At 37.1% G+C, this 57671-nt stretch carries 52 protein-coding genes, 8 tRNA genes and 1 rRNA gene (1 of these 61 running past the window's edge); 11 read left to right on the forward strand and 50 right to left on the reverse strand.

Annotated elements, in window-relative coordinates:
- The 21 genes from ABNX05_RS22210 to acpS form a co-directional block, all read right to left on the reverse strand.
- A 16S ribosomal RNA gene (locus ABNX05_RS22210) occupies positions 1-152 on the reverse strand; the annotation flags it as partial.
- A gap of 201 nt (positions 153-353) precedes the next feature.
- A tRNA-Gly gene (locus ABNX05_RS22215) sits at positions 354-427 on the reverse strand.
- 24 nt (positions 428-451) lie between these two features.
- Positions 452-528: transfer RNA gene (locus ABNX05_RS22220), tRNA-Arg, on the reverse strand.
- Between the two features lie 20 nt (positions 529-548).
- A tRNA-Leu gene (locus ABNX05_RS22225) sits at positions 549-634 on the reverse strand.
- Between the two features lie 66 nt (positions 635-700).
- A tRNA-Lys gene (locus ABNX05_RS22230) sits at positions 701-773 on the reverse strand.
- Between the two features lie 15 nt (positions 774-788).
- A tRNA-Gln gene (locus ABNX05_RS22235) sits at positions 789-863 on the reverse strand.
- Positions 864-868: 5 nt separating this feature from the next.
- Positions 869-944: transfer RNA gene (locus ABNX05_RS22240), tRNA-Asp, on the reverse strand.
- A gap of 36 nt (positions 945-980) precedes the next feature.
- Positions 981-1052: transfer RNA gene (locus tag ABNX05_RS22245), tRNA-Glu, on the reverse strand.
- 1 nt (position 1053) lies between these two features.
- Positions 1054-1130 (reverse strand) — tRNA-Asn (locus ABNX05_RS22250).
- Positions 1131-1220: 90 nt separating this feature from the next.
- Positions 1221-1682 (reverse strand): SprT family protein, encoded by a 462-nt coding sequence (locus ABNX05_RS22255; protein WP_349661704.1) that lies wholly within the window; start codon positions 1680-1682, stop codon positions 1221-1223.
- A gap of 403 nt (positions 1683-2085) precedes the next feature.
- Positions 2086-4260 (reverse strand): Tex family protein, encoded by a 2175-nt coding sequence (locus tag ABNX05_RS22260; protein WP_349661705.1) that lies wholly within the window; start codon positions 4258-4260, stop codon positions 2086-2088.
- 193 nt (positions 4261-4453) lie between these two features.
- Positions 4454-5239 (reverse strand): RNA polymerase sigma factor SigB, encoded by a 786-nt coding sequence (gene sigB / locus ABNX05_RS22265; RefSeq protein ID WP_349661706.1) that lies wholly within the window; start codon positions 5237-5239, stop codon positions 4454-4456.
- A complete protein-coding gene (gene rsbW, locus ABNX05_RS22270) occupies positions 5217-5687 on the reverse strand; it encodes an anti-sigma B factor RsbW (protein WP_079562545.1) in 471 nt (156 codons plus the stop codon). Before rsbW ends, sigB begins: the two co-directional genes overlap by 23 nt.
- The gene (locus tag ABNX05_RS22275) at positions 5684-6019 is read right to left on the reverse strand and encodes an STAS domain-containing protein (RefSeq protein ID WP_079562544.1); all 336 of its coding nucleotides are present in this window, start codon (positions 6017-6019) and stop codon (positions 5684-5686) included. The genes rsbW and ABNX05_RS22275 overlap by 4 nt, the downstream gene beginning before the upstream one ends.
- 71 nt (positions 6020-6090) lie before the next feature.
- Positions 6091-7086 carry a PP2C family protein-serine/threonine phosphatase gene (locus ABNX05_RS22280; protein WP_349661707.1) on the reverse strand — a complete coding sequence of 332 codons (996 nt, stop codon included), beginning with the start codon at positions 7084-7086 and terminating at the stop codon, positions 6091-6093.
- Between the two features lie 12 nt (positions 7087-7098).
- Positions 7099-7500, reverse strand: a complete 402-nt coding sequence (locus tag ABNX05_RS22285; RefSeq protein ID WP_349661708.1) for an anti-sigma regulatory factor — start codon at positions 7498-7500, stop codon at positions 7099-7101.
- A gap of 496 nt (positions 7501-7996) precedes the next feature.
- Positions 7997-8347 (reverse strand): type II toxin-antitoxin system PemK/MazF family toxin, encoded by a 351-nt coding sequence (locus tag ABNX05_RS22290; protein ID WP_049663446.1) that lies wholly within the window; start codon positions 8345-8347, stop codon positions 7997-7999.
- 4 nt (positions 8348-8351) lie between these two features.
- Positions 8352-8639, reverse strand: coding sequence for a hypothetical protein (locus tag ABNX05_RS22295; RefSeq protein WP_170939000.1), 288 nt, complete (start codon positions 8637-8639; stop codon positions 8352-8354).
- A 297-nt stretch (positions 8640-8936) separates the two neighbouring features.
- The gene (gene alr, locus ABNX05_RS22300) at positions 8937-10058 is read right to left on the reverse strand and encodes an alanine racemase (protein ID WP_349661709.1); all 1122 of its coding nucleotides are present in this window, start codon (positions 10056-10058) and stop codon (positions 8937-8939) included.
- Positions 10059-10278: 220 nt separating this feature from the next.
- On the reverse strand, positions 10279-11385 hold the full coding sequence (locus ABNX05_RS22305) for a LolA family protein (protein WP_349661746.1): 1107 nt from the start codon (positions 11383-11385) through the stop codon (positions 10279-10281).
- 278 nt (positions 11386-11663) lie between these two features.
- Positions 11664-12017, reverse strand: coding sequence for a holo-ACP synthase (gene acpS, locus ABNX05_RS22310; protein ID WP_079562539.1), 354 nt, complete (start codon positions 12015-12017; stop codon positions 11664-11666).
- 64 nt (positions 12018-12081) lie between these two features.
- Here acpS and ABNX05_RS22315 point away from each other — a divergent pair, with 64 nt between their 5' ends.
- Positions 12082-12702 carry a rhomboid family intramembrane serine protease gene (locus tag ABNX05_RS22315; protein WP_349661710.1) on the forward strand — a complete coding sequence of 207 codons (621 nt, stop codon included), beginning with the start codon at positions 12082-12084 and terminating at the stop codon, positions 12700-12702.
- Positions 12703-12705: 3 nt separating this feature from the next.
- On the opposite strand, the gene ABNX05_RS22320 is transcribed toward ABNX05_RS22315, so the two are convergent.
- From ABNX05_RS22320 to ABNX05_RS22355, 8 genes are all read right to left on the reverse strand, one after another.
- Positions 12706-12897, reverse strand: a complete 192-nt coding sequence (locus tag ABNX05_RS22320) for a hypothetical protein (RefSeq protein ID WP_349661711.1) — start codon at positions 12895-12897, stop codon at positions 12706-12708.
- Between the two features lie 343 nt (positions 12898-13240).
- On the reverse strand, positions 13241-14722 hold the full coding sequence (locus tag ABNX05_RS22325) for a PH domain-containing protein (RefSeq protein WP_349661747.1): 1482 nt from the start codon (positions 14720-14722) through the stop codon (positions 13241-13243).
- Positions 14715-15194: a PH domain-containing protein gene (locus ABNX05_RS22330; protein ID WP_349661712.1), complete on the reverse strand. Its 480-nt coding sequence runs from the start codon at positions 15192-15194 to the stop codon at positions 14715-14717. The genes ABNX05_RS22325 and ABNX05_RS22330 overlap by 8 nt, the downstream gene beginning before the upstream one ends.
- Before the next feature lie 190 nt (positions 15195-15384).
- Entirely contained in the window at positions 15385-16908 is a 1524-nt protein-coding gene (gene cshA / locus ABNX05_RS22335) for a degradosome RNA helicase CshA (RefSeq protein ID WP_349661713.1), read from the reverse strand.
- A gap of 351 nt (positions 16909-17259) precedes the next feature.
- Positions 17260-17952, reverse strand: a complete 693-nt coding sequence (locus ABNX05_RS22340; RefSeq protein WP_349661714.1) for an alpha/beta hydrolase — start codon at positions 17950-17952, stop codon at positions 17260-17262.
- 88 nt (positions 17953-18040) lie between these two features.
- Positions 18041-19408: a UDP-N-acetylmuramoyl-tripeptide--D-alanyl-D-alanine ligase gene (locus tag ABNX05_RS22345; protein WP_349661715.1), complete on the reverse strand. Its 1368-nt coding sequence runs from the start codon at positions 19406-19408 to the stop codon at positions 18041-18043.
- 11 nt (positions 19409-19419) lie between these two features.
- Positions 19420-20499 (reverse strand): D-alanine--D-alanine ligase, encoded by a 1080-nt coding sequence (locus tag ABNX05_RS22350; RefSeq protein ID WP_349661716.1) that lies wholly within the window; start codon positions 20497-20499, stop codon positions 19420-19422.
- 401 nt (positions 20500-20900) lie between these two features.
- Entirely contained in the window at positions 20901-21656 is a 756-nt protein-coding gene (locus ABNX05_RS22355) for a hypothetical protein (protein ID WP_349661748.1), read from the reverse strand.
- Between the two features lie 372 nt (positions 21657-22028).
- Between ABNX05_RS22355 and ABNX05_RS22360 the strand changes: the two genes are divergently transcribed.
- Positions 22029-23216 (forward strand): FtsW/RodA/SpoVE family cell cycle protein, encoded by a 1188-nt coding sequence (locus ABNX05_RS22360; protein ID WP_349661717.1) that lies wholly within the window; start codon positions 22029-22031, stop codon positions 23214-23216.
- 62 nt (positions 23217-23278) lie between these two features.
- Here ABNX05_RS22360 and ABNX05_RS22365 read toward each other — a convergent pair whose 3' ends face one another.
- Positions 23279-23416: an Lmo0850 family protein gene (locus ABNX05_RS22365; RefSeq protein WP_004232019.1), complete on the reverse strand. Its 138-nt coding sequence runs from the start codon at positions 23414-23416 to the stop codon at positions 23279-23281.
- 601 nt (positions 23417-24017) lie between these two features.
- Here ABNX05_RS22365 and ABNX05_RS22370 point away from each other — a divergent pair.
- The 3 genes from ABNX05_RS22370 (at position 24018) to cls (ending at position 27769) form a co-directional block, all read left to right on the forward strand.
- Complete coding sequence (locus ABNX05_RS22370; protein WP_349661718.1) at positions 24018-25178, forward strand: MFS transporter; 1161 nt, start codon at positions 24018-24020, stop codon at positions 25176-25178.
- Between the two features lie 90 nt (positions 25179-25268).
- Entirely contained in the window at positions 25269-26060 is a 792-nt protein-coding gene (locus ABNX05_RS22375) for a YwqG family protein (RefSeq protein ID WP_349661719.1), read from the forward strand.
- Positions 26061-26311: 251 nt separating this feature from the next.
- Positions 26312-27769 (forward strand): cardiolipin synthase, encoded by a 1458-nt coding sequence (gene cls / locus ABNX05_RS22380; RefSeq protein WP_349661720.1) that lies wholly within the window; start codon positions 26312-26314, stop codon positions 27767-27769.
- A gap of 58 nt (positions 27770-27827) precedes the next feature.
- On the opposite strand, the gene ABNX05_RS22385 is transcribed toward cls, so the two are convergent.
- The 4 genes from ABNX05_RS22385 to ABNX05_RS22400 form a co-directional block, all read right to left on the reverse strand.
- Positions 27828-28604, reverse strand: a complete 777-nt coding sequence (locus tag ABNX05_RS22385) for a M15 family metallopeptidase (RefSeq protein WP_349661721.1) — start codon at positions 28602-28604, stop codon at positions 27828-27830.
- A gap of 159 nt (positions 28605-28763) precedes the next feature.
- On the reverse strand, positions 28764-29012 hold the full coding sequence (locus ABNX05_RS22390; RefSeq protein WP_197141517.1) for a hypothetical protein: 249 nt from the start codon (positions 29010-29012) through the stop codon (positions 28764-28766).
- A gap of 51 nt (positions 29013-29063) precedes the next feature.
- Positions 29064-29825 carry a membrane protein insertase YidC gene (gene yidC, locus ABNX05_RS22395; protein WP_349661722.1) on the reverse strand — a complete coding sequence of 254 codons (762 nt, stop codon included), beginning with the start codon at positions 29823-29825 and terminating at the stop codon, positions 29064-29066.
- A gap of 139 nt (positions 29826-29964) precedes the next feature.
- A complete protein-coding gene (locus ABNX05_RS22400) occupies positions 29965-30759 on the reverse strand; it encodes a helix-turn-helix transcriptional regulator (RefSeq protein ID WP_079562523.1) in 795 nt (264 codons plus the stop codon).
- Positions 30760-31256: 497 nt separating this feature from the next.
- Here ABNX05_RS22400 and ABNX05_RS22405 point away from each other — a divergent pair, with 497 nt between their 5' ends.
- The 3 genes from ABNX05_RS22405 to ABNX05_RS22415 all read left to right on the forward strand — a co-directional run bounded on the left by ABNX05_RS22405 (position 31257) and on the right by ABNX05_RS22415 (position 35067).
- Positions 31257-31907, forward strand: coding sequence for a LytTR family DNA-binding domain-containing protein (locus tag ABNX05_RS22405; RefSeq protein ID WP_049663393.1), 651 nt, complete (start codon positions 31257-31259; stop codon positions 31905-31907).
- A 371-nt stretch (positions 31908-32278) separates the two neighbouring features.
- The gene (gene scpC / locus ABNX05_RS22410; protein WP_349661723.1) at positions 32279-33799 is read left to right on the forward strand and encodes a succinyl-CoA:acetate CoA-transferase ScpC; all 1521 of its coding nucleotides are present in this window, start codon (positions 32279-32281) and stop codon (positions 33797-33799) included.
- Positions 33800-33921: 122 nt separating this feature from the next.
- Positions 33922-35067, forward strand: a complete 1146-nt coding sequence (locus ABNX05_RS22415; RefSeq protein ID WP_349661724.1) for an MFS transporter — start codon at positions 33922-33924, stop codon at positions 35065-35067.
- A 13-nt stretch (positions 35068-35080) separates the two neighbouring features.
- Here the strand turns inward: ABNX05_RS22415 and ABNX05_RS22420 are convergent, their stop codons facing one another.
- From ABNX05_RS22420 to ABNX05_RS22475, 12 genes are all read right to left on the reverse strand, one after another.
- Positions 35081-35389: a YbyB family protein gene (locus tag ABNX05_RS22420; RefSeq protein WP_349661725.1), complete on the reverse strand. Its 309-nt coding sequence runs from the start codon at positions 35387-35389 to the stop codon at positions 35081-35083.
- Positions 35390-36156: 767 nt separating this feature from the next.
- A complete protein-coding gene (locus tag ABNX05_RS22425) occupies positions 36157-36438 on the reverse strand; it encodes a GNAT family N-acetyltransferase (protein WP_349661726.1) in 282 nt (93 codons plus the stop codon).
- A 182-nt stretch (positions 36439-36620) separates the two neighbouring features.
- On the reverse strand, positions 36621-37535 hold the full coding sequence (locus ABNX05_RS22430; protein WP_349661727.1) for a DUF1002 domain-containing protein: 915 nt from the start codon (positions 37533-37535) through the stop codon (positions 36621-36623).
- A 176-nt stretch (positions 37536-37711) separates the two neighbouring features.
- Positions 37712-38569: a CvfB family protein gene (locus tag ABNX05_RS22435; RefSeq protein WP_349661728.1), complete on the reverse strand. Its 858-nt coding sequence runs from the start codon at positions 38567-38569 to the stop codon at positions 37712-37714.
- Between the two features lie 100 nt (positions 38570-38669).
- Positions 38670-39089, reverse strand: a complete 420-nt coding sequence (mntR, locus tag ABNX05_RS22440) for a transcriptional regulator MntR (RefSeq protein WP_079562516.1) — start codon at positions 39087-39089, stop codon at positions 38670-38672.
- A gap of 746 nt (positions 39090-39835) precedes the next feature.
- A complete protein-coding gene (locus tag ABNX05_RS22445) occupies positions 39836-40135 on the reverse strand; it encodes a late competence development ComFB family protein (protein ID WP_368483752.1) in 300 nt (99 codons plus the stop codon).
- 167 nt (positions 40136-40302) lie between these two features.
- The gene (locus tag ABNX05_RS22450; protein ID WP_349661729.1) at positions 40303-42429 is read right to left on the reverse strand and encodes a heavy metal translocating P-type ATPase; all 2127 of its coding nucleotides are present in this window, start codon (positions 42427-42429) and stop codon (positions 40303-40305) included.
- Complete coding sequence (locus ABNX05_RS22455; RefSeq protein ID WP_349661730.1) at positions 42410-42781, reverse strand: ArsR/SmtB family transcription factor; 372 nt, start codon at positions 42779-42781, stop codon at positions 42410-42412. Before ABNX05_RS22455 ends, ABNX05_RS22450 begins: the two co-directional genes overlap by 20 nt.
- A 650-nt stretch (positions 42782-43431) precedes the next feature.
- Entirely contained in the window at positions 43432-45795 is a 2364-nt protein-coding gene (locus tag ABNX05_RS22460) for a penicillin acylase family protein (protein ID WP_349661731.1), read from the reverse strand.
- A 604-nt stretch (positions 45796-46399) separates the two neighbouring features.
- Positions 46400-47155: an exodeoxyribonuclease III gene (locus ABNX05_RS22465; RefSeq protein ID WP_349661732.1), complete on the reverse strand. Its 756-nt coding sequence runs from the start codon at positions 47153-47155 to the stop codon at positions 46400-46402.
- Positions 47156-47211: 56 nt separating this feature from the next.
- Positions 47212-48126 carry a UDP-N-acetylmuramate dehydrogenase gene (gene murB / locus ABNX05_RS22470; RefSeq protein WP_349661733.1) on the reverse strand — a complete coding sequence of 305 codons (915 nt, stop codon included), beginning with the start codon at positions 48124-48126 and terminating at the stop codon, positions 47212-47214.
- A 224-nt stretch (positions 48127-48350) separates the two neighbouring features.
- On the reverse strand, positions 48351-48656 hold the full coding sequence (locus tag ABNX05_RS22475; protein ID WP_197142135.1) for a winged helix-turn-helix transcriptional regulator: 306 nt from the start codon (positions 48654-48656) through the stop codon (positions 48351-48353).
- 839 nt (positions 48657-49495) lie between these two features.
- Here ABNX05_RS22475 and ABNX05_RS22480 point away from each other — a divergent pair.
- Entirely contained in the window at positions 49496-49864 is a 369-nt protein-coding gene (locus tag ABNX05_RS22480) for a DUF2500 domain-containing protein (protein ID WP_349661734.1), read from the forward strand.
- 30 nt (positions 49865-49894) lie between these two features.
- Here the strand turns inward: ABNX05_RS22480 and ABNX05_RS22485 are convergent, their stop codons facing one another.
- The 3 genes from ABNX05_RS22485 to ABNX05_RS22495 all read right to left on the reverse strand — a co-directional run bounded on the left by ABNX05_RS22485 (position 49895) and on the right by ABNX05_RS22495 (position 54304).
- Complete coding sequence (locus ABNX05_RS22485) at positions 49895-52249, reverse strand: bifunctional 2',3'-cyclic-nucleotide 2'-phosphodiesterase/3'-nucleotidase (RefSeq protein WP_349661735.1); 2355 nt, start codon at positions 52247-52249, stop codon at positions 49895-49897.
- Positions 52250-52576: 327 nt separating this feature from the next.
- On the reverse strand, positions 52577-53200 hold the full coding sequence (locus tag ABNX05_RS22490; RefSeq protein ID WP_349661736.1) for an FMN-dependent NADH-azoreductase: 624 nt from the start codon (positions 53198-53200) through the stop codon (positions 52577-52579).
- Between the two features lie 396 nt (positions 53201-53596).
- Entirely contained in the window at positions 53597-54304 is a 708-nt protein-coding gene (locus ABNX05_RS22495) for a DsbA family oxidoreductase (RefSeq protein WP_349661737.1), read from the reverse strand.
- 126 nt (positions 54305-54430) lie between these two features.
- Here ABNX05_RS22495 and ABNX05_RS22500 point away from each other — a divergent pair, with 126 nt between their 5' ends.
- Complete coding sequence (locus ABNX05_RS22500; protein ID WP_349661738.1) at positions 54431-55810, forward strand: FAD-dependent oxidoreductase; 1380 nt, start codon at positions 54431-54433, stop codon at positions 55808-55810.
- Between the two features lie 121 nt (positions 55811-55931).
- Here ABNX05_RS22500 and ABNX05_RS22505 read toward each other — a convergent pair whose 3' ends face one another.
- A complete protein-coding gene (locus tag ABNX05_RS22505) occupies positions 55932-56858 on the reverse strand; it encodes a manganese-dependent inorganic pyrophosphatase (RefSeq protein ID WP_349661739.1) in 927 nt (308 codons plus the stop codon).
- Positions 56859-57327: 469 nt separating this feature from the next.
- Between ABNX05_RS22505 and ABNX05_RS22510 the strand changes: the two genes are divergently transcribed.
- Positions 57328-57671 carry the 5' portion of a GNAT family N-acetyltransferase gene (locus ABNX05_RS22510; RefSeq protein WP_349661740.1) on the forward strand. The gene runs 457 nt beyond the window's last position, so 344 of the gene's 801 nt are visible here — the first part of the coding sequence; it begins with the start codon at positions 57328-57330; the stop codon falls past the right edge of the window.

A 57671-nucleotide genomic window follows, 5' to 3' on the forward strand; every position in this document is an offset into this window, starting at 1 on the left:
GTTATCCCAAACTATAAGGTAGGTTGCCCACGTGTTACTCACCCGTCCGCCGCTAACGTCAAAGGAGCAAGCTCCTTCTCTGTTCGCTCGACTTGCATGTATTAGGCACGCCGCCAGCGTTCGTCCTGAGCCAGGATCAAACTCTCCATAAAAAGAAATTTGATAAGCTCAAATTGTTTTGCTGGCATCATGTTTGATGTCCAAAATTTTTTTTCGTTCACTAACTCAAGGTTAGCTACTAAAAACTTTATTGATTACGTTTTGTTTGTTCAGTTTTCAAGGTTCATAACGTCGCCTCTAAGCGACAACTTCTACATCATACTATACAAAAATATGAATGTCAATAAGTTTTTTGGAGCGGGTGATGAGAATCGAACTCACGACATCAGCTTGGAAGGCTGAGGTTTTACCATTAAACTACACCCGCGATATGAATAATATTTATTTAAAATGGCGCGCCCGACAGGAGTCGAACCCATAACCTTCTGATCCGTAGTCAGACGCTCTATCCAATTGAGCTACGGGCGCATATGTTTGATAAATTGACTTGGTGCGGCCGAGAGGACTTGAACCTCCACGGGGTTGCCCCCACTAGGCCCTCAACCTAGCGCGTCTGCCGTTCCGCCACGACCGCATTCGATTAGTAACTTTCTCATTGTACTACGATAATCTGAAAAGTCAACTTTTTTTCTTAAAGAGATGAGCCATGAAGGACTCGAACCTTCGACCCTCTGATTAAAAGTCAGATGCTCTACCAACTGAGCTAATGGCTCGTATTAAGAAATGAATGGCTGGGGTACTAGGATTCGAACCTAGGCATGACGGAATCAAAATCCGTTGCCTTACCGCTTGGCTATACCCCAATAAGTGGCGGTCCCGACCGGGATCGAACCGGCGATCTCCTGCGTGACAGGCAGGCATGTTAACCGCTACACCACGGGACCAATGTTACTATATTTTCATGAATTAAAATAATGAAATGACCCCTACGGGATTCGAACCCGTGTTACCGCCGTGAAAGGGCGGTGTCTTAACCACTTGACCAAGGGGCCATGGCTCCGAAGGCAGGACTCGAACCTGCGACAACCTGATTAACAGTCAGGTGCTACTACCAACTGAGCTACTTCGGAATAATTCACATGTTTTGTCGTCGTTATCTTGTCGACTTTTACTATTATAGGGACATCTGCAGTAAACGTCAACCCTTTTTTATTATTTTTTTATTCTATTAGTTTCAAACGCCCTAAACACTTGCTACAGCAGTATTTCTCCACATTCATTCTAATTTTTCTTACATAAGATTGTTGGCATTTTACACATGTATATGTATACAGTCGACGTTGTTTTTTGGAAGCTGTCTTAGGGACTTGTAATACTGCACAAAAACGAGGAGCATTCACTTTTACTAATAGCTCTCGAAAATCTTTATCTCGATGCTGATACCCTTTGCCTTCCAAATGTAAATGATAATGACATAATTCGTGTCGAACTATCCCTTCTACTTCACTAATACCATACAATTCATATGCTTTTGGGTTAACTTCAATATTATGCGATTGTAAAAGATAACGTCCACCTGTTGAACGTAACCTTGAATTAAAATATGCTCGATGCATAAACGGCTTCTGGAAACTATCTAATGATATTCGACTAACAAGATGTTGAAGTTCCTCATTGTTCATATCTATATCACCTCTAACAACAAGAATACCACACTGTATAGTATAGACAGTGTGGTAAATTTTATCCCGCTATAACGGGCAGTAATTCATATGTTTCGAAACATAGCATTAAGTACAAACATAGCAAGGGCTAGAAATTTTGGTGGGAGATTAACTGCCCATAATAGCCCGATTGGTGAAGACTAATAATCAGCGAGGATGAAGAGAATCCTCGCTGATTATAGTTTCACTTTATCCCGCTATAACGGGCAGTAATTCATATGTTTCGAAACATAGCATTAAGTACAAACATAGCAAGGGCTAGAAATTTTGGTGGGAGATTAACTGCCCGTAATAGCCCGATTGGTGAAGACTAATAATCAGCGAGGATGAAAGAATCCTCGCTGATTATAGTTTCACTTAATTACGCTTCGATAGTTTGATCTTTAGGAGGCAGCATCGTTAATGATATGCGCCCTTTATTGACATCTATTTGTTCTACCCAAACCGTCACAATATCACCGAGTGCAACAACCTCTAATGGATGTTTAATACGTTTTTTTTGTAATTTAGAAATATGCACAAGCCCGTCCTGCTTCACTCCAATATCTACAAATGCTCCGAAATCAACTACATTTCTCACTGTACCTTGTAATTCCATCCCAACTTGTAAATCTTCCATTTTCAATACATCTGTTTTCAGTAAAGGCTGAGGGAATGCATCACGTGGATCGCGGCTTGGCTTCATTAATGTATCCACAATATCCTTTATTGTGATTACTCCAACATCTAAAATGCCACTTAATTTTTCTTGATCTAGTTTTGCAATGGCTTCCTCGGCCTTTTGCGTCCCTAGCTCTTTTTTATCAATTTGTACAACCTCTAAAATCTGCTCTGCTACACTATAGCTTTCAGGGTGAATGCCCGTAGCATCGAATGCATTTTTGGCTCCTGGCACACGTAAGAAACCTATTGCTTGTTCATACGTTTTGGCACCAAGTCGTGGAATTTTCTTTAGTTGAGCACGAGTAGTAAATTGTCCATTTTCCTCTCGCACCTTCACGATATTCTCCGCAACCGTTTTAGATAATCCAGAAACATATTGTAGTAAAGAAGCTGAGGCTGTATTAACATCAACACCAACTTGGTTTACAGCCGTCTCTACTATAAATGTTAAGGACTCATTCAATTTCTTTTGAGAGACATCATGCTGATATTGGCCTACCCCAACAGCTTTTGGCTCAATTTTCACTAACTCCGACAGCGGATCTTGCAAGCGGCGTGCAATAGAAACGGCACTACGCTGTTCTACCTGTAAATCCGGAAACTCTGTACGGGCAACTTCGGATGCTGAATAAACAGAAGCTCCCGCTTCATTGACGATCACATAGGCAATATCTGTTTCAAGTTCATTCAATACATCAGCTATAAATTGTTCTGTTTCGCGTGAGGCAGTACCATTACCAATAGCAATTATAGTAATTGGGTATTTTGCTAAAATTTCTTTCACAGCTGCTTTTGATTTTCCTACATCTGGTTTTGGTGGATGTGGATAAATGGCTGTAACCTCAAGCATTTTCCCAGTTTCATCTACAACAGCTAGCTTACAGCCTGTACGGTACGCTGGATCAACTCCTAATACATACTTCCCTTTCATTGGAGGCTGTAATAATAGATTACGTAAGTTCTCAGAGAAAATATGAATAGCCTGCATCTCTGCTTTTTCTGTTAATTCATTTCGTAACTCTCGTTCTATAGAAGGCTGAATTAGACGCTTGTACGAATCCTCGATCGCTAGCTTTACTTCTGGAATTGCTGGAGAGGAACCTGTAGCCGGAATCCACTCCTTCCACATAATCATCAATACTCGATCTATAGGTACTTGAATTGCTACTTTTAAGATTTCTTCTTTCTCACCACGATTTACAGCTAAAATACGGTGTGGGACAATACGATTTACAGGTTCTTCATATTCATAATACATTTCAAACACGTTTTTTTCGTCTGCATCTGCATCCTTCACACTTGTAGCGAGTACTCCATCTTTCCATGAATACGTACGAATTTTTTCACGGATTGCCGCGTCATCAGCAAAGCGCTCTGCCAAAATATCCCGTGCCCCAGCTAATGCATCCTCTACATTAGCAACTTTCTCCTCATCTACGAAGGGCATTGCTAATTTCTCTAAAGCATCATTACGATACTCTAATAGAAGATCTGCAAGAGGTTCTAACCCTTTCTCTTTAGCTATTGTCGCCTTTGTTCGGCGTTTTTGTTTATACGGTCTATATAAATCCTCTACACGTTGTAAAACAGTTGCTGCTTGAATCGCTTTTTCTAATTCAGGCGTTAGTTTATCTTGTTCCTGAATTAATCGTATAACCTCTTCTTTGCGTTGCTCAAGCTGCTGTATGTAGTGATATCGATCCTCCACAGCTTTAATCTGCACTTCATCAAGGGACCCAGTAGCTTCTTTTCGATAACGTGCAATGAACGGCACGGTATTTCCTTCTTCTAATAATTTAATAACAGCCTCAGCTTGACCCGGCTTAACAGCTACATCCTTTGCAATGAGCTGTAACATTTGCTTTTGTTCCACATCATCACTACCTTTTTTCTTTTCATTTTACCATTACACTTTACTAAAAATGCAAAAAAATAGTCTACTCTAACAGAAGAGTAAACTATTTTATTCAATACGAAGAGACTGTTTTCGCTAGCACTTCCTGCAAAGCTCTTGCTATTGCTTGTATTTGCAACAACAACAGGAAAGCCCCTCCCGCTAAAAATTTTTAAAGCGAGACACCATCTCTTACTAAGATAGCTTCTTGTAATTTTTTTATTGCCTTCCTTTGTATTCTAGATACATGCATTTGAGAAACCCCTAATCGTTCCCCAACTTCTTTTTGAGTGAGTTGCTCTAAATATGTAAGCTGAATGATTTGTCTTTCTCTCTCATCTAAAATACTCATTGCTTCAGAAACAACCATTCTTTTATTCGTCATTTCATAGCCGTCATCTTCTTTACCCATAATATCAAATAACGTTACTGTACTACCGTCAGAATCCGACTCTATTGAATGATCCATAGAAAGAGCATGGTAACTACGGCTCATCTCCATAGCCTCTAACACTTCTTCTTCTTCTACTTCTAATTGATCCGCAATTTCCTTAATAGACGGAGAACGTTGCAACTCAACTGTCAACGCTTCAACTGTTGTTTTAATTCGTGGTCCTAATTCTTTTATCCGTCTTGGCACATGAACATCCCAAGTCTTATCACGTAAAAAGCGCTTAATTTCTCCAACAATCGTTGGAACAGCAAATGCTTCAAAACTTCGACCAACATCAGGATTAAAACGTCTTATTGCACCTAGCAACCCCAGCATACCTACTTGAGTAATATCATCATAACTAGATTTACCATTCGAATATTTACGTGCAATGGATTCTACTAAATATCGATAATGAATCACTAAATTTGTTTGAGCTTCATCATCTTCCGTTGATTGGTACAGTGCAATCCACCTTAGTATATCTTCCTTAGACGAAGATTTAGGTAGTGATTCTTTCGACATTTTTCTCCACCTGCTCTCTAGCGACATACTTAGTCATGAAAACAGTTACGCCACCATCGTTATTTATCATCACCTCATCCATCAAAGTTTCCATTAAATAAAGCCCTAAACCACCTTCGCGAAGACCTGCAATACTCTCTTCAGGATGATACGGACCGATTTTCGATTTTATCTCCTCAAAATTAAAACTATTACCGTAATCTGCAATCATCATTTCTAGTTTATTTTCATACAAAGCGCATCCAATGACGATTTCTCCCTCTTCTTCGTCCTTATATGCATGATGTACAACATTTGTTACCGCTTCACTTGCAGCAATTTTCAAATCTTCAATATCATCGTAATTAAATCCAACTCGACTAGCTAAGCCAGAAACCGTCAATCGAATCACACTGACAAATTGCGGTTTTGCAGGAACCCTTATCTCAATATAATCAAATTCCTTCATTTTCGTAATTCCACCTTTTTATCAGTCTCAATATCCATTAAATCGCTTAAACCAGTAATTTCAAACAACCTTTGTAATCTATTCGATAAACCAACTAATTTAACTTTACCATTTTCGCGTAGCGTTCTTTTATAAAAGGCTACAAAGATACCTAGCCCTGTACTATCCATATAATTAACTTTTGATAAATTTAGTACTATTTCTAATCCCTCAGTAATTTTCACTGCCTCTAATTCTTCCCTGAGTCCTGAAGCAGTAAAAGTATCTATTTCACCCTCTACAAATCCGTATAGTTTATTATCAAGTTCTTTAAAGTGTATCGCCATGTCCATACAGCATACCTCCACCAATTTGTTAGACTAATTTTCTATTCCCGTAATTATTAAAAGTCAAACCTAAAAAACTATTTTTTTATAATTGCAATTGTAAAATCATCTGATAGTTTAAAATCCTGCATTTTTTCAATTTGCTTATAAAGAAGATTACATAATTCTTGGGCTGACAAGTATTTATTTTCAAATATTAATGATGTAATGACCTCTCGTGCATTCAATTCATCCTGCAATCTGAATTCAGTAACACCATCCGTCATCATGATTACGATGTCGTTTTCTTCCAAAGTAATTTCGTTATAAGAATATTTCGTTTCTGGCAACACCCCTAATAATAATCCCGTTGATTCCAAAGGGATAAATTGATCACGCATAGCACTGTAATGAAGAGCTGGCTCGTGACCTGCAGAAGCATAAGAAAAAGTGCTTTTTCGCAAATCCAAACAACCGTAGAACATAGACACAAACATACTGTCGTCTACACTCTTTTCAATTACTCGATTAATGACCTCTAATACATATGAAGGATCTCTATATGCATAATCCAATGCTTCTAAACCATATTTTACCATAGACATGCATAATGCGGCTGGAACACCTTTACCTACCACATCTGTCACAGCTACACTCAAATAATCATCTCGATTATATAAAAAATGGACATAATCCCCATTCATTTTCCGGATTGGAATAGATATCATTCCTATATCGATATTTAAAAGTTGTGGTACCTCTGTTTTAAGTAATGTACTCTGGATACTTGTAGCAATTTTCATTTCTATCTCATACTCAGCCTGTTTTTGTAATAAGCTTTGGTGCTCCCTATGAGCCATTCCATAATGCACCATCACTTCGATAAGAAAATCATATGCAAGCTGTTCTTCACTCATTCTACGTGGAAAAAGCTTTTCAACTGCGTTTTTATGAATACTTACAACATCCTCTGGAGATATATTATTTTGGATTAACTGACGAGTGAAATTTTGAGCAATATACAAATTCTTTTCAGTTTGATCAGTCATATAATCTGACAAAATCTTTTTATATTGAGATTCTAATCGATCCAACAACTCCACATCCTAACGCAGCCATTTTTCAGCTCTTATCATTGTTCCTTCACCAATAACCGATTGAATATTCATACTGTCCATCAATCGATTAACGCCTGGTAAACCTGCACCTAGCCCCCCTGAAGTAGAGTAACCATCCTCCATCACTTTCCGAACATCCTCTATTCCTGGTCCTTGATCCGTTGCAATAACAATTATTTTTTTCTCTGTGTCTGACTCAAATTTTTCAATTTCAATGACACCTATACTTGCATATAAATATATGTTTCTAGCTAGTTCGCTTATAGCTGTGGTGATTCGAGCCTGATCAACAGTGTCAAATCCAAGCGCTTTTGCTTCGTCACGCCCCAGTTGTCTTGCTGCTACTATATCCCACTCAGTAATAATCTCAACCGAAGACTTAATTGTCACTGCTGTCCCCCCAATTCCTTTCGGAGTTATACTCTTACACTTTTTTGACCCACTTAACTAAATACTTTAAATATTTTAATTATATTAAAGATTTTACCTCAGCGAAATGGTTGCTGTCGCTAAGTTTGTATTTCACAGAAAAAATTTTATTGCTGCAGTTTTACTTTCGCACAGATAAACACTTGTTGCTGTCGCTTCGCTTTCGCACAGATAAACACTTGTTGCTGCCGCTTCGCTTTCGCCAGGAAAACACTTGTTGCTGTCGCTTCGCTTTCGCACAGATAAACACTTGTTGCTGAATGAAGGTGAAATTCTATGTATATTTCCTTAAACCTCTCAATGCTTTTTCAAAAATCGATGCTAATTTTATATCTTGAATATACCTCAAATTTATAAGCACCATTTTTGAATAGCGATTTTAATAAGTATTTTAGGGGAACAATACAAAAAAGCATCGAGATGAAAACATCTCGATGCCGCTATACACATATGTATATCAAAATTTAACAAGCCCTAAACTAATCATCAATGCACCATCAACTTTCTCCATCAACGCATGGTCAAGTTGTGTAATACGATCCGTCAATCTTGACTTATCAATCGTCCGCACTTGCTCGAGCAGAATAACCGAGTCACGTTCAAAACCATACTTTTCAGCATTAATTTCGACGTGCGTCGGTAATTTTGCTTTCTGAATCTGTGCAGTAATAGCTGCGATGATGACAGTCGGACTAAATCGATTTCCAATATCATTTTGAATAATCAGCACCGGCCTAGTGCCCCCTTGCTCGGACCCAACTACCGGCGATAAATCTGCAAAAAAAACGTCACCACGTTTTACATTCAAAGTGTCATCCCCCGCTAACGAGACGCTCCACTGTATGTTGTGCTTCATATTCTGCATGCAAGCATTCACTTGCAATACTCAGATTTATATGAGACATTTCAACATATCCTTTCATCATAGCTTCCCGTATTTGATTTGGTTGCTCCTGCATTAAAACTTTGCGCGACAAAATACGCGCAAAAGATTCACTCTCAATTACTTCCTTTGTTTGTAGAAATAGTCTGTCTTGAACAGCAATTGTAGCTTCTCTTAACTTTTTCTCGTACACAGCAAGCACCTCCAACGGAACCATCCACTTTTCATTACTACCCATTCTACCATTGAAAGATATCGTTGAAAAGACACGAAATGACAAAATATCTGACAATTTAAAGTCCAAGTTGTAAAAATATGTAGGTTGTCGAAGGTAAATGCCGATTTATTCACCTTGCAATATGTCACAAATTATGATTGGCTCATCTACCCGGTAATTTAACAAATTGATTAGTAAGTAGTTATTCACCAGGTTGTTTAGTTGCTCCGATAAAAAATTCATTTGTCCTAAAATCATTTATGCCTCGGCATGATTGATCCCGATTTTAATTTAGAGTTAAATGTATAATCTAGGAACCCTCGCTGTAATAATGCATGGTACTTCATAATTAATGGTTTCAAGCTTCGCTGCCCATTCATTCATTGAAATAACATCCTGTCCTTGATGACCAATGAGTGTTACTTTCTCACCTATAGCATATGCTTTTGGCAAGGCAACCATACATTGGTCCATACAAATTCGTCCGACAATCTGCATTCTTTGACCATCAATTAGTACTTCTTGTCCGCCTAATTTACGAATCACTCCGTCAGCATAGCCTATTGGTATCGTTCCAATCCACATATCCGCTGGTGCCGTAAAAGTAGCGCCATAGCCTACTGAATCACCTGCTTGTAACTGTTTTACATGAACAAGCTCACTCTCAAGTGAAAACGCTGGCTGTAACGAAAATGGTAAAATACCTTCTACATAAGGCGATGGTGATAATCCATACATTGAAATACCATATCTGACAGCGTCAAATTGTAAATGTGTATCTTTCACTAATGATGTAGCTGTATTTGATGCATGAACAAGTCTAGGCTTTTCAGGCAATACTGACACACATCTCTCAAAAAATTGCACTTGTCTATCGAAGTAAGAGGCATCTTCTTCATCTGCAGTCGCAAAATGTGTAAATATCCCATCAAGCTCTACATTTATTGTATTCTTTATTGTTTGATATAGTTCCAATAATTCTTGTTCTGAACGAACGCCAATTCTGCCCATTCCACTATCTACTTTTATATGTAGTCGTAAAGGGTTTACTTCATTAGCTATGAACGGAGCAGCTTGCTGTACCCATTCACTAGCAAACGCCGTAAGAATTATGCGCTGCTTGGCAGCGTATGGCACAAACGAAATTGGAGAGGCACCTAATAATAGTATGTCCGGTTCTTCAAAATGCGCTCGAATATGTAATGCTTCATCAGGCGTTGCCACAGCAAGTATTGTTGCCCCTGCCTCGAGTGCCGCTTTTGCAACGGCTAAATCTCCATGACCGTATGCATTTGCTTTTACGACAGCTATAATTTGAACATTAGGTTGAAGTAGCTTTTTCAAATTTTTTACGTTTTTTCGAATTGCTTGTAAGTCTACAATTGCTTTGGTTGGTCTAAAATACTGCTGTATCTCCATTAGAATACCCTCTTTATATTTTTATTAAACAATATGTATTGATTAAATCACTTTTGCTCTACAGTTTTACCATAAGTTATTCTATTTTAGACTAATTTTCTACATAACTTTTATCATATATGACTTAACACTTTCTAAACAGTGTTAATATTCATCAAAACTGCACTATTTTTCTTAATAAGCTACAGCTTTCCATTTAGAAAAGCTGTAGCTGGAGTAATTATTTCATACTACCTATCGTCATAGAAGTGGCAACTTGCACCATTTCTTCACGAGTCAATTTACTAGATGCTACAAAGAATTCGACGCCATCCTTTTCCCAGCTAATAGATGTATCTGTAATAGCTCCAATTGTAAAGCCTAAATCTACAGGATCACCAGGCGATGATACTGGCAACATTGAAGTCTGTTTCGTAACTGGTTGTTGCATAACTGTAAATGGCTTGTCACCGTCGAATGTTAAGATAACACGTTCCATGCCACCCTCTTGCATGACTTTCTCATCCACCATCTTTGTATTTCCTAAACTCACAACAGGGTAATGTGTTTGGAACTTTGTATTTTCGGCTTCTGCACTTACTGCTTGTTCCCCATCATTTCCATCCGGATTATTATTGCTCTCTTTATCGCCTTTATCCTTTTCTTCCTTATTATCTTTTTCTGGCGATGTAGCGTTTTCCCCTTTTGGTTCATCCTTTTCTGTAAATTGCTCAACCGCATATTCTTTAGCCGCATGTTGAACACCTAATTTAATATTTTTAAATGTGATACGAATTTGCTCTTCTTTTACATCATTCATAATTACTACGGAAGTTGGAAGCATTGTTTTCTTATCGACTGTTATTACTTGATGAGGCATACTATTTTTATAGCTATTTCTAGTAGCCGCTTCAAATATATATGCTTTGTCCTCTTCTTTCATGACTAAATTTTTATCTTGAGCTAAATCTTCTGCTAGTGCACCTATTAAATAGGCCTGACTATTTTTCTTTGGCCAATCACTTTGGAATTTATACATTTTGTTTAATGTAGGTGTAACAACAAAAACGCCATCTGCATTTCGCACTATCATTTGTGAAACATCTTTCCCACTTTCTACAACTTCCACTCGATAGAAATCAGGTTTCGTATGCCAAACAGTTACATCATATTTTTTTGGATCCCCACCAGATTTAATCTCCATCGTAGCATTTAACTCATAACCATTGGTCTCTGCCCATTTCCCATTAACTTTCTTCAACACTTTTTCCTGTGAGTCTGTACCACATGCCGATAGAAGTAATATCGTACAAAGTAAGACGAGCCATTTAACTATTCGGTTGCCCACGCTTTCACCCTTTCCTTCTTTCAAATCCACTACGACAATATATGAACCGTATTTGTCAGTTATGTCATTTGAACATGGGCAATATATTTATCTTCACTCAGAAATTTATTTACTTTTTAATAGCTATCACGATAGAGTAGTTGATTTTTGCTCCGACTAGGCACTTTCCTAGAGCGGCAGTCGGGACGGAAATCAACTTATAGAATTAATAAATGCCTTCCGCACCTTTTAATAATGAGCCCTTTTACTTTATATGGTGAAAGATTGTTTTACATTTTTTATTGTAATAATATTACTTGTGCTGCTGCGTATTGTTTTGAGTGTGTTATGCTTACAAATCCATTTACAAGCTCTCCTTTAAAATATAAAACAGGATTACCAGCTTCCCCTCTTAAAACTTCAACATCATGAAGCTTACATTCTTCACCAATACCAGTTCCTAACGCCTTCGAAAATGCTTCTTTTACAGCAAATCGTCCGGCCAAAAATTCTATTCTACGAGTTTCTGTATGTGCATCAAACAAAACTCTTTCCCTTTCAGATAAAATGCGGTCTTTAAATTTATTTGTTCTCCCCATTGCTTTAATAATACGGTCAATTTCTACAATATCGAGACCAATTCCTTTAATCATTTGAACTTCTCCTTTTCCTATTTCTAAAAAGCCATGTATAATGATTGTAAATTGAGGTGGAGTTATGTTTAGTAGAACAGAAAATTTCAAGCAATATACAAAGTATTATCCTATTGTTTCAACATTAATAGCGGTTAATTTAATTATTTATGTAATAACTATTTTACCTGAAATAGGTGACCAAGTACTGAATTACGGAATCCAAGTGAACTTCCTTGTTCAAACAGGTGAATGGTGGCGTGTTTTTTCGGCAATGTTTTTACACGCTGATTTTTTGCACGTTTTCTTTAATATGTTTTCACTGTATTTATTCGGACCAGAGCTTGAAAAAATTGCAGGTAAGGCGCGTTTTATTACAATCTATTTATTGTCCGGTATTGTAGGCGACATGGCAACCTATCTTCTATATGATAGTAGCTATGCAAGTCTCGGTGCAAGTGGAGCTGTTTTTGGAATATTTGGTGCCTTCGGAGCACTTGTCTACTACACACGCCGTACAATGCCGATGCTTCGAAAACTTATTTTACCAATCATTGTAATAAGTGTTATTATGACTTTTTTACAGCCGAATGTGAATGTCTATGCTCACTTGGGCGGTTTAGTAACAGGGTTCCTACTTGGACTCATCTACTTACACCCAAGAAGAATTTTAAGCTGGCGTAAACAAAAGATGGCGGGTAAGTAATAGTTACAAAGTGGAGCCATTCTCTGATGATAAGCTTTCATCGAGGATTGCTCCTTTTATTTTCACGCTAGTGTTATATTCTTTTTTCATTTTATCCCCAAATAAAACCGTATTAACACTTGTCCATTTATGCCCTAATTCGCTTGATGATGCCACTCCCGTAAACTTCCCCAATAGCCCCCGTTTGTAGGCCATTATTATTCACGTTTTGTTGCATTGTAGCTACATCCTCTACGCTTTCTATCACTCCCCCTTTTGTTTGATTAATTTTATTATAAACAGAATATTTGGAAATTTATAGGTAAAAAAGGATTATCATCATCATGTGTCCCTAACTTCCTTTTTGACTATGTACTTTTCTAAGAGCATGCGATTAGCCACTTGGATCAACACAATATTTTTGTGCGAAAGCGTAGTATAAACGTAGTAGCACGATATTTGTCACTCATTCGTATATTGTTGTTGTAATGTTTTAACAAATGATTCATAAAAAAAGCTAATCCCACATTAATTGTGAGGACTAGCCTTTTTCTCGCATTCAATGTTCGTACCAAGATACTATAGTTTCAGCATCCTGCTGCTCTAAATTTCGCACATTCCCTGTCATACCAGTCATGCCCGACATTACCGTTGCTTTTACAGACATAACATTCTTTCTTTTTTGGAAATACGTTTGGGTAGTCCCAATAGATTGAATTCGTTTTTTCTCCATAAAAAATGTAATACGACTGAACACACGATATTGCATAGTTAGTTGCTTTCCATCTATCATATAAGCAGCTGTTTTATGTTGCCAAATACCTATTAATATCGTTAATGGAATTAACAATAGCGAAAGCAGTCCGTACGGATAAAAGTAATAACTACATGCACCAATTATCGGTACAAGCCAAATGAAATCAATTCGGTAAAAAAATGGACGAGCTCGATTTGGCGAATAAATAAGTTCTGGTCGCCAATTTACATCCGGAAAGATCTGCTCTAACGTTTCCAAACAATCCTGCTTCTGAATAAGTGGGAACAACGCAATTTTTTTATCATTTCCCTCTCCACCATTTCCCCCAGCACTCTCAACAACAACCGTTGCAAAGCCAAATAATTGACGCAATGGATTTTCTACAATACGAATCGCCTGAATTCGATTTAACGGTAAAGTAATACGTTTTTTCTCCAGTAGCCCTTTTGTAATAATAAGTTTTTCATCTTCAGTTCGAACTGTATAATCATAATAATTGATCAATGTAATAATAAATGACACAAACCATGCCACAATTAGGCTGAATATCACTATTAGTGCAACTAAAAATGCACCAATTTTCGCAAAGTCAGCTAGCTCATTAAAAATTTCCTCATATGGGATTATATCTGAAAGCTGAGGGATAAATGCTGCTACCCCAGACAGAACGACCCCAATTCCGCCTGAAGTTATGGCTAATATAAGTAAATCACGTATCGACATATGATAAATCATCGGCGCTAATACTTCCTCGGTTAGCGATTGTTCATTACTCATCTGGTCATCATTCATCTGCTCATTGGCTTTGTTTTTCGTGTGACGCATTTCCAGCTCTATTGCATCTGCCGCTTCCTTTCTAATTGCCGTTAACTCTACCTCTGGCTTTCTATCCTTGCTTCCGGCAGTTTCAACTTGAACCTTCACTAGGCCAAATAGTCGATGAAAAATACCCTCATTGTAATTTAAGCTTTGAATACGTTCAAATGGGATGTAACGTTTCTTTTTAACGAACAAGCCATATTTTACACGTAATTCTCCATCTTCAAACCAATATACAAAGGTACGCCATTTAACAATGCCACTAACAAGCGCAAGTATAGCCCCTACTCCCCATATACCGAATAAGAAAACAGTTCTCCAAAAATTATCACTATGGAAATTAAACGAGAAGTTAAAACCATTCGTTATAATAATAACAATTAACGGGAAAATCATACTTTTTAATGCTTTTGCACTTGAAATAACAGCCGATACTGGGTGTAATCGATTAACTGCCTTAGACATCATCTTCCGCCACCCTTGCTAATTCCGATATACGTGCACGAAGTCCATCCGCCTCTTCCATTACAAGGGCTGGAATCGTATGTACAGTTGCCGCCGTTGATATTGAAATATTACCTAAACCATATTTTTTTAATATCGGTCCTTGCGTCGTATCAACATGTTGTACACGCACCATTGGGATAAGCGTACGTTTAACAACGAATAAACCATGTTGCACTTCAATCTCACTGTCACGCACCTCATAGCGCCAGCGTTCCCATCTTACTTTTGGAAATAGATAAGCAGATAGAATAGCACTAAGTATAACTACAACAACTGCAATGAAATAAATAAATGATGGCCATTCAAAATAATAAGTGCCATAGCATACTAAAGCCGCTATAATCAAAAGAAGTATCGTTTGCAATACACCATATAAACGCCACACTGTTAACCCTTTCCTAGAAATCTTATGAATTGGTTCTGATCTCAAAATCGATCCCTCTCTTTCCTTATTTATGTATACGTAACTAATTATCTTTTTGTTTCAAAGTTTTATCAATTTTACCTTGGCGTTCTCGTGCTGTCGCTTCGTATTTTAATATGGCCATCCGCTAAAAGAAGTTAAAAAAACCTTACAGCCACTTTGACTGTAAGGTTTTATCATTTTGATGAAGATAAAATTAATCTTCGTGACGACGTGGCGCACGTGAACGACCTTGTCCACCTTCACGGCGACCTCCATCACGGCGTCCGCCTTCTCGACGATCTCCGCCGCGTCCTCCACGACGATCTCCGCCACGTCCGCCATCACGACGTCCGTTAGAGCTACGGTTGCCACCGCGTCCACGATCTCCGCCACGATTGCCAGAACGCTCACGACGCATTGGTAATGGACGTTCTTCAGTAATTGTTACTGGCGAGTCATCTGGCTCTTTTGTTAATGAACGAATTGCTGCAGCTACGACATCGATTGCATCATGGTTTTCAAGTAATTCTGTAGCAAGTGTACGATAATCACCTAAGTCGTTGTTCGCAATAAGACCTTCAAGTGTCTCTACAGCTAAGCGTTGTTGACCAACTAAAGCTTCGTCAGTTGTTGGTGGACGAAGTGGTGTCATACGTTTTTTCGTTGTTTCTTCTACGATACGTAAGTAACCCATTTCGCGTGGCGTTACAAACGTTACCGCAAGACCTGATTTACCTGCACGGCCTGTACGACCAATACGGTGAACATAAGACTCAGGATCTTGAGGAATATCGAAGTTATAAACATGTGTTACACCAGAAATATCAAGCCCACGAGCAGCTACATCTGTTGCCACAAGAATATCAATTTTATTTTCTTTAAATTGACGTAATACTGAAATACGTTTTGCTTGGCTTAAATCACCGTGAATCCCTTCAGCAAGGTAACCACGAATTGATAACGCTTGTGCAAGCTCATCCACGCGGCGTTTTGTACGTCCAAAGATGATTGCAAGTTCTGGTTGGTGAACGTTTAATAAACGAGATAAAATATCGAACTTTTCACGCTCAGCAGACTTCACAAAATATTGATCGATGTTATCAACTGTTAATTCTTTTGCTTTAATTTTTACGATTTCTGGATCACGCATAAATGTTTCAGCAATTTTACGAATTGCTGGTGGCATTGTTGCTGAGAACAGCAATGTTTGACGTTCAGATGGGACGTTTTCTAAGATTGAATTAATATCATCAATAAAGCCCATGTTTAACATTTCATCTGCTTCATCAAGCACTAATGTTTGAACATCTTCTAATTTTAAAGTACGACGATTGATATGATCTATAATTCGGCCAGGTGTACCAACGATAATTTGTGGTTTATTTTTTAGCGCACGAATTTGACGGCCGATTTCCTGACCACCATAAACTGATAATAATTTCACACGTTTGTCATAACCAATTTTATAAAGCTCTTCAGAAACTTGAATTGCTAATTCACGAGTTGGAGCAATTACTAATGCTTGGATGTTAGGGTTTTTTGGGTCAATTTTTTCGATAAGTGGAATCCCGAAAGCGGCAGTTTTACCTGTACCTGTTTGCGCTTGACCTAATACGTCACGGCCTTCAATCGCAAAACGAATAGTACCTTCTTGGATTGGTGTTGCTTCTTCAAATCCCATACGCTTTACAGAACGTAATGTAGATTCGCTAATATTTAATTCTGAAAAATTTGTCAAACTTCTCAATCTCCTTTTTCTGCTTTTAAGTTGACAAATGGTTACATTTTCAGATGAAGTTGTCGGCAAATTCGAGCCTGTGTTGTGGAACGTTTCCGTTACTTAAAAATTTTCTCTATATGATGGTCACATAGAGCTCTCTTATATGAAAAGGAAAGCCCGGTCTTTACCGAGCGGTTTGATTCTGTCGTAATTATTCACTTTAGAATAAAACCGTTGTGTTCAAAAAAAAGTACTCTTCAATCAAATATGAAGAGTCTTCGCACAAAATGTATCCATTGCTTACACTAGTCTAACATGGGATTAAAACGTATGCAACGATAACGCATGAGTCGTAATAATCTGACTACTTTACGAACTCTTTAAAAATGACAAAACGTTAGAAAACCATTCAGAGCAATCTTCGCCATAACAAATATGATGCTTGCCAGTATCAGATAAATACAAGGTTTTTTCGTTTGAAGTTAATTGATCAAATAAAAAGCGAGCAGTATGATAGGGCACAATTCCATCTAATTTCCCTTGTACAATATACACCGGAATTTTAATATCTTTATAATACGGCTCCACCATTCGAACAAGCTTCATGAATTCTATCGTTGCGGATAGTGGCACATGATTAAACTTATGCCGGTATCGTAAAAACAGCTCATTATTAGACAAATTACGATGGTATGCCTCAGTTGCCAGCATTTTAAAATCTTTGACCAGTTGCTTCGGACTCACATATTTGGCAGCAGCGCTTAGTAATACGAGCTTTTTCACTTTATACCGCTTGGCTAAATAGAGCGCTATAATGCCCCCCATTGAAAATCCAACTACTATTACTTCATCTACTTTTTTGGCAAGAGCACGAAAAGCGAGCTCGGCATCCATTAACCAATGCTTAGCAGTGAAACCACGCATTTGTAATTCTTCTCCATGCCCTGACAAGGTAGGTTCTTCAATGAGCCAATTTGTATACGTTCGTAAATAGGTAGTAAAAGGTTCTACTTCATAAGGTCCTCCTGAAAATCCATGTATACATAACACACCTACTGACATTATTTTCACCTCTAAATGTGTAACTCATATAAGTCGATAAATGAAAGAAAGAATCGGTGAGAGAATGCCCCACCGACTCCTTGTTTTATCACTTCGTAAATGCACGTAAGATTGTTTCTAACTTCATACCACGAGAGCCTTTGAGTAAAACGATAGACTCCTCGTTAGCTTGCTGTAGTTTTTCGATAATTGGCGTATAAACATCCTCTGCATATAACAAATGGTCCTCATCAAATCGCTCTTTTAAAACATCATTTAAATAAGCCATTCGTGGGCCAAATAAACATACATAGTCGATTTCTTCTGCATGAATATCCTTCGATAAATCTTCATGGAAACGCTTTTCATTTGGTCCAAGTTCAAGCATATCACCTAGCACAAGCCATTTTTCTGGGCGAATCGTTGTCGATGCAACAAATTGAATAGCCGCCTTTACAGAAGTTGGTGCAGCATTGTAAGCATCATTAATAAATAATGCCCCATTTGATCCATTCACTTGCTGCATGCGCATATCCGTAAGAGTTACTTGTTTTAAGGATGCACGAATTTGGTCATCGTTTAAACCTAGCTGTTGTGAAATTAACATCGCGACTAATGTATTTTTCACTTGATGCTTCCCAAGAACTGAAATAAAGAAATCTCCTTCTATCACACCATGTGTAGAGAAGCTACTTCCATCAGCCGTTGCTTCAATATTGTCTGCATACAATAGATTGCCATGCTCTAGGCCAAATGCCACCGCTTTTAACTGCTGCTCTTTCGCAACTAACTCTTGTAGTAGCGGTTCATCTCCATCATAAAACAGCACTCCATCTGGTTGCATTCCCTGGATTATTTCAAATTTGGCTTTAGCGATTCCTGCACGTGAGCCTAAATCTTGCATATGAGCCTCGCCAATGTTTGTAATCACTGTCATATGTGGACGAGCAAGTTTCGTTAAAAACTCAATTTCACCAAAACCACTCATACCCATTTCAAGTACGGCAACATCAGTATCTTCATCTAGCTGTAATACCGTAATAGGTAAACCTAGCTCATTATTAAAATTCCCGATTGTCTTTTGTACTTTAAAAAATGGTGTTAGCGTTCCTGCTAAAATATCTTTCGTCGATGTTTTACCATTTGAACCAGTAATGCCAATAAACTTCGCCTTATGCTCACTGCGATAGGCACGTGCCATTTGCTGAAGCGCCACCTCTGGATCATCTACAAAGAGTAATGGCACACCTTGAGGTGGATTCGGTTCATCCTTCTGCCAAAGAGAAGCTCCTGCTCCTTTTTCAATAGCCTGCAGAACGAATTTATGACCATTGGCCTTTTCACCACGAAATGGAACAAACAAATCCCCTTGTTGAATTGTTCTAGTATCAATGGAAATTCCTGATACGACCGTGTCACCAAAAGCTGGTACTTCTTCATTTAACCATGTAGCTAACTGCTTTAATGTTTTTTTCACAATAATCCCACTCAGTCTTTTTTATAGTGAAGCTGTTGTTTTTCTTCAAAACGCTCAATTGCTAGAGTAATCAGACGATCAATAAGCTCTGGGTAACTTACATTTGTATGTTGCCAAAGAAGCGGATACATACTTACAGGTGTAAAACCTGGCATTGTATTCACTTCGTTAATATAAATGCTATTATCAGCCGTCACAAAAAAGTCCGCACGAACTAAACCGCTCCCATCAATAGCTTTGAACGCACGTTTAGCTAGCTCCTGTAAATTAGATACTGTATCCTCAGTAAGCTCTGCTGGGATAATAAGGACTGTCGAGCCATCTTTATATTTGGAGTCATAATCATAAAAGTCAGTGACTGGTTTAATTTCACCAGGTACAGAAACTTCCGGGAAGTCATTTCCTAGCACAGCAAGTTCAATTTCACGAGCGATTATACCTTGCTCAATTACAATTTTCCGATCATACTGTAAGGCTATTTCGATAGCCTTCACTAATTCATCGCGATTTGTTGCCTTGCTAATTCCAACACTTGATCCTAAGTTTGCAGGTTTCACAAACATCGGCCAATCCAGTTTTTCTTCGCAACGAGCGAGGATAGCCTCCTGTTCATTAGCCCATTCACTACGAATGAAATACGTATATGGAACTTGTGGTAAGCCGGCAATTTCAAATAATTGTTTCATAACTACTTTATCCATGCCAGTTGCTGATGCTAAAACACCATTTCCTACATAAGGTAGATTTAGAACCTCAAGTAAACCTTGAACAGTTCCATCTTCACCATTAGTACCGTGAAGCAATGGGAAAATTGCGTCAAATTGTACAGATTTACCATCTTTATCAATTAAAAAATCTGTAATGTTATTTTCTAAAATATTGGCATTATCACCAAATTGTAATTCTTCAATTGTACTTGCAGGTTTTTTTAGACGCTCACCTCGGCGCCATTCCCCTTCAAGGGTAATGAAAATCGGATATACTTCATACTCCTCGAAATTCAAAGCTCCCGTGACTGCACGTGCTGTCGATAATGACACCTCATGCTCGGCTGATTTTCCACCGTATAATAAACCGATTCTTTTTTTCATTCTTGTGCCCTCCACATACTTCTTGAGTACTATTAGTTTATCATGAAACGTCTTTATAAATGACATCAATTTCGCCTTGCCGTAATTGTAGCTGCCGCTTTGCTTTCGCTACATAAAACATCTGTAGCTGCCGCTTTGCTTTCGCTACATAAAACATCTGTAGCTGTCGCTACGCAAAACATCAAAACAATTACTGAATGACGTTAAAAATCTCACCGTAATTTTGACGGTGAGATTTAGTGTATATTCATTCTACGTACAAATGAATAGATCAATTATGCCTGGGCATAATTGCGTCAGGAATCAGCTTTGTGCTTAGGCCTGCGTGACGCAGGACAGTTAGCCGTTATCGCATGGATGCGATGATTTTAGGCTAACATCCTTTTATCCGCTGAAAGAAGTTAAATAATATAAATCAATTCATCGTGCTCATTTTTCAAAATTGTACTTTTTAAATCATCCCATACCTCATCCGGATAGGAATACTCTGACAGATTGCGAATTTCGATACCGTAAGCTACTTTAGGCTTTTCAATTCTATACAATGATAACAGTGCCCCATCTTTAGTAAAAGAACGATAGGCACGCAAAAATTCCGGTGAAATAGCAGGAATACTCGATTTCACCTTCCGTCGCCAAAAACCAGTGCTACGTTCCTTTTCACGAATCAAACTGTTCAAAACATTAGCAAGGAGTAAATCGGAATCACTTAAATGGCGAAAATAAACTTTAGTCATTTTCTCTAAATCTGAAGAATAATAGACAAATCGATTTTGTAATTTATTAAAAAATGGCGAAGTAATCGGTTCCTTTTTATGACTTATGTAAAGCAGCTCTCCTTGTTCCATCGGTGTTAGTTGGTCTAGCCTCTTCTCATCCATAAAGTCTATCCAACATAATTCTTTGGATTCTGTAGCTTTTTTTACAAACTGAGGTACTTCCTCTTCTGATATAAAATCGAACTGAGTATGCATATTAAAGGAACCATCTTCATAGGAATGTTTCAATAACAGTAAGTGATGCAGTGGTTCAAGTGCAGCCACAAATTGCGAGAATTTAAGCCCGCTAAAAACAACAAATTTATCGACCTCATTCATATGAACATATATATGATACATAAAATCGTCAGCTGACTTCAATTTTTTAGCCACAACCATCACCCCATTCTTCACTATATTATAAAACTAAACTTGAATTTTTTGAAACATTTTATGTTAATAATCGTCATAACAATATTCACAGGCGTAAAAGTGTTTTTTACGTTATAATATGAATGTTAAAGATGCTTTTGCATATATGTTTTTTAACTACTCGGAATGAGCACATTTAGAACGAATATAATTCTATTCATTTCTTACAAATATTTGAGAGAATTTTCTAAACAAAAAGCAAATATTACTCCCCCTACTTTCGGTTTAATATTGCCTCTTGAGGATTCATCATATATATATTTGGTAGTAGATTGAATCGGAATTAATTTAAATCAAATTTACTCATTAAGAGATACTATTTTGATATAGGTGGCTTGTATGGAAAATAAACGAAATTTCGCGAATCGTTTTGACTGGACGCTCGCTTTTATACTTCTTTGCTTTCTAGTCATAAGTTTGTTAGCCATTTCGTCGGCGCAAACATCAGGTCAGTACGGCGTTAACTATGTTCCTTTACAATTGCGATGGTACGTCATTTGCTCAGTAATTATTGGAGTAGTTATGTTTTTTGAACCTGACCAATATAAAAAATTGTCTTGGTATATGTACGGTGGAGGCATCTTCTTATTAGTACTGCTTATTTTCATGCCAGAAGGTCCAGGACAAATCGGTGCAAAAATTAATGGTGCAAAAAGCTGGTATCATACACCACTTGGAAATATTCAACCTTCTGAGTTTATGAAAACCTTTTACATTTTAGCACTTGCTCGACTTATTAGTAAGCACCACGAAGTTTATACTTTTAAATCCATAAAAACGGATTTCATATTGCTAGGTAAAATCATTGCTACACTATTATTACCTTTAGCCCTTATTCTGAAGCAGCCTGACCTTGGTTCAGCCTTAGTATTCTTCGCCATTACGGCTGCTGTTGTCATTGTAGCAGGTGTATCATGGAAAATTATTTTACCAACTTTTTTAGGTGGCGCAATAGTGGGTGGTTCTTTTTTATGGATGGCACTCCATATGCAAAGTTTTTTAGAGAACACATTCGGCTTAAGACCATATCAGTTTGCTCGAATCTATTCTTGGTTAGATCCATATTCATATTCTTCTAGTGATGGATACCATTTAATTACTTCCTTGAATGCCATTGGTTCAGGTGAGATTTTCGGTAAAGGCTACCGAGGCCGTGAAGTTTACGTTGCCGAAAATCATACCGATTTTATTTTTACAGTTATCGGAGAAGAATGGGGTTTTATTGGCGCTAGTATCGTTATTTGTTTATTCTTTTTATTAATCTATCATTTAACAAAAACTACCCTATTATTGAAAGATCCATTCTCAACATATGTATGTTCTGGTATTATTGCAATGATTACATTCCATGTACTTGAAAATATCGGTATGACTATTCAGCTATTACCTATTACCGGAATTCCTCTACCGTTTATCAGTTATGGGGGAAGTTCATTGATGGGGAACGCTCTAGCCATCGGTCTTGTCTTCAGTATGCGTTTCCACTACCGTACTTACATGTTTACCACTCACGATGATGACGATTAATTGTGGATATAAAAAATGGGTAGCCTCATTAAGAGACTACCCATTTTTATTTGTAAAACGAGTTAAGCTTGAACTTGCGGTGTTTGCGTTGGTGGTGTGAGCACTTTTAAAAGTTCAAGTCGAGACTTTGTTACAGTGGCTGTTACACCCAACTTAGATAAATTCGAAACAATCTTTTTCAAATCTACTTCTTTTGTCATACATTCCACCTCAATCTTTCCTCGAATTTATATAACGTTTTATTTCCAAAAAAGTTTCATTTTTGCAAGCGTATGATGTCTGACGAGTTAATCTCTTTCTATCATACCATTTAACTTTGCTTTAAAATTTTTCATTTTTGTTACAATGTAAATTTTTCCTCTTTTAAACCATTTACCACTAAGTAACAAAATTTAAACATTAATAAAATAAAATACCGATATACCCTCTAGTAGTATAACCCAGATATAATTTAATACTCTATGCGACATTCGATACAAAAAATTAAAAATAGAATGAGTCCATTTAGTTACTTACGTTAGTTCGCCATTCATTTTTGGTGTCAATATAATTACATTGTTAACAGTTTGTCATTTTTTATACAGTGTTCAGCCTCTTTCCTCCACTTCGCTCGCTCCAATTTTACAGCTTTCCTTAAGAAGTCACCCAGCCTTCGCTATATAAAACCTTCGTATACACCTTAACAAAATATCCTCCCCTACTTTAGTATTTAAACTGTTTATTCTTCCGTTTTCTTGTAATAACAATAATAAGAGAGGTAGAATATACATACTAAAATATTGTATGAAAGCAGGGGACTGTATGAAAAAGGCAATTTTATTATTAATGTCTGTCCAATTCCTCGTCTACCTTGGATTTGGAATTATTATACCTGTCTTACCTGAGGTTATAGTTCAGCAAAATTGGGATAATATACATGTAGGTGGCTTACTTACAGTGTATTCGCTCGCCAGTTTTTTCACTGCACCTCTTTGGGGTATGCTGTCCGATAAGGTAGGTCGTAAGCAACTTATATTAATAGGTCTTGTAGGTTTTAGCTTAAGCTTTGTTATTTTCTCATTATTTATTACTAATTTAGTAATGTTATACATCTCACGCGTTGTGGGTGGTTTGTTCTCGGGAGCACTATATACAGCTGTAACAGGCTTTGTAGGAGATATGTCGAGTGAAGAGGATCGCAATAAATATATGGGTCTCATGGGCATGTCCATCGGGCTCGGTTTTATTTTTGGTCCAGCAATTGGTGGTATGCTCGGACACTACAGCTTGCAACTACCCTTTATCGCTTCAGCAACACTAATTGCGCTATTATTTATTTATGCAAGTTTCGTTTTAAAAGAACCTACAAAACGAAAAGATACAAATAAACGTGCCATTATGCCAAAGGGTGCTACAAAAATGTTGCAGTACCGTGTGCGCTATTTATTTATGTTCTCATTTTTAGTGACTTTTATGCTGGCAGGAGTGGAAGCGACTTTCCAGTTGTTCCAAATTGATCGAATTCAAATTACACCATTACAAATTGGTTATTTGTTTATGTTTAGCGGCTTTGTAGATGCAGCTATTCAAGGCGGTGTGGTTAGACGAATTAAAAACGGAAGCGAGACAACTTGGTTAATAGGTGCACAAATTATCACAGCAATGGGTATGCTTTTATTCACTTTAACAGCTAACTTATTTACGGCCGGTTTAGCCCTCTGTGTTTTCACAGCAGGAAATGCACTCGCAAGAACATGCGTTGTATCTCTTTCAACTAAAGAATCTGGTGGTCAATACGGAACTGCTGCAGGTCTTTCCTATTCGATGGATAATCTAGGACGCATTCTAGGTCCACTATTCTTTACTTGGCTATTTACTATGCAATCTAGTTTAGGCTATTATACTTCAGCAGCAATAGCCGTCGTTTCAATTAGTTTAATATTTATTTTTAAAGCATCAAATAAATCTTTACGACTTGAATAATTTGTTGATAAAAAGCCGTAACTTAATAGTAATTCAAAGCATAATAAAACACATCAAGGAATATTGGAACGGACTACCGGAGGGCTCTGCATGAACAAAACAACAAATTTTTTTCTTCCAAAAGAGCTAGAATCGTTTCGTTTTGAAATTGAAGAAACACTAATTTCAGCAATGATTATCACACCTTATAAGCGATCAACTACGTTAACGGAAAGTAAATTTGCTGGAGAACCTTATTTACCATATTACCAGACATATCCGAAAGATATTGCAGGCGAGACTATGCGGCTATTAGCTCAAATTAACTTTGCAGAAATGCCACCTCTAAAAGATTTCCCATCTCAGGGTATTCTGCAATTTTTTATTTCATCTAATATTTTCGTGAATGCTGATCATTATCACGAGGATATTTTTCAGCAATTTTATAAAATACGTTTTTATCCTACCGTAAATTTTGAAGCAACACCCCCTAGTCAGGAGTTTTTAGCACAAGCAGCAGACGATCAGTTCCCTATTCGTCAGGAATTAGCATTACAATTTCAACCGATTCAAGAACCTGTTTCCGCTTTAGATTATCGAGCCTCACATTATTTACCAGACTTAATTCCTTCATCAGAAGATGTTGATTTACGGGAAATTTATTTACAACACTTCTTAGGGGCTGGAGCTAAAATTGGCGGTTACGCCTATTTTATAGAGGAGGATATCCGTCACGAATCACAGCTTCTTAAACGATATGATGTATTGTTACTCCAAATCGACTCTAATGATGAAATCGGTATTATGTGGGCAGATAGTGGCGTTGGGAAATTCTTTATTAACCGAGAAAAGCTCCTCCAAAAGGATTTCTCTGATATTTTATTTCAATGGGAGCATTACTAATCATTTATCTTCATTCAGCAACAAGTTTTTTTCTGTGCGAAAGCGTAGCGACAGCAACAACGGTTTTTCTGCGCGAAAGCAACGATACAACTATTTCAATACAACAGGGCAAAATGGATTTCGGATTACCTCGTTCTTATTTGGAGGTAATCCTTTTCCATGCTTACCAACCAAATTTCATATCTTCTTTCCACTTATAAAGTAAGTTATACTAAGTGTATTACGCAAATATAGTAAAGGCAGGTGTAGGAATGAGTATTTTTACCGATGTTGGATATCTAGTACCTTTAATTATGTTTGTTAATATTTTGGCAGCAATGGTCATAATTTTTTTAGAGCGTAAAGATGCCACTTCTACATGGGCATGGATTCTCGTACTATTCTTCATTCCATTAGGTGGGTTTATTTTATACTTGATGTTCGGACGACAACTACGAAAAAAACATTTATTCCGTTGGGAAGGACGCAAGGATATCGGTATCGATAACCTCATTAGCTATCAGACAGAAGCGATTCGAGATAATACGTTCGAGTTTCGGATCGAAAATGCGGAAAACTATAAAGAAATGATTTACATGCATCTTAAAACAAATAATGCTGTATTAACGCAAGATAACCACATTGATATTTTTGATGATGGTGCAAATAAATTTGAGCAGCTACTAACAGATATTGAGGCAGCAAAAGATCATATTCACATTCAATATTATATTTTCCGTTTAGATGACTTAGGTACACGCATTGTTAATGCACTTATAAAAAAAGCAAAGCAAGGAGTTAAGGTAAGAATCTTATATGATGAAATGGGCTCGCGCAATGTTAAAAAACGCCATTTCAAAGAATTACTTACTGCAGGTGGAGAAGTCGAAGTATTTTTCCCATCCATTTTGCCACTTATAAACCCTCGTTTAAATTTTAGAAATCACCGGAAAATTGTTGTGATTGATGGTCGTATTGGTTATATTGGTGGTTTTAATGTTGGAGATGAGTATCTCGGTCTACAAAAAAAGTTTGGCTATTGGAGAGACACACATTTACGTATTGAAGGTAGCTCCGTCCATCCATTGCAAACACGCTTTTTACTTGATTGGAACCAAGCTTCCGTACAACAGAAAATGGGCTATTCAGATCGTTACTTCCCTGCTATTCCAAAAAAAGGCGATGTGGGCTTACAAATCGTGTCTAGTGGACCTGACTCTGACTGGGAACATATTAAAATGGGCTACTTAAAGCTTATTAATATGGCGAAAAAGTATATATATATCCAAACGCCATATTTCATCCCTGATGTTAGTTTTTTAGAGGCTATTAAAATTGCGACGCTTTCAGGCATTGATGTAAGAATCATGATTCCAAATAAGCCTGATCATATGTTTGTTTATTGGGCTACATATTCATACGTAGGACAATTATTGCGTGCAGGAGCGAAAGTTTATATTTATGAAAAGGGCTTTATTCATGCTAAAGCAATCATTATTGACGATGAAGCATCAACAATCGGTACTGCAAACCTTGATGTACGCAGTTTCAGTTTAAATTTTGAAGTAAATGCCTTCATTTATGACTCAACGATTTCACATCAGCTTGCTGAGCTGTTTGAAAAAGATATTTTTGATTGTACTGAATTAACTTGGGAAATGTACCAAAATCGTTCCGCATTAATTAAATTTAAAGAATCCATTTCACGCTTATTAACACCGATCTTGTAGAATGTAGAAAAGGAAGAGAGCTAGTTCGTAACATTACGAACAACTCTCTTCCCTTTTTTTATTTCACACCTAGATATTCTTCTAGCGTTATATTTTGTTTTTTTATGTCTTTTGCTATGTCTACACCTACATAACGGTAGTGCCATGACTCATACATATAACCTGTGATGTCTTCTTTATTTTTTGGGAATCGTAAAATAAAGCCATAGTCTTGAGCATGTGTAAATAACCATTGGCCTGCTGGTGTTTCACCGAATTCTTCAGTTAGCCATAATTTATCTTTACCGACTTCCCCTATATCAAAGGCCAAACCGGTTTGATGTTCTGAATAACCAGGGCGCGCACTATAGCGATCAGCGGCAGCTTGCCCATCACGGTTTACATAGTTATTATATAGTGTTGTTTGATATTCAAAAGATCGATAGCCACTAAAAGCTACTAATTCAAAACCTTGTTGTTTTGCAGCAGCAAGCATTTTATTTAGAGCTTGACGTGCCTCTGGACTTTCTTCAGGCGCAAAGGTAGATGGTAGCGGATATACTTTATTCGCTAATAAAATCCCTTTAATATATGTCGGCTCAGTTGGTAATGTTTGATTTGGTATATAGCCATTTTCATCTACCTTCTGCTCGGGCTTCACCGGATTATCCGCTGTATTTTTCGGCTCTTCTTTTACAGGTGAATCTTTTTTAGTTGGTTCTGCGGTTTGTTGTTCATGTCCATCAGATGCATTATTTATCTGTTTATTTTTATAGTTATAAACTACGAAAATAGATGCGATAAGCGCCACCGAGATTAAAGCACCCAGGATGAGTGGAAAACGTTTCTTTTTCACTATTTTTTACCCCTTTTAAAGTTATCCAGTACTACATCTTCAAAGAACAGTCCTTCAGTAAGTACCGATACTAGTTTTTACTATTTTGCTATAGTCTCATTTTAGCACTGTTCACAATTTAGGGTGTGGGTTTTCACCCATGATTTCAAAATTAATCTGTTAGTCTGTGAGAATAATAATAAACACTACAATAGAAGCAATTGAGAAAAAGATTGCCATGTACTTCATCCATTTCGCTTCTTTTATATAACCTTGCTCTTTAAAACTTTTTGCTCTAAATCCATTAGATACGGCAAACATAATAGTCATTGCAAATACCGCAAAGTTAAAATTACCTATGATAATAAATACGATAGCCGCGATACTAAAAATTGCGACTAGAATAGATGATAGCCACTTTGTATTCATCTTACTGTCCTCCTAAAAAAATCGAGGCTACATAAGCCTCGACAAATAATTTTATGAGTTTACTTTTTCCGGATGTTCCGAATAAAATTTCCGACCGATATATGTTTGAATAATCAATAATGCACCGCTGACCGACCAGTAAAGTGGTAGGGCTGCCATAGATGACATCGAGATAAAGACAATCATAATTGGTGAAATATAAATAAACATTTTCATTTGTGCTTTTTGTTGCTCTGGTACTGTCCATAATGATACACGTGCTTGAACTAAATAAACAATACCTGCGACAATTGTCATAGCGATATCAGGTGAACCTAAGCTAAACCATAAAAATTCATGTGATTTCACATCTGTAGAATATAAGATAGAGAAATAAAGACCCATGATAATAGGCATTTGAATTAACATTGGTAAACAACCCATGTTGAGTGGATTGATGCCATGTTTTTGATATAATGCCATCATTTCTTGCTGATACTGCATTTGCTCTTCTTTTGTCTTAGCTTCCTTCATCTTTTTCTGAACAGCTTCCATTTCAGGCTTAAACGCATCCATTTTCGTTTTCATCTTTTGTTGCTGACGATAATTTTTTAACATAATCGGCATTAAAACTAAACGAATAAGAACCGTAATAGCGATAATTGCTAAACCATAGCTACCTGAAAAAATAGTATTACCGAAAAATTCCAATAAAAATTCCATAGGTTTTACAAAGATACTATAGAAAAAACCTTCTTTGTTTTGCACAGCTTGACAGCCACTAAGAACAAAAACGACAAGTCCAAGCATTGAAAATAGCTTCAAATTCTTCATTTTTCCACCTACTATTATTTATCAACTAAAATGAAGTATACATTATCGGGTCCATTATTATCAAATAGCAAGCATAAAAAAGATGCGAGCTTTAGCATCGCTAATACGTCCGCATCTATTTATTAATCTTTTTATGACTTTAAACGTTTTGAAGCTCTGATTCCGCCATCTCGAAACGATAAAACTCATGATGTAGCTCATCTCGGAAATGTTTGGGCGTTACCCCAGTATATTTTTTAAAGATGCGGGTAAAATAGCTTTGATTACAGAAATGGAATTGATCTGAAATAGAAGTTATACTTTTATTCGTGTGTCTAAGGTAGTACTGTGACTCTTCTACTCGGCGAACATTTAGATATTCAACAAGTGTAATACCAACATGTTCTCTAAATATACGTGATAAGTGGCTCGTACTTATATGAAAATTATTTGCGATGCTTTCCACTGTTAAGTCATTTTCCAATTCATCGTTTATATACATTATTACTTTATTAACTGTCTGGTGACGAAAAGTCGGTTGCTTGCGATCTGCGATGAAGTAGACAAAAAAATCAATTAAATCATCAGCGAATTGTAAAAATTCTGCGTCTTTCATTTGATTTTCAATCATATCATTACAAGCAATGTTAAAAGCAAAAGCTTTTTTCGAAGGAACTTGATTGTCTAGCAATTTACGTGCAACAATTGACGACAAAACAGAAAAATAACTTCGAACAATTTTAATGACTTGTTTGCCAAAACGTATGGAAAGAATATCAATTAATTTATGCAAAGATTTCTTTGCCTTTGCAGATTCTAAATGGTAAATTTCAAATACTAATTTCGACTCAATATTAAAAAATTCTTCTACACCGATGTATTGGTTAATACTATCGATTTCCTGAAAGTATCTTTTGGATATCGTTTCTGACATAGAATGTTGATGTAGTTGCATAATCTTCCCCATCTTTCCTCAGATTGCACGAATTGCTGTTACAATTCTTGACACCAATCTACTTATTTCAAAATAAGAAAATAGTATTTCCTTATCAATTGTACGAATTGAGTCATATTTCATATATTATATAATAAAAATAACCCAACTATACCATCAGTTACAAAAAAAAATAGACTATACAGTGAATTTTACCATATTCTGCGATTTCCTTTCAACCACATTTTGTCTTTCACACTAGTTCTAATTTATCATATATACACAGTAGAAACCCCGTAAACTTATGTCGCACAATTAAATTTTACCATATATATATCAAATCGAATTAGTAATTTTTTAAAATTTGTTACAAATTATGTAATGTCGTTTTACACCTATATTTTTCATCAATCGACATTTCTCTTTTTTATTCCGAAATCTTCTCTATATAATTTATATGAATATGTAGTAAAATAGATGATAATACTATTTTTAAAAGTTTAGACGAGGTGTTAATAGTGGATCCAAAACAAATAGAAGAAATTATGGAGATTATTAAAGAATTCTTCCCCGAGAATACTTCTATCGCAATCTCCGATACAAACGAATACTTGTACTACCAAGCAAGCAAAAAAGTTGATTTAAAGATCAAGCCTGGCGACCCAATTAAAGAAGGTTCAGCAGCTCATAAAGCGTTAAACTACGGACAAAAGATTAGTTCTTACATTGAGCCTGATGTATTTGGAGTAGCATATTATGGCATGAGTATTCCTTTAATGGAGGAAGGCGAAACTAAGGGTGCTATCACTGCAATCTTCCCACAAAAGCCATCAGCATTTTTAACGAACTACATTACTATTAAAATTGATGACTGCTGGTACCCAATCAAACATGACCAAGTTATTTATCTTGAAACACAGCTTCGAAAAACATTTGTTAAAACGATGAGTCGTGAAGGCTACCACCGCTTAAACCTAAGTGATCTTGAGCTATTTTTAGCACCTGACTCATTTATACGTTGTCACCGCTCTTATATCGTTAACATTGACTACATTGATGAAATTCAACCAGATTCTCATTCAACGTTTTTATTAATCATGAAAGACGGTACTCGTATTCCAGTTAGCCAACGCTATGCAAGTTATTTCCGTCGTTCTTTAGGTTTCTAATTTTTTTATAAGTACAGCGAGCATTTTAATTGTTCGCTGTACTTTTTTCTTGCTAAATTTAAATGCTCTTCATCAACCAGTCGGAACGGAAATTAACCCCACATTATATTACTGAATTTTCAAAAGTAAAATTCTCTAAAAACAATACACCTCTACATTAAAACGTTTTCTCTGTCGAAAATTCGTTTTTATGCTCATTTTTCCTGTTTTTACTCAATTTAATGCTATTTCTAAAGTAATTGTGACAATTTGGTGATAGTATTATTCAAATGGTTGGTGTCATACTACAACTAAATAAACAGAAAATTCTTACACGTTTTTTCTAGTTTTGTAATCGGTTTCCATAAAACTTTTTAGGGGAGGACTTTTTAATGGATGCAATTATTCAAAAACGCCTAGGCTTAAAAGAACTTGAAAGTAAAATTGTTACTGCTGATGAAGCTGCAGCACTTATCTCAAACGGTGATGTAGTTGGTATGAGTGGATTCACTCGTGCGGGGGACGCAAAAGTTGTTCCTATGGCTTTAGTAGAGCGCGCTAAAAACGAAAAATTCAAAATTGATGTATATACAGGGGCTTCTTTAGGACCTGAAGTTGATAAATACTTAGCTGAAGCTGGTGTTATCCGCAAACGCGGACCATTCCAAGGAGATGCAGGTATTCGTAACTTAATTAACTCTGGGGATGTACTATATGTAGACGCTCACCTTTCACATAATGCTGAATTAGTTCGCCAAGGAATTATCGGACCTATTAAACATTTAATCCTTGAAGCTGTAGCTATTACAGAAGATGGCTTCATCATCCCAACAAACTCAGTGGGTAACTCACCTATCTTTGCTGAATACGCTGAGAATATTATTATCGAGTTAAATATCTCTCACCCAGAAGCTTTAGTAGGTATCCATGATATCTATGTACCAGCTGAGCAAGGTAAACGTGAAGCGATTCCAATGACTGATGCTATGCAACGCATTGGTGATATCGGTATCAAAGTTGATCCAGCTAAAATTAAAGCGATTGTTATTTCTGAAGAGCCTGATGCTCCTTCATTAATCGTACCACCTGATGAAGAAACACAAACAATGGCTAACATTTTATTAGACTTCTTCCGTGATGAAATTAAAGCGGGTCGCTTAACAAAACAATTAATGCCATTACAATCTGGTGTTGGTTCTGTTGCAAACGCTGTACTTGACGGCTTCGCTGATTCAGAATTTGAAGATTTAGTTGTTGCTTCTGAAGTACTTCAAGATGCTGTATTCAACTTAATTGATGCTGGTAAAGTTAAATTTGCTGCAGCTACTTCAATTACGCTGACTGAAGAACTACAGAAAAAAGTATACGGCAATTTAGAAAAGTACGCTGATAAAATTTGCCTACGTACACAAGAAATTTCTAACCACCCAGAGCTTATCCGTCGTTTGGGTCTAATTTCAATCAACACTGCTCTAGAATTAGATATCTACGGTAACGTAAACTCAACTCACGTATCAGGTACTCGTATGATGAATGGTATCGGTGGTTCAGGTGACTTTGCACGTAACGCACGTCTAGGTATTTTTGTTACTAAATCATACGCAAAAGGCGGCGCTATCTCTTCAATCGTGCCAATGGTTTCTCACGTTGACCACACTGAACATGATGTTGATGTAATCGTAACTGAGCAAGGTATTGCTGACTTACGTGGTCTTGCACCAAAAGAGCGTGTACCTTTAATTATCGAAAACTGTGCACACCCAGATTACAAAGAACAACTTTGGGATTACTATAACCGTGCTGTAGAAGCAACTGGTAGCCATCAAACTCCTCATATTTTAGAGGAAGCACTTTCTTGGCACGTAAATCTTGCTAAAAACAAAACAATGAAAAAAGAAGTTGCTAAAGCTTAATTTTCATCATTCAGGAACGCCTCATTAAGTCAAAAACTTATGAGGCGTTCTTTTTTGTCGAAAATGGTATAATAAGAGTGATATTCATTCTCATTAACATATAATTTTCTATCGGAGGAGCTATGAAGAAACTTATTTATTTGATTATATTCTTTTCGTTTTTCGACCTATTTACTCAACTTCCTGTCATGAGTACATATGCTGAATCCTTAGGGGCATCAGCCTTCATTACCGGCCTAGCAGTAGGTATGTATTCCCTTTCCAATACATTTGGTAATGTTATCTCTGGTTTTTTAACTGATCGTAAAGGACCATTCGTTATTTTAATCCTAGGTCTCTTAACGACAGGCCTTTCACTATCCCTTTATAATTTTGTGGAAGATCCTATTTTTCTATTAGTAGTCCGCTTTGTACATGGATTAGTTGCGGGCTTTATCGTTCCTGCTGCTTTCACATTTTTAGCGAATGCTACTGAGCAAGAAAAAAGAGGTAAGGGCAGTGCTATCTCTGGAGCATTTGTTGGTATCGCTGCAATAATCGGTCCTGCATTTAGCGGAATTTTAGCGAGTCGTACTAGCGTACCATTCGTTTTTAATATAACTGCAAGCTTTATGCTCTTGTTAGGAATACTTGCCTTCTTTTTATTAAAATCAAATCAGGTAAAAAAAGAAAAGTCTGCTTCAACTGCAAACATTCCTTTTTATGTACTTTTTAATAATCCAGGTACATTGAAAGCCTTTACCAGTGCATTCTTTTTAATGTTTTCTCAAGGAGTTATTGCCTATCTCCTTCCACTAAAAGTGCAATCTTTAGGCTTTGATTCACGTTTAAGTGGTACCTTGATGAGTACATTTGGCATTATTGCTGTTCTCATATTTATTTTGCCTACTAACCGTATTTTCGATAAGGTCGCTCCTATCAAAACATTATCCCTTGGTATAGGTTTAATGGGGATCAGTCAATTATTAATTAGTCAGGCAGATTCAAGTACGTTACTTTATATTGCAATGGCCTGCTACGGTATCGGATTTGGCTTCTTATTCCCATCAGTCAATTCACTTTTAATCGACTCTACGACGGCAGAAATCCGCGGAAAAGCCTATGGTTATTTTTATGCCTTCTTCTCATTAGGAGTTGTCTTAGGTTCCTCATTACTAGGATGGCTCTCACTAGGTATTGTCAGCGGCTTTATATTTACTGGAATTGTATTATTAGTATTTGCAACGATCATCATATGTACACAAAAAAGACCTTCTCACGTAAAATGAGAAGGTTTTGTTGTTATTTCTCTTGTTCCTGAATTTCTCCATTGAAGTAATGGATACCTGTATGCCCTCCACCTTCAGCAACCATTTCATTTGAAGCTATTTTTGTTGGAGACGTTCCAGCTTCTGTGGCTACTTCAGTAGATATACGCTCTGTAATGTTTCCATGCATCTCCATATTCGTTGTATTCAAATAAGATGCTAATTTAGATTTTGCATTATTAAACATACTCAACGCTTTATCACGGTTTTCTTTTTTACTTAAATAAGATGCTGCTAAAGTTAACCCTACTAGCATAACACCTGACCCTTTACGTTTCGCCATTATAAATCCCTCCCAAAAATATAAAAACTAGCTCTGTAATATATCTTTTCCCTATTTTTTGAGGACTAAACATAATTTTTATATACGCTACTGCATATATAAAAAGAGAGTCATCTATTCCCCTTCGCTTCCATAATATAAACACATTTCTTAGTACATCTATATTTTTTCGCAAATAGTTAATTATTCTTCTACAAAATTTTATGGTAAACATTTATTTTTCATAATTACGATTTTTTGTAACTTTTTATGATTACAAAGGACAAGTAAAGGGAATTAATGAATTTATACTAATAACAGGAGAGTGATTATTATGAAAGATTTAGATTCAGTATATGATTGGGTAGACATGGCTTCATTAGTAGGTGGAGCAGGCATCTTAACAATACTAATTTATAGTATTTTACTGTAAGGAGCCACATGAATGGTCTATAAAAATCAATTATGCATTGGCATAATTGCGTCCAGAATCGGCTTTGTGCAAGCACAAAGAACTCCTTTCCGATTCTGTGACATCCTCTGGAGGATTTAACTTCTTTCAGTAAATGTTTTACAAAAACATTTACTGAAAGAAGTTAAAAGGCAATCCAGCTTATTAATAAGCAGATTGCCTTATTTTATCCCGCGTTAACGGGCAGTAGTTTTCACCATAAAATTTTAGCAAAATTAAAGAAGTAAGGTTGGATTAAAACTGCCCGTAAACGCCCGATTGGTGAAGACTAATAATCAGTGGGGAAGAAAAAATCACCACTGATTAAAGTTTCACTTTATTGTTTTACATCATTGTAAGCAGCGGATTTTTCAAATGCTGCAACTACATAAGAACAAACCGCTTCCATTTTATAGCCTTGTTCACGTGCATAGGCTGCGGCATGATCCAACAGTTTTTTGGCCACCCCTTGGCCACGGAGCTTATCTGATACATATGTGTGATCCATGACCATTACTTGACCCTTTTGCTGCCATGTAATTTCCGCTAATCTTTCCCCTTCTTGCTCATAAACAAAAGCATGCTTTTTATCCGCTAGCTGTTGTAATTGAAATTCCATTTCTCACCACTCCTTTTTATCATAGTACCATAGCTTTTTATATTTTTACAAAGCTGGCGAGTGGCACGTTAAAAAAATATAAACCTTATAAAAAAAAGAATCCGCTCACTTTCTCTAGCAATCAGGAGAAAGTGTTGCAGATTCTTTTCTATCAATTTTGCCTTGGCGTAATTGCGTCCAGATTAATTAAACCATGATGCGATTGTATCCTTTAAATTAGCAAAGAAATTTTTCACACTTTCCCAGAAGCCTTTATCTTCCATTAGCGATCCGAATTTTTCTTTAATCGTATTGCTAATATCATCTAATTGTTCAGACCATTTACCAAAATCAATATCTAGTTTACTAATCTTGTTCATCAAATCAACTAGCAATTGACGGTCCTTTTCACTTAAATTAATTTCAAGCTTGTTTAATTGCTCTTGCACAATCTTTTCAACCTCTTCTTTAGTCGCTGGCTTTGATTCTGCAATTTCTTTTTTAATTTCTGTTAGTAACTCTGCAACCTTGGCATCTTCAACTCCTGCTGATTGCGTAAGAGTAGTTGCTACTGATAGCTCGTCATTTGCAACATCTGTACGCTCAGTATCAAGCTTTTCACCTGTTTTTACTTCGTAAGCTTTGTAAATTCCCACAAGCGCTGAATGACCTGTTACTGCTTTAGGTGCAGCCACCTGTACTGTTGCATCTTCAATACCTGCAGTTAGCATGGCATTTGCATACATTTCAGATGTAACCTGTGTAATGTTTGATGGTGTAACAATTTCAATAACTAATCCTTCTCCTGCATTTTTACGCGTGATTTTGGCAGAAGAATACATACGAGAACTTGAATTACTATCTTTAATATATTTAGCTAAGTCTTGACCTGATACTGTTATTTCTTCAACTTCAGGCTCTTCGTTCACTTTTAATGACTTTTTAACAGACTCTTTTTCAGCCTCAGATAAGTTTGCACCATATACGACAATCGGTACTCCTAATTTTTCATCAATTGCTTTAGGTGGCGTATTATCAGCCGCAAAACCTGTTGCGGGTGCCATCACGCCAAATACTAACATTGTCGCTGTTAGTATTTTTATCCACGTTTTTTTCAAATTGTGTGACCCCTTTCATCCAAAAACTCATTTGGCCTGTAAAATGCATGCCAATCAATTACTAAACAATTATTAGTACGAAAAAAAGACGAGAAGGTTTCAAAGAGCTCTCGTCATTTTCTTTAATTTCATTTAGTAGCCGTTCATACTCTTAGTGCAGAAGAATTTCTTCTACACTAAATTTCCTCTGTCCAACCATCCTGCTGTTTCACTTTACCAGCTTTCATAAGTGTACCTAACGCTCGTTTGAATGCACCTTTACTCATGTTAAACATTTCTTGAACTTCATCTGGTGAGGATTTATCGCCAAATGGCATTCTTCCTCCTACCTCTTGTAGGTAATTTAAAATTCTTTGCGCATCACCTGAAATACGCTCATGTTTACGTGGTAAAAGTGAACCATTCATCGAACCCTCGTCTTTTACATCAATAATACGAACAACAACATCTTGTCCCAGACGAGGTTCTTCATTACGCTCTGATTCATGGACAAAAATACGGTACGGAATGTCTACACCTAATAAAAACGAGCCAACTGGTAATAAACGATATGGACGTGCCTTAATGTTTTTATTGTGCATGTCTTCAAATGCACCTTCATATAATTCCGAAATTTTTTCTTCAGTTGCCAAACGTCCAAATAAATCACCATTGCGATCTGTGCGCAATGTCATAAATAAATGGTCGCCTGGTGCTGGCCAAAGCTCTGTTATTGCAGGTAAATCTTCAGCTTTCACTAGCACCTCGCGTGAAGTACCGATATCTACAAAAGCCCCTTCACGCTCGACTACTTTTAGAACACGAGCCCAGCCATATTCCCCTTGTACGAAAGATGGGATAGCTGTTGTAGCTGCTAAATCACCACGACGATCTGCAAATAAAAATACTTCAAGGCGGTCACCTACTGCAAGTGGCTCTGTTACCTCTGAAGCATTTAAGGGCAGTTCGTCAACTCCATTTGTTAAGATCCATTTCGATGCTTGTTGCTCTAACACAGTTAATGTAACAACTTCACCTGATTTTAATTCGTTCATATTGTCTTCCTTTCCTTCTTACCATCATTTTCGCAAAAAAACTTCACCGAAGGCTTTAACATCTGTAGCTGTCGCTACACAAAACATTCGCTGATAGAGATTAAAAGTTATGATGTGTTTTAGATGCCTCTAGCTTTTTCGCGATGTCCGGATTTTCTTCCATTACTTGCACAAGATCCGCAATTCGATCGATTGAATTCCAACTCAAATGATGTTCGATACCTTCTACATCATTGTATATTCGCTCTTCATCTACACCAATGATTCGCAAAAATTGCTCTAGAAGTTCATGGCGCTGTACAAGACGTTTCCCAAGCTTTTCTCCTTTAGGCGTCAATGTAAGGCCACGGTATTTTTCATAAACTAAATAACCATCTTTATCTAATTTTTGAACCATTTTTGTAACAGAAGAAGGAAGAACAGATAATGCTTCAGCAATGTCAGACACACGAGCATACCCTTTATTAGTGATTAATAAATATATTTGTTCGATATGGTCCTCCATACTAGGTGTTGGCATATCCTATTCCCTCTCTTTCCTTTTCTTACTCTCTAGTTTACTACAAGCTTGCCTTAAAAGTTAACTGAAAATACATATGCCAAAAAAACAATACATGTGCATCCTAAAAAAGAACCAGCTTCATATGTTGGCTCCTCGTTAGTTAGAAATTTGTACCGATGAAATTAAGGTTTCGTTTTAAATAAAGTATGCTTTACCCAAAGCAAGGGGTGATTTCCGTTCCAGGCTACTCGCTTTCCTGTGGGCGAGCGTCGAGCCGCTTCCTCCGCTACGCTCCGTGCAGGGTCTCGCCTGTCTCGCTTTCCCACGGGAGTCGAGTAGCCTTCCACTCCAATCAACAATAGCGTAGTGGTGTAATAAATTTCATGCTTTCAAAAGTGAACGCTTTGGCTACTTACCATTTTCGAACTGAATAAACTTATTTGTATCTGATGTTGCTACCACTTCGCTTTCGCACATAAAACATTTGTTGCTAATTTTCATTTTATCATTATAAATTAGAATGTCATGCCAGGGGATACACGTAATTGAATGGGGAGATTTTCGTTACGACTGGGCGACTCCTTGGGGATTAGCGTCACAGATGAGACCCTGGCGCGAGCTTTGCGAGTGAAGCGGCTCATCGGACGCCCCCAGGAAAGCGCCCAGTCGGAACGGAAATCAACCCCTCGCTTTGCAAAAAGACACACTTTAAGACTCCTTAATTTCATTGACCATTTGTTTTTCAAAAATATGAAGAGCCAACTTCATATAGAAGTTGGCTCTTCCTTATGTCGAGGATACTTATTTACCACATGTAATGCATGAATAATCTCTTTATTGATTCGTTCGATATTTTCAGGAGTATTCATCACTTTGAATGCTTCATCTCGGGATTCCATAGATGTAACATACTTACTAGGCAATACATTCAGTGTAAGTGCCACTGCGTCAAGTTCACAGATTTCACATTTACAAAATGTTTGATATTCCGGTCCACGTAGTAGAAAACTTACTAAACCACGTACAATTTCCTCTGTAACATTTACTAAAATAGGATCTGACATATTCAAAGCTTCGCCTCATTTATATTTAATTGTTACAATATTCCTGAAACCATAATAGCGTTAACAAAGCTTTTTTTCAAGAATCGCTAGTAACATCTATACCATTAATATCACTAGCTCCCCAGAATGACTTTTTTTCTACACGCTTCCACCGGATTATATCTTATTTACCATGTCTTAGACTTGATTAATCTTAATGAATTCAACACAACTAGTAATGTAGCACCCATATCTGCAAAGATGGCAATCCATAATGTTAGCCAGCCTGGGATAACAAGTAACAGGGCAATTAATTTTAGGGCTAAGGCAAATATAATGTTCTCTTTAATGATACGTAATGTTTTTCTACTTAAGCCAATTGTATACGGCAGCTTCGTTAAATCGTCGCTCATTAATGCGATATCCGCAGTTCCCAGTGCTGCATCCGTGCCAGCGCCTCCCATTGCAATACCAACATCCGCTGCGGCAAGTGCAGGTGCATCATTGACACCATCTCCTACCATCGCCACTGCACCAAACTGTGCACGTAAATCTTTAATGGCCATTAATTTTTCGGCTGGTAATAAGCTTGCTCTTACATCTGTCATATTTATAGAAGTTGCAATTGCCTGTGCTGTTGGTTCTGCATCACCTGTTAGCATAACTTTATGTTTCACTTTTAAACCATTTAATTTATTTAAGACATCTTTACTTTCTTGACGCAATTGATCAGCAATACCAATCATTCCAATAAACTGATTATTACTAACCGCTGCTACAACTGTTTTCCCCTGTTGTTGAAGTTGATGAACCTGTTCTTTTATCATTTCATCAACAGTCGTTAATGTAGCAATCCATTTTAAGCTTCCTACATAGATTATTTGATCGTCAACTGTTGCATAGGCACCCTTGCCTGTTACGGATTGAAAGTCTGTTGGTATAAACTCTGTCAGATTTTTTTCATGCAAAGCCCGCAAAATAGCTTTAGCTAATGGATGCTGTGATTGTTTTTCAACAGCCGCTACTAGTTGTAAAACATAATCCTCAGACATCTCCTGCGATGTAATAATATCCGTTACAGCAGGTTGACCTTTCGTAAGTGTGCCTGTTTTATCAAATGCTATTGCTTCAATATGACCAAGCTGCTCTAAATGAATACCGCCTTTAATAAGAACGCCTTGTCTAGCAGCGTTCCCAATTGCTGTAACAATAGCAACTGGTGTAGAAACGACTAATGCACATGGACAACCTACAACAAGGACCGCCAATCCTTGGTAAATCCAATGTTGCCAATCGCCTATAAATAAAGGTGGTAGAACCGCTACAAGTAAAGCAACAATCATAATTGCAGGCGTGTAATATTTCGCAAAGCGATCAACGAACTGCTGTGAAGGTGCTTTTTCTGCCTGTGCTTCTTCAACAAGATGAATGATTTTGGCAATTGTAGTGTCCTCTACTCGCTTTGTCACACGAACCTCTAAGGCTCCTTCTTCATTTAGAGTTCCTGCAAATACTTCGTCATCGACTGTTTTACTGACTGGAATAGATTCACCTGTAATCGCTGCCTGATTCACTGCTGACAATCCACTCACTACAATTCCGTCCATAGCAATCTTCTGACCAGGTTTAACGATTAAAATGTCACCAATTTCAATCTCCTCAGTCGGTAGCTCCATCTCATGAAAATGCTCGCCATGTGCACGTTTTATCGTCGCTGTAGGAGGAGCTATATCCATGAGCTGACGAATCGATTGACGCGCTTTATCCATTGAATACGCCTCAAGCGCTTCACTTACTGCGAATAAAAAGACAACAACAGCCGCTTCTTCCCACTCCCCAATAATGGCCGCACCTATTACTGCAATAGTCATCAGCGTCTTCATATCAAACTCAAAGCGTGCTAGATTGCGGAAGCCTGTTTTAAAAATTCCAATTCCCCCAACTAGAATTGCGATAATAAACATCCCAATAGTTAGCGGGTCCGTTTCACCACGCATTGTTCCAAACATATATCCAAGCACTACGAATAACAAAGAGATTCCAGCTAATATATTTTCAGTTTTCCGATAAAAAGGTGTTGATTTTTCAATTGTTCTTGTCTTTGATTGGGATACTTTTATGCCGTCGAAAGCACCTGCTTCTTCAAGTTGATCAACGTTAATATCACCGGTAACTGTTATTTTAGAAGCACCGAAATTCACTTGTGCATCCTGAACCTCTGGAATAGCCTTCACGTTTTTTTCGAACTTTGCTGCACAGCTGGCACAGGATAAATTTTGCAACCTATATTCTTGTTTAGTTGGTGTTGCTGTCATCTACAATCCCCTCTTTCACATGTTCGTAGGCAATCGTTACAATTTGATACACATGCTCATCAGCTAAAGAGTAGTACATTTGCTTTCCTTTTCGATATGACTTCGCTAAGTTATTATCTTTTAAATATCGTAAATGATGCGATGCTGTTGCTACTGACGATCCTATAATGGAGGCAACATCGCAAACACATAATTCATCTTCGACCGTTAAAGCATACGCAATTTTAAGTCTTGTTTCATCAGATAATGCCTTTAAAAACTTTGCTACTCTCGATAAATCTGGCATTTGTTGTTGAACCTTAATGACCGCTTCTTCATGAACTTGTGTTATCTCACATACTTCTTTTGGCATTTTCTCACCTCATTCAAATGTTTGTTTGATTGTTTTCACCATAACATAATATTCCATCATATTCAAACGAATATTTGAATGTAAATGATTTATATCACAAATTCAAAAAATGTCTTTATAGTTGCTAACTAAAAGTAAAAAAGCTATCACTTCATTGTGATAGCTTCGTATGTTGTTGTATTAAATTATGGGTCTTTGGTAAAGCGAGGGGTTGATTTCCGTTCCGACTGAGCGCTTTGTTTTTAATGTCGCTACGCTTTCGCACAGAGCAGAGCTTCTTGGGGCGTCCGATGAGCCGCTTGGGGCAACTAGATGTTTTTTGCGCGAAAGCGTAGTGCTAACGTAGCGACAGCAGAGGGTTTTGATTGTGCGAAAGCGCAGCAACAGCAGGATGTTGGTCACGAAGGCGTTATCACCGGATGTGATGGTTTTAGCCTTCGTTCCTCTACCGCTGATCCCCGAGGAGTCGCCCAGTCCCCAATCCAATCAACCACTTTACTTAGCATGTCCTAAAATGTCATTGAATCTCCTTAATCAGTTTATCATCTGACATCTCCTAATCTATTTATAAAAACTCCTTTCTACTCAAAATAGAAAGGAATTTTTGTTGTCTTAATATCAAACCCTGTAGATACTTATAACCTCTCATCCTATTTTGATTTTAATCGTAACGTTTTACCTTTAATATCATCTTTCCACACATACGTTTGATGATAATCTCCATTAGCCCAATCCATTACTTGATCTTGATACCAAGCAGATTTTACATGTCCACTCTGTCCTGGACCAATGATATGATAGGCTGTGCTTAAATCACCGACATCAACTACAAAGCGCCATGATGCTCCGTGAGTAACATGTCCAGCTAAATCATTATCAGCAGCCTGAACAGTAACTTTTGAACCCCCAATAGGAACCTTTTTAGCATTAAAATATGCTGCAAGAATTGGCGAAGCTTTACCTAATGTATGGTCAAAGGTAAGTTGATGGAAATCGCCCCACTTCCATTTCGATGCATTTTTTCCGAATTGATCTTCTATTTGTTTGACAGTGAGCTCTAATGCCTTGTAAACAGTTGCATCTACTCCGCCCTGTTCCTCAATCCATATACTCTTCTTACCTGCATAAGCTGTACGTAAAAGCTGGTCTGTAATATTAAATTTTCCATACATTAATTCATACATATCTTCTGGCATCTGATCTTTAAATAACACTTCTTGTAACTTCTCCATTAACGTATGGAACACTAATGGTGCCCCAGAATCCTTTGCATCTACCATATCCCAATTCTCTAATAATTTTATAACATCTTTATATTTCCCATCTTGATCTTGTGCTTTAATCGATGGTAATAAATATGGTATAAACTCACGAGCATATAGGTTTTGCTGATCCATTTGTAAATTCATCATACCTTCCACTGTTAATGAATCATTCGCCTCTAAAACTTCCTTAATCCGTTCATAACGATAAGGCTGAGCCCAGAAATCTGTTATATGATAAGGATATTCTTCCCCAATAACTTCATTATTTGCTGTCGCAATAAATCCTTCATCAGGGTTTACTACAGTCGGGAGCTCATCCCACGGGATAAAACCTTCCCACCCATAGTCACTAGAATCACCTGGTACTGGTAATTGTCCGTCTCCTTGTTTCCGTATTGGAATTTGACCATTCGCTTTATAAGCAATCGTGCCGTCTTTTGATGCAAAGACAAAGTTTTGAGCCGGTGCTTTAAAATCCTCTAAAGCTTTTTCAAATCCATTCCAGGATTTCGCTTTATTAAAGCCTAGTATTGCACGTAGCTCTGTCGTAGGTTGCAGTGCCGTCCACTGCATCGAAAATTGTGCTGTAGGCTCAGTATCTTTAAAGGCTAAATCTGTCATGATTGGGCCGTGACGTGTAACAATAACTTCAAAATCTACCGTTGCCCCGTCCTTTACCTTAATCGGTTCATCCCGTACCTCCGCTTGTTCCCACTTGCCATCATAGCGGAACTGTGTTGGATTATTCGGATTAGGCATTTCTATATATAAATCCTGTACATCAGGTCCAACATTCGTTACACCCCACGCAATGTTATCGTTGTGTCCTAAAATAATACCTGGAATACCCGCAAAGATTACGCCACTAACATTTTGCTCAGGAGATTGTAAATGCATTTGATACCAAATAGATGGTGTACTTAATCCTAAATGTGGATCATCCGCTAAAATCGGCGTACCGTTTTTTGTTTTCTGCCCAGATACAACCCAGTTATTACTACCGTTAAATTCATTTGGCAACAGAGCTGCATTAAAACGCCCTGCCACGGCAACTGGGTTTTCTTTATTTGCCTCGATAATGGATGAAGCGTTTTTAGGATACTTTATAAATAATTCTTTAGCTTTTTCTTCATCAAAATTTTGTAAAGCCCAATGCCGGAACGCAAGCGTATTCCAATTACCACCTAAGTCATAGGCCATATATTTACCAATAGTAAGAGAGTCTATAACAGACCACTCCTCAGGTTCATAACCTAGTAATGCGAATTCATAGCTTAATGTTTTATTTTTCTTTGCCTGTGCAATAAAAGCATTGACGCCATCTGCAAACCACTCAAGTACCTGTCTGCTTTCTGCATCATAAGTACCTAATGATTTTTCAGCTGCATCCCGCAAGCTAAATGTTCGGAAAAATTTATCAGTATCAACAGTTGCCTCACCGATTATTTCCGACAAGCGACCGCTAGCTTGTCTTCGCGCTAAATCCATTTGAAACAGTCGATCTTGCGCTTGCACATAACCTTGCGCACGATACAAGTCTGCATCTGTCTTAGCAAAAACATGAGGGATCCCCTTGTCATCCCTTGTGACAGTAACATCTTCATCTAGTACACTCAATGAAAGCTCTCCATCAATTATTGGTTTAGATTTATTCATAAACCAGGTAAATCCGATAAATGCGGCAATAGCCACTATAGCTAAACATCCTGCTATAGCTAGAAGCCATTTTTTCCACGTAATCTTTCTCACATCTCAACCCCCTTTTTGCAATATATTCTTTTACCTTTTAAAGATTCGAAGTTAATTGTTTATTGCTTTGCAGTATAAAAAAAATCGTATTTCCTTTTAGAAAATACGATTTTTTATGATGTTGAAAAACTATTGTCATCTTAAAGGGGCCCCCCTGTGAATGTTATAGATGAGGATGGTTTCCATTCCAGGCTAATAGACTTCCCTGCGAACGCACTTCCTCTACCTATTTTCACATTACGTTCCTTTTTCATACAAAATATTTATGTTGCAAAAGTTTCGTTCTATCACTAAAAATTAGACTGTCGTGACAGAAAATACACGCTATGTGAAGTGGTTGATTGGAGTGGAGACTGGGCGACTCCTTGGGGAATAGCGATTTAGGGAACGAAGGCTAAAAGCATCACGTCCTGTGATAACGCCTTCGTGACCAACATCCTGCTGCTGCCGCTACGTTGCACTCACGCTTTCGCGCAAAAGACATCTGTTGGCCCGAGACCCTGCAGCGAAGCGTCAGCCCCAAAGCGTCCAGTCGGAACGGAAATCAACCCCTTGTTTTGCCGAAGAGCCATCCATTAATTGACCGTTTTATTGTTCAGAAATCTTAGTTATTAAGCTGTAATTCAATCGGACAATGATCACTGCCCATAATTTGTGAATGAATACTCGCTACGTTAATGTTGTTCTTTAGTCTCTCCGAAACAATAAAGTAGTCAATACGCCATCCGATATTACGCTCGCGTACTTTATTCATATAAGACCACCATGTATAGTGGTCTGTTTTATCTGGATACATGTAGCGGAATGAATCTACGAAACCACTTGCCAATAGCTCCGTCATTTTTGTACGTTCTTCAAATGTAAAACCTGAATTACCATTATTCGATTTTGCATTTTTTAAGTCAATTTCCATATGTGCGACATTTAAATCACCACAGTAAACTATAGGTTTCTTGGAATCTAGCTCTTTTAAATAAAGCGCTAATCGATCCTCCCATTCTAAACGAAGAGGCAATCTAGCTAAATCACGTTGTGAATTTGGGGTATAAACATTCACTAAGTAAAAATCTTCATACTCAAGTGTAATAATTCTCCCCTCTTCTTGTGATTCATCCTCACCAACGCCATAACGTACTGAAAGTGGTGTATGCTTTGTAAAAATAGCTGTTCCTGAATAACCTTTCTTTTGTGCATAATTCCAATACTGCTCATATCCCTCAAGTGAGATTTCCACTTGTTCAGCCTGACACTTTGTTTCTTGAATACAGAAAAAATCTGCATCTACATGATTGAAAAAATCTAAAAACCCTTTACCTAAGCAGGCTCGAATTCCATTAACATTCCAAGATATAAACTTCATTTTCTGTTGTCACTCCTCGAAAAACGCCCTCCACCATTAGCGAAGGGCGTAGTATTCTATAAGTCGTCACCAACGATTTTTACTTCTGTTTCTAAATCGATGCCAAACTTTTCTTTAACTTCTCGTTGTACCATTTGAATTGTTGCAATATATTCAGTAGCCGTTGCATTACCTTTATTAACAATAAAGCCTGCATGCTTCGTTGATACCTCAGCATCACCAACACCTTTTCCTTGTAAGCCACTATCTTGAATAAGCTTACCAGCAAAGTGACCAGGCGGGCGCTTAAAAACGCTCCCTGCAGATGGGTATTCTAACGGCTGCTTAGATTCTCGCTGAAACGTTAAATCAGCAATTTTTGCATCAATTTCTTCCTGCACACCTTTTGCTAATTGAAATTCGGATGATAATACATAGTATCCTTTCTTGGCAATGATACTTTGACGATAACCAAGTTCAAGATCTTCTTTCGATAGTATTAAAATTTCGCCTTCTTTCGTTAGCACTTTCGATGAAATAATAATATCCTTAATTTCACCGCCATATGCACCGGCATTCATTGCCATAGCCCCACCAACTGAGCCAGGGATACCACAAGCAAATTCAAAACCTGTTAAAGATGCTGCTGCTGCCAGTTTCGATACATCTTTTATAAGTGCACCACTTTGCGCATAAACATGGTCACCATTAATGCGAATTTCATCTAAAAACGAAAATGTAACAACGATCCCTCGATGACCGCCATCACGAACGACCATATTAGATCCATTACCTAACATTAATAAAGGTATATTATTTTTGTGAGCATAGCGAATAACCGTTGCTGCCTCTTCCTCTGTTTCAGCGAGAACGAAAATATCCGCTTTACCACCTAATTTTGTCATAGTATATTGCTGTAATGATTCATTTAACTTAATATTGGCCGGATTAACGCTCTGTGCTAAATCCGCTGCCCATTGTTCTTTTGTCATGAGAGCTAATTCCTTTCTAACGTCCTTTCTTACTCTACACTAGTATGGATTTAGAACCCTAATTTGACAAGTAAAAATGAAGGGTAATTTTTATCTCGCCTGAATAGGTAGCGAGACTCTCCATGCAGAGCCGATGAATAGGATAAAGAAAATTCATGGTCATTATATTACATATGTCCAATATTTATCTATCCATCAGAAATTTCGAGATAGACTTCACACTTTTATAGCCAACTCGTTGCCCACGATTCGATATTGCGGATTGCTCCTTCTAGTGCCCAACCTTTATCCGTCAAAGAATATTCAACACGCACTGGTACCTCTGAATATACTTTTCTTGCAACAAGCCCTTCTTTTTCTAGCTCTTTTAAACGTTCGGATAATAAACGGCCACTTACAGGTAATGCAGTTTCAATCTCATTAAAACGCTGTGGTCCATCTAGTAATTGATATAAAATCAGCCCTGTCCAGCGTTTTCCGATTAAATCCATTGCTTTAGCTAAACGAGGACATAAATTTGACTCACTCATTTTTTTCACCTCTTATGTACTCTATTGTAACGATAATTTTTAAAAAAGTAAATTTGAAGTAACTTATTTACTACAAGTAATCTATTTACCTTTTCTTATTTGATTACTAAATGTAACTTAAAGTGTTCTTTCATTTTTGGCATTATCTTTTGCTTTAACATCGTATCAAAGCTACTGATGGCATAAAAAATTAGCCATGGCTGTTTGATCAGAGCGTAGTCATGGTAGCTATTATTTTAAAAAATGGCCACTTATTTCATATTGATGCACATGATTTTATTATTATGACTACTCCCCCTCTGTTAGAAGAAAAGTTACCGTACTAATGACTTTCAATGAGCCTTTTTTATATTTACTTTCATAAAACAAACTTTTGCAAAAGTAATATTTTACCGCATTTTCTAAATACTCACTGAAAACTTACATTGTTTAATTTATTATTCGTGTAAGATACTGTTTTTAGAGGCTTTTCCACGAAAAACTTTGATCGTGATGTGAGTCTTATATCTCCTGATTTTTTGACGCGGACATTTATCCAAAAATTTCATTTACGTCTACATATATTGAACAATTAGAAGATAAGAAGTTTGCTTTACATGAAATTTAATTATTAAGGATCTAACAAAGCCTATTGATTGTTTTTACAACAGTATATACAGGAAACAGTGTAAATCCATGGGCGCAAGAAGAATGGATTCCTGATGAAGGTACAGATTGAATTTTATAACACTCTCCTAGAAACAGGTGGTGTATTGTCGTAGTTGATATTGTAGTGGATCGTGAAGTATATCCTTTATAAACAACTTCAAGCACAATATTTCGTAGAACGGAGGACTTTTATGGTAGGGTTTGATGAATTCTCTTCAGGACATACTTTTATTTCAATGATGTTTTTTATCGTATTCGGTATTATCGCATTTTCTATTATTAAAAGTACTTTACAATGGTCAAAAAACAACAATGAACCATCACTAACAGTACCCGCTAAAGTCGTAACAAAACGGTCTAATACTAGAGGAGGTTCTGGTAACTCTAGTGCTCATACATCGTACTACGTCACGTTTGAAGTACAAAGTGGTGATCGTTTAGAATTAAAGATGAATGGCCGTGATTATGGACAGCTTGTAGATGGTGACTTTGGCTTACTATCATTTCAAGGAACACGTTATCATACATTTGAACGACAAAAAAAGGAGAGCAGCGTTTAACAACGCCCTCTCCTTTTTAACATTTCATTATTATTTAATTAAATATTTACCAAAGCCGCCTTCAGTATCGCCTAAATATTCGATACTGCTACCTGCAGGAATAACTTTTTGTGCATCCTTTGCAGAATTGTAAATAACTTTTGTATTTGCTGGGAACGGTACAAATGACCAATTGTTATCCGCAGCAGGATTAATTGTTTTGTTTGTCATAATGTAGTCAATGACAGCTTGGCGATTTTCATAAGCATAGTTTGTTAAGTTAGAGCCATCCGCCTTTTTAAATGTAGCACCATAAGAACCACCAACACGGTAATTGTTCGAAATGATAATAAATTCTTGTTTTAGATCGATTGGTTTACCGTTGTATTGCACGTTTTTAATACGATTTGCTTTTTCGTCTAGTAAAACACCACGACTATCATACTTTGCAGGTGATGTTACATCAATTTGATAAGTTAAGCCATCTAATACATCAAAATTGTAAGAGCGTGCCTCTGGGTCAATAATATTTTGTTCTTTAGTTTGTTTTGGATCAATTGTTGCAAAAACACCAGCAGCCATTTCTAACCATTCAATAGCTTGCGCACCTGTTACTTTAATCGTTGCAAGCGTATTATCGTAATAATAGATGTCTGCCATATTTTTAATTGCTAGCGGACCTACAGGAATGTTTGTGTAATCTGCAGGGTTATTTCGAGATCCCGCTTTGAAAGGTGCACCAGCTGAAAGAAGTGGTATGTTTTCATCAGCAGTACCTTTTAATTCTTTTTCAATAAACCATTTTTGAGCTTGTGTCACAATTTGAATAGAAGGATCGTCTTGAACCATTGAGAAGTAGCTATGGATTGGTGCAGTTGTCTCACCAACAGGCTGACGAATATACTTTAACGTACCTTCATGCGCTTCTTTAATTACATTTAAAACTGTTTTAGATGGTTTTAGGCCTTCTTGTTTGATAGAGCGGATAGAACCTTGTCCATCCTTCACAACCCATTTAGCGCCTTTTTGTTCTAGTTGTAAATCAATAACTCCAAGATAGCTACCATAGCTTCCTGCCATTACAGTTGGAACACCGTTAATTGTCCCTTTTTCTTGATCGACATTTTTCAGATTTTTATAGTCACCTGGGAATGTTAAATGAGAGTGACCTGTAATTAAAGCATCGACACCTTTAATCTCAGAGATTTGGTACCCAACGTTTTCGGTACCTTTTTCGTAAGTATCTTCACCAATACCTGAATGTGAAAGTACTACAATTACATCTGCACCTGCTTTTTGCATTTCTGGTACAACTTCTTTCACCGCTTCAACTGGTTCTTGCATTTCTACTTTGCCTGCTAAATGAATAGCATCCCATTCAACAATTTTCGTAGGTACAATCCCTGTTACACCCACTTTAAGCGTGTGCTTTTTACCTGTATTGTCTACTACCTCTTTATTAAGAATTACATACGGTGTGTACATACGCTTTTTTGTTTTAGCGTCGTATGTGTTTGCATTTACGACTGGATATTTTGCATCATTTAATACTTCATCTAAAAACTTTAAACCATAGTTGAACTCGTGATTTCCTAAAGTTCCTCCATCATATTTCAGCGCATTTAGTGCTGCTATTGCTGGATGAACCTCACCTGGTTTCAAAGGATTCTCTATCGCTTTATAAGAGCCTAGTGGCGTTCCTTGAATTAAATCACCATTATCAAATAATAATGTATTTGGGTTCTCCTTACGGGCTTGTTCAATTAATGTAGCCGTGTTTGCTAAACCTACATCAGCTGATTCAGCATCTAAGAAATAATTGTAATTAGCAAGATTTGTATGAATATCTGTTGTTCCTAAAATTTGAAGATTTACTGTAGATGTTGATAATTTGTATTCAGCTACAAAGCGTTTAATAATACTTTGCATTTGCTCAGTTGTTACATAGGCACGCGGACGAATTGTGTTATCCTCAAAGCCTTGTAATAAGTTTGCTGCAACAGCATTTGCTAAATCTTGCTTATGTGCTTTAGCAATTTGATCCGCATCTTTAAACTTATCTAATACAGAAAGCGGTGCATTATCTTTGGCTAATCCACGAGCAGAAATAACGAATGCTTGTTGTCGTGTCAATTTATCATTTGGCCCAAACAAAGTCGCCGTTTTACCTTTAATAAGATTCAGTTCTACTGCCTTTTCTACATACGGAGCTAACTCCTTAGAGATGTCAGTGAAGGCAGTTTTGGAACCATCCCCTAGCCCTACATTTAAGCTTTCTACTAATTCTTTCACGTAATCCCCGCGTGTCACATCGTTTGATGCAGCATTCGCAGATAGTCCAAATGGTAACACCGCGAATAGAACAAGTAACATCGCTAAGAATTTAGTAATAAACTTCTTACCCATGGTAACAACCTCCTTATAAATCTAATATTTTCCTACGTTTTTCATTATATTATACTAATTAATAATTTAATTGAATAAATAGTCCTAATTGTATGTATTTTTAAACGAATAGCAAAACTCTACTTCTGAAAATAATAGAATAATATCATTTACACAACCGGATGTTAGTAAATGTAAATTCGAAGTACATGAATAGTACCAATAGCTTAGACCTACTTACCACTACCATACCTCTATGAATAAAAAAAAGTTCTCTCAAATTAGAGAGAACCTTTATTAAAAGAATTACTATATTTCCCTAGTCAACACGCCAGAGAATAGTATTTATTATGCAGTTACAGTTTGTAAAGATTGAGCTACTTTTTTAACCGCTTCTAGGCCATTTGCAATAATTTCTTGCGCTTTATCTTGTGAAGCGTTATGACCTTCAATGATAACCTCTTCGATAATTTCCATACCGAACATGCCAACAACGTTTTTGATATAGTTAACTGACATTTCTATTGATTGTGCTTCAGGTGTAGAGTAGAAACCACCACGTGCATTTAGAATAACTACTTTTTTGTCACCCATTAAGCCTTCTAATTGACCGTTTTCATTATATTTAAATGTATAACCAGCTTGGAATACATAGTCAATGAAAGTTTGTAATTTCGCTGGGATTGTTAAGTTCCAAAGTGGGAAAGCAAATACGACAACATCGGCTGCAGTTAAAGCATCCATAGCTTTTTGTTTTGCAGCTAAAAGACGTGATTCAATATCAGTTAACGTTTCACCGTTTTGAACTTTACCAAAAGCATTGAAAAGATCTTGACCGAAATAAGGCATATCTTCTGCGAATACGTCAAAAGTCGTTACGTTTACACCTTGTACATTTTCCATAAATGTGTCGTACATTTTTGTTGAAATACCGTCAGGACGGTTGTTTGCTTTTACTACTAATACATTCATTATATAAATTCTCCCTTAAATTTCAAAATTTAATATCTCGAATTCAAGATATATGAATATATTAAAAAACTTTGTGTAAAAAGTCAACGTTAGTATACTAAGACTTTTGACCGAAATGCGGATATTTCAAAAAATTCACATCATAAAATAAGGTTGATTTCCATTCCGACTGGGCGCTTTCCTAAGGGCGTCCAGTCTCCATTCCAATCAACTTTGCCACACGAGATGCGTTTAACAAAGATCTATCTCCTTTTACTTGGAATGTAAAATGAATTTACCAGAGCTTTTTCGTGTTTCGAGAGCATTCTGTAAGGGAACCAAACTTTTTCGAGGTTCGTGTCAGATCGGCTTCCTGTCCAACAGGTCCTGTTATTTCTTAACCTTTCAAAAACAAACTTAAAATTTACAACTATCGTCCGTACAAACTCCACTGTCTCCAGAGCCTGCCATCTTTAATTCTGGTTGTAAGCCTTCTTCCTCGGCAACTTTACGTAAAGTTTCTTCAAATACTTCTTGAGGTTGTGCTCCTGAAATACCATACTTACGATTTAATACAAAGAACGGTACCCCTCGTACGCCCAGTTGTAGCCCTTCTTGTATATCAGCCTCTACCTCTGTTTTAAAATCATCGTTAGCAAGAACCTTTGCAACTTCTTCACGATTTAAACCTACTTGCTCGGCAATATCGATTAATACATCATCCTGACCAATTCGCTTTGCTTCAATAAAATAATTGTATAATAGTGCTTCGACAAGCGCTGAAACATCCCCTTGTTGTTCTGCCCATTTCACTAGCCGATGTGCTTTTAAAGTATTTTCTTCCATTGAATGATCAAAGTTATAATCTAGGCCAACTTCTTTTGCACGAGCAACAACACCTTGCGTCATTTCTTTCGCTTTTTCTAGCGACATCCCATACTTTTTCGCCAATGCTTCATACGTAGACACATTTGTATCCACAGGTGTTGTTGGGTCAAGTTGATAGCTTTTATAAACGAGCTCTACTTGCCCTGCAAAACCAGTTTCCTCAATCGCTTGCTCTAGTTGCTTTTTGCCAATATAACAAAACGGACATACATAATCTGACCAGATTTCAATTTTCATAGTTAGTCACGCTCCTTTTGCTACATTGTAGCGATAGTAATGATTACAAGGCAATTTTTATGCTTCATTGCATAATTTCTCAAATCAATCTACATACTGAACGTAAAAACAATGTGAGGGTTATGTATGACACAATCTCTTTGGCTCGGAACAATTGATCCCGTCTCCCTACCAACTCTTCCTGCGTCAACAACTTGTGATGTATGTATTATTGGCGGAGGCTTGACGGGACTATATACAGCATATGTCTTAGCAAAATCAGGTGTAGATGTAGTCTTACTTGAGGCAAATTCCAATATCGGTCATGGTACGACTGGTCATTCAACAGGAAAATTAACTGCACAGCATAGCTTAGTTTATGCCAACCTTATTGAAAAACTTTCTGTAGATGAGGCGCGGCTTTATTATCAGCTCAATCAAATAGCTGTAGAAAAAGCATTACAGTTACTCCCTAAAGAAAGTATCCAACAAGTAGATTCATTGCTTTATTGCCAAACAAAAGAAGGCTACGCCCAATTATTAAAAGAATGGAATGCCTATAAAGTATTAAATATTAAGGCGAAAATCACTACTGACACAGAGCTTCCCTTTCCAATTACAAAAGCACTCAGCATGTCCCAGCAGGCACAAATTCATCCTGTAGAAGTATGTAATTTCCTTGTTAAAGAAGCTTTATCAATGGGCGCAAAAATCTATACAAATACCCGTGTTCAGCAATTAAACATACCACAAAATAGCTTACATACCGCAAATGACATGTCGGTTCAATACAACAAGCTTATTTTATGCTCACACTATCCAATTGAAGCCTTTAGAGGACTACATCTTTTCAAACTTTCTAACAGTCGCTCCTATATGGTTGCTGGTAAATTCACTGATACGCTACAAGGTCAATACTTATGCGTAGATAATCCTACACGCTCTATTCGAACAGCTACCATTAACGGTGAGCATTATTTAGTATTGGGTGGCGCTAATCATATTGCAGGTGAAACAACCAATACCCAACCCTATTATGAAGCTATTCAAAATGAAATGAAGGCTCACTTCGATCAGGATCCTATCTATCGCTGGTCTGCGCAGGACATCGAAACACCTGATATGGTCCCGTATGTTGGCAGGATTACACCGTCTTTGCCTAATGTTTTCATTGCAACTGGCTATCGAAAATGGGGAATTTCCAATTCTTTTGTAGCCGGAGATCTACTGTCCTCCTTAATAACAGGTGCTGGGAATGAAGATGGCGCCATTCCCCTTTATTCACCAACACGTACGAAATTTGGTGCTCAATTTATGCAGATGCTAAAGGTAGGAGGTTTTGTAGCTAAAGAATTCGTAACAGGTTATGTGAAACGTGCGAATACACCAACTTGCACGCATTTAGGTTGTAAAACAAAATGGAATGAAGCCGATGAAACTTGGGATTGCCCTTGTCACGGCTCTCGCTTCAATGCCAAAGGGGAAGTTCTTGAAGGTCCTGCTGTGCACCCTTTAAAGCTAGATTAACAAATGCGCTAAACCGCTCGTTTACATCTACAAGCGTTGGAGTGCCCACAGTAAAAGTATTCCTATAAATTCCTTAACAATAAAAAAAGAGGTTGCCTATTTCGCGGCAACCTCTTTTCCGTTATTTCAATGCATCAGTTAAAACTGGAACGATTTGTTTTTTACGAGATACAACACCCGGTAAAAGTACGCGATTATTCACAAGCTCTGCGCCAAATCCTTTTGCTGCAGCCTCTGCTACTTGTCCAATTGCAACAGCAGTTGAATCATTGTTTAAAATATCCGTTACAACAAAGAAGAATAAATCTAAACCATTTTCTGCTACATTTTTATTTAATAAATTTTCTAATTCTTCTTGGCGGCCAAGTACATCGTTAATGTCGACAGCATTTACTTGGGCCACTACAGATTTATATTCACCGAATTGGAATTCTTTCGCATCTAATGATAAAAGATCTTCTAATGATTTATCTGAAAGATCAGCACCTGCTTTAAGCATTGCTAATCCATATTCAGCGGCATCAACACCTGCAATTTTCGCTAGCTCTTCACCAGCTTGTACATCTTGCTCAGTGCAAGTTGGAGATTTGAATAATAATGTATCAGAAACGATGGCCGAAAGCATTAAACCAGCAATGTTTGCAGGAACTGCTACGCCATGTTCTTTGAAGATTTTATTTAAAATCGTAGCAGTACAACCTACAGGTTCAGCTCGGTAGTATAGTGGGTCAGCTGTTTGGAAGTTTGCAATACGGTGATGATCAATCACTTCTGTAATTTGTACTTCTTCGATTCCGTCTGCAGATTGTTGGAATTCATTGTGGTCTACAAGGATTACTTTCTCCGCTTCTCCAGCTACTGATGAAATTAATCGAGGTGCCTTAAAGCCAAATTTATCTAAAGCAAATTGTGTTTCATTATTTACTTCACCAAGGCGTACCGCTTCAGCATCAACACCAATTTGCTGTTTTAAATATGCATATACAATAGCAGATGTAATTGTGTCTGTATCTGGATTTTTATGACCAAAAACTAAAACTTTACTCATTAAATTAATTCCTCCTAAATGGCAATAACATTTATAGTTTATTTTATCATACCTTATGAACAAACATGTTATAAAGTGAAAGTTTATCTATAAAGGATCTACTGCCAATATACATCCGAAATCCCCCGTTTTAGGATAACCATATTATCATGTATTACTTACTTTTCTTATACACGCTAGAGGCAGGCTTTATTAGCTCAGGAAAGAAGACTAAAAGTATGACTACCTGGAAAGCATAGGGAGATAAAAGAATCCCTTTTTATAACATTTATAGATTATTATTAAATATAATATATTTATCTGTTAATAACACCCTATTTATAACATTTAATAATAAAAATACACAGTTTATAAAAAATACTTACTATAAATAGATATATAGTTGTGTTTTTATATTTATGAAAACGTAATTTTATGCTATTATCAGGTAGTCTATATTTTTTAGGATATACAGGAAATGGGGATCACAATGACAAAGAAGATGGAAAAAAAGTATATTCCTTTAGCAAATTATTTTGAAGTAGCTTTACAACAAGAAATTACTTTATCATTTAGCGAACTCGAAAATATTATGGGACAAGCCTTGCCAAATGCAGCTTACTTAAATAGGAGCTGGTGGAAAAAAACAAAGCCCCCTCTCTCTCACTATTTGTCATGGACAAATGCAGGCTATTATGTCATGGATGTTAAGCTCGGTACTAGTGTAACTTTCTCGCGTACACAAATGAAGACTACGAGTAATGTTTCTACAAATGACGATAACCCACCTGCATACATAATTCGAGCAATTGAAGCATCTGACGCCCGATCATT

Source organism: Lysinibacillus zambalensis (genome assembly GCF_040183165.1).
Classification (GTDB): Bacteria; Bacillota; Bacilli; order Bacillales_A; family Planococcaceae; genus Lysinibacillus; species Lysinibacillus zambalensis.

Coding starts and splice junctions, on each gene's coding strand:
- ABNX05_RS22255 (WP_349661704.1), bottom strand. CDS start 1,682: ATGAACAATGAGGAACTTCAACATCTTGTTAGTCGAATATCATTAGAT.
- sigB (WP_349661706.1), bottom strand. CDS start 5,239: ATGTCGAAAGAATCACTACCTAAATCTTCGTCTAAGGAAGATATACTA.
- rsbW (WP_079562545.1), bottom strand. CDS start 5,687: ATGAAGGAATTTGATTATATTGAGATAAGGGTTCCTGCAAAACCGCAA.
- ABNX05_RS22275 (WP_079562544.1), bottom strand. CDS start 6,019: ATGGACATGGCGATACACTTTAAAGAACTTGATAATAAACTATACGGA.
- ABNX05_RS22295 (WP_170939000.1), bottom strand. CDS start 8,639: ATGGTTCCGTTGGAGGTGCTTGCTGTGTACGAGAAAAAGTTAAGAGAA.
- alr (WP_349661709.1), bottom strand. CDS start 10,058: ATGGAGATACAGCAGTATTTTAGACCAACCAAAGCAATTGTAGACTTA.
- acpS (WP_079562539.1), bottom strand. CDS start 12,017: ATGATTAAAGGAATTGGTCTCGATATTGTAGAAATTGACCGTATTATT.
- ABNX05_RS22315 (WP_349661710.1), top strand. CDS start 12,082: ATGTTTAGTAGAACAGAAAATTTCAAGCAATATACAAAGTATTATCCT.
- ABNX05_RS22320 (WP_349661711.1), bottom strand. CDS start 12,897: ATGGCCTACAAACGGGGGCTATTGGGGAAGTTTACGGGAGTGGCATCA.
- ABNX05_RS22325 (WP_349661747.1), bottom strand. CDS start 14,722: ATGTCTAAGGCAGTTAATCGATTACACCCAGTATCGGCTGTTATTTCA.
- ABNX05_RS22340 (WP_349661714.1), bottom strand. CDS start 17,952: ATGTCAGTAGGTGTGTTATGTATACATGGATTTTCAGGAGGACCTTAT.
- ABNX05_RS22350 (WP_349661716.1), bottom strand. CDS start 20,499: ATGAAAAAAAGAATCGGTTTATTATACGGTGGAAAATCAGCCGAGCAT.
- ABNX05_RS22355 (WP_349661748.1), bottom strand. CDS start 21,656: ATGGTTGTGGCTAAAAAATTGAAGTCAGCTGACGATTTTATGTATCAT.
- ABNX05_RS22360 (WP_349661717.1), top strand. CDS start 22,029: ATGGAAAATAAACGAAATTTCGCGAATCGTTTTGACTGGACGCTCGCT.
- ABNX05_RS22365 (WP_004232019.1), bottom strand. CDS start 23,416: ATGACAAAAGAAGTAGATTTGAAAAAGATTGTTTCGAATTTATCTAAG.
- ABNX05_RS22370 (WP_349661718.1), top strand. CDS start 24,018: ATGAAAAAGGCAATTTTATTATTAATGTCTGTCCAATTCCTCGTCTAC.
- ABNX05_RS22375 (WP_349661719.1), top strand. CDS start 25,269: ATGAACAAAACAACAAATTTTTTTCTTCCAAAAGAGCTAGAATCGTTT.
- cls (WP_349661720.1), top strand. CDS start 26,312: ATGAGTATTTTTACCGATGTTGGATATCTAGTACCTTTAATTATGTTT.
- ABNX05_RS22390 (WP_197141517.1), bottom strand. CDS start 29,012: ATGAATACAAAGTGGCTATCATCTATTCTAGTCGCAATTTTTAGTATC.
- yidC (WP_349661722.1), bottom strand. CDS start 29,825: ATGAAGAATTTGAAGCTATTTTCAATGCTTGGACTTGTCGTTTTTGTT.
- ABNX05_RS22400 (WP_079562523.1), bottom strand. CDS start 30,759: ATGCAACTACATCAACATTCTATGTCAGAAACGATATCCAAAAGATAC.
- scpC (WP_349661723.1), top strand. CDS start 32,279: ATGGATGCAATTATTCAAAAACGCCTAGGCTTAAAAGAACTTGAAAGT.
- ABNX05_RS22415 (WP_349661724.1), top strand. CDS start 33,922: ATGAAGAAACTTATTTATTTGATTATATTCTTTTCGTTTTTCGACCTA.
- ABNX05_RS22420 (WP_349661725.1), bottom strand. CDS start 35,389: ATGGCGAAACGTAAAGGGTCAGGTGTTATGCTAGTAGGGTTAACTTTA.
- ABNX05_RS22425 (WP_349661726.1), bottom strand. CDS start 36,438: ATGGAATTTCAATTACAACAGCTAGCGGATAAAAAGCATGCTTTTGTT.
- ABNX05_RS22435 (WP_349661728.1), bottom strand. CDS start 38,569: ATGAACGAATTAAAATCAGGTGAAGTTGTTACATTAACTGTGTTAGAG.
- mntR (WP_079562516.1), bottom strand. CDS start 39,089: ATGCCAACACCTAGTATGGAGGACCATATCGAACAAATATATTTATTA.
- ABNX05_RS22445 (WP_368483752.1), bottom strand. CDS start 40,135: ATGTCAGATCCTATTTTAGTAAATGTTACAGAGGAAATTGTACGTGGT.
- ABNX05_RS22450 (WP_349661729.1), bottom strand. CDS start 42,429: ATGACAGCAACACCAACTAAACAAGAATATAGGTTGCAAAATTTATCC.
- ABNX05_RS22455 (WP_349661730.1), bottom strand. CDS start 42,781: ATGCCAAAAGAAGTATGTGAGATAACACAAGTTCATGAAGAAGCGGTC.
- ABNX05_RS22465 (WP_349661732.1), bottom strand. CDS start 47,155: ATGAAGTTTATATCTTGGAATGTTAATGGAATTCGAGCCTGCTTAGGT.
- murB (WP_349661733.1), bottom strand. CDS start 48,126: ATGACAAAAGAACAATGGGCAGCGGATTTAGCACAGAGCGTTAATCCG.
- ABNX05_RS22475 (WP_197142135.1), bottom strand. CDS start 48,656: ATGAGTGAGTCAAATTTATGTCCTCGTTTAGCTAAAGCAATGGATTTA.
- ABNX05_RS22480 (WP_349661734.1), top strand. CDS start 49,496: ATGGTAGGGTTTGATGAATTCTCTTCAGGACATACTTTTATTTCAATG.
- ABNX05_RS22485 (WP_349661735.1), bottom strand. CDS start 52,249: ATGGGTAAGAAGTTTATTACTAAATTCTTAGCGATGTTACTTGTTCTA.
- ABNX05_RS22490 (WP_349661736.1), bottom strand. CDS start 53,200: ATGAATGTATTAGTAGTAAAAGCAAACAACCGTCCTGACGGTATTTCA.
- ABNX05_RS22495 (WP_349661737.1), bottom strand. CDS start 54,304: ATGAAAATTGAAATCTGGTCAGATTATGTATGTCCGTTTTGTTATATT.
- ABNX05_RS22500 (WP_349661738.1), top strand. CDS start 54,431: ATGACACAATCTCTTTGGCTCGGAACAATTGATCCCGTCTCCCTACCA.
- ABNX05_RS22505 (WP_349661739.1), bottom strand. CDS start 56,858: ATGAGTAAAGTTTTAGTTTTTGGTCATAAAAATCCAGATACAGACACA.